Genomic DNA, 57671 nt, shown 5'->3' with positions numbered 1-57671 from the left:
ATGTAACCATTGAAATTACATCTGTTTTTTGATATGATTACTGTCAAAGAGAGGTGTTTATAATGCAGATTTCAAGCAGATTTACAATGGCAATCCATATGTTTGCCTGTATAGATACATTTTCGGATCAGAAGATGACTAGTGATTTTATGGCAGCAAGCATTGGAACTAATCCGGTGATTGTTCGTAAAATATTGCAACAATTAAAGGCTGCTGGTCTTATTGAAGTTGCAAGAGGGACAGGCGGTGTGACAATTACCAGACCATTGGAGCAGATTACATTCCTTGATGTGTATAAAGCAGTGGAATGTGCACCAGATGAAGAACTGTTTCATTTTCATGAGAATCCCAATCAGAAATGTCCGGTAGGAAAGAATATTCACCATGTTCTTGATAAGAGACTGTTAGAAGTACAGAAGGCAATGGAGGAAAAACTTTCAGAAATGACACTTGCTGATGTGAAAAAAGATATTGCAGTGTATACAGAGAAAGAGTAGCCTACAGAAGGCTTCGGATGAGTGATTATATCATCACAATTTCCGGAGCCTTTTCGTTTTTCATAATCAATGTAAAATCTTCAAAAGGAGTTGTAACAAAAAAAGTTACAAAAAGTTTGATGTAACTATTGACATTACATTAAACGGATGATATTGTATAGCTACAAGATGTAACAATCATTGTTACAGCATATCAAGGAGGTAATTTAAAATGCAGAAAGTAGTAGAATTTTTACAGAAAAACCCGGTTCAGTATTTAGCAACCGTCGGAAGAGATGGAAAGGCAAAATGCCGTCCATTCATGTTCTGTTTTGAGCAGGATGGAAAGCTTTGGTTCTGTACTAACAACACAAAGGATGTTTACAAGGATATGTTAGCAAATCCTGAAGTAGAAGTATCAGTATCTTCCCCTGAATACGCATGGATTCGCCTTCATGGCAAAGCAGTATTTGAGGACAACAAGAGTGTAAAGGAAGGATGCATGAACAATCCTATCGTTAAGGGACAGTACCAGACAGCAGATAATCCTATTTTTGAGGTATTCTATCTTGAAAATCCGCATGGTTTAATCGCAGATTTCTCTGGAAATCCACCTTATGAATTTTAAAGATAATTAACAGAAAAAATTACAGTCTTCGGGGCAAGGTGTAATTCCTGACCGGCAGTATAGTCTGCGAGCAAAAGCTGATATGGTGCAATTCCATAACCGACGGTAAAGTCCGGATGAGAGAAGATATGATAAAACAAGTCCCGCAGGGAATCCGTCCTGCGGGCTGTTTTAAATTCAGGCATATCTCACAAAAAGGAGATTTATGAGTAACAATACAGCAACTATTAAAACAAGAAAAAATTTAGTTTCTACAAGGACGATAACAATGACAGCTCTACTGGCAGCTATATCATATGTGTTGGCATTTTTAGAGTTTCCGGTTCCTTTGAGTCCATCATTTGCACGAATGGATCTGTCAGATTTACCTGCACTGATTGGGGCGTTTGCGTTTGGACCGGTTACAGGAGTGATGATAGAATTGATAAAAAATATATTACAGCTTCTGTCAACATCAACAGGAGGAATTGGTGAACTTGCCAATTTCCTGATGGGGGCATCCTATGTACTGGCTGCCGGTTTTATATACAAATACAAAAAGACTAGGAAAATGGCGATGTGGGCATGTGTTATTTCAAGTGTAGTTATGGGAATAGCAGCAGCGATTGTAAATTATTTTATACTACTTCCACTGTTTGAAGCATTTATGCCGCTGGATCAGCTGATTGCATCATTTGGCGAATTTCTGCCATTTATTAAGACCAGGCTGGACGTTGTGCTATTCAATGCATTGCCGTTTAATATCTTAAAAGGCTTGGTGATTGGAGCAATTGCCATGATGATATATAAAAAACTTACACCGATACTGAAAGGAGAGACTTTGAAATGACAAAAATGGATTATCTTAAACTTCTGGTGGATGAAATTCATTCAACAACAGTTGCAACGATAGGTTCAGATGGACATCCTCAGACAAGAATCATAGATATGATGTACTATGATGAAGAAGGTGTGCAGAAATTTGTCCGAAGCAGTGTATTGAGAAAAGAGGTTCATTATGATTTTTAAGAAAATCAGAAAAGGGCATGCTGACTGGAGAAACTTTTTATGTAGTACTCCGGCAAGGGATTATGTATTCCAAAAAGATGCATATGAAGACCAGATTGACAGGGCTGCAAAGAATATAAGAAATACAGACTGTGTTATAATTGGGGCAGGAGCCGGGGCATCGACAGCTGCGGGAATCCAATATGGTGGTAAAAGGTTTACAGACAATTTTGCAGAATTTATAAAAAATACGGCGAGTACTACATGACAGATATGTATGCAGCCGGATTTTATCCATATCCGTCTGAGGAGGCAAAGTGGGGATACTGGTCAAAACATGCATTGATGAACCGCTTTGATCCTCCGGCATTGCCGCTTTATACAGAGCTTTATGATATTGTAAAGAACAAAGAATATTTTGTACTTACAACCAATGTGGATCATCAGTTTTATAAAGCGGGATTCGATGAAAAAAGAATATTTGCAACACAGGGAGATTATGGGAAAATCCAGTGCCAGAAAGCCTGTCATCCAAAGACTTACGATGCAAAAGACCTGTTTCGTAAAATGGATAAAGCAAGAAGAGACTGCCTGATTCCATCAGAACTTGTACCAAAATGTCCGGTGTGTGGCGGCAATATGGCTATGAATCTCCGTTGTGATAATTATTTTGTGGAAGATGAAGCGTGGCATGAGGCAGCCGACAGGTATGCGGGTTTTCTGGAACAGAATAAAGATAAAAAGGTTGTTCTTTTGGAACTTGGAGTTGGATTTAATACGCCGATTATTATACGTTTCCCTTTTGAAAAGATGGTGAGGGAGAACTCGTCTTATAGTTTGATACGCCTAAATATAGATGAAGCGGTAGTTCCGGAAAGCTTCGGGGAACGTGCAATCGGTATTGGCGGTGATATGGCAAAGGCAATTACTGATATAAGGGGGCTGGTATTATGACACAGGATGAGCGAAGAGAATATCTGATTCAGTATCTTTTAAAAGAAGAAATACCGTTTGGCAGACAGAACATTCCTACGGATAAGCAGGGGCAGGAAAATCTGCTCCGCTCACTTATGAATGTCAGACCGCCAAGACCAATCAATAATGATTTTTTGAAAATACAGGATGAGTATCTTACAGAAAGAAATATAGAGCGTGGAATCACAGATGTTGACACGCTTGCACCTGTAAAATCCGATTCGAGATTATATATCTGGCAGGGAGATATTACCACTTTGAAATGTGATGCGATCGTGAATGCGTGTAACTCACAGATGCTTGGTTGTTTTTCACCGATGCATGCCTGTATTGATAACTTTATTCATACTTATGCTGGAATGGAACTTCGTCTGAAAATGCATGAAATTATGGCAAAGCAGGGGCATGAAGAAGAGACCGGCAAAGCAAAGATAACATCGGGATACAATCTTCCGACAAAATATATTCTTCATACGGTAGGACCTATTATACAATGGAAAGTCACAAAAGAAGATGAAGACCTGTTGGCAAGCTGCTACACAGAGTGCCTAAAGCTTGCAGCTGATACTGGTGTGGAATCTATTGCATTCTGTTGTTTGTCTACAGGTGTATTCCGTTTTCCACAGCAACGAGCTGCCGAGATTGCAACGAACACTGTAAAACAGTATCTTAACAAAGACAGCAGAATAAAAAAGGTAATCTTTAATGTGTTTAAGGATGAAGATTTAAAAATATACAGTGGATTGTTATAAGCGTCTGTTGAAATATCCGATAAATCTTATTGTACTGTTATTGCCTGAGAATGTGATTTATATTGGAATCCGATGTTAAGTGAAAGACTGGTGGGAAGAGCGAGAATATTATTAAAAAAAGTGGACAGTTCACCAATTGGGGGCCGTCCACTGAGAGAACGGCGGTTAGTCACCGGCACTGGTATAAACATCAATACTGTTGCATTGTGGATTGTATTCTGCAAATATTGTTCTCATCGTATTCCATCTCCTTATTATTCAATCAATCATTAATTGTAAAAATTAAGAAGCATTTCAATCAGTTCATCATGTCACTTTTATTTTGTGTTATACTGTTTTATAGGATTTTCTTGGTCTCCGCTGCCGCTTCGGTCGGCACAGAGCAGATGTCCACCGGACATCTTGTGCCCTTGTATTTGCCCTTATCAGAGTTCGTAAACACTGGTGGGAAGATATAACACAAGGGAAACAATAAGGGAAAGCTCACCTGCGACAAATCCAGTGTTTTCAAGGGATTGCAGAGAATTTAATAACAAAATATAACAGTTATTAAATCTCTTAAAACAGGTGAAATCTCAATCGGAATTTGAAGGAGTGACAATATATGAAGTATTTATATTTGCATGGACTAGGGCAAAAACCAGACAGTTGGAATAGAGTAATAAAAGAAACGAAAGTATCGAAAAGCAGTTGCAGTTTGAGTTTATCAGAGATGTTAGAAGGGAAATCTGCTACATATAGGGAATTATATTCAGCATTCTCATCAGAATGCGACAAGGAGAACAAAGAAATTGTCTTATGTGGGCTTTCTCTAGGAGCTGTTTTGGCACTTAATTATGCGATAGACCACCCAGATAAAGTAAAGGCACTTGTATTAATTGCAGCACAATATAAAATGCCCAAAAAATTATTGAAAGTTCAGAATATGTTATTTCATCTTATGCCAAAGTCGGCATTCAATAAAATGGGCTTCAAAAAAGCAAATGTTATTAACCTATGTGGTACGATGGCTGAATTAGATTTCAGTGACTCGCTGCATAAGGTAGCTTGTCCGGTATTAATCGTTTGTGGAGAGAAGGACAATGCAAACAAAAAAACTTCAAAAGAACTTTGCCATTATTTGAACAATTCCTACTTCCATGAACTTATGAAAACAGGTCATGAAGCAAACATAGAAGCTCCGGAAGAGTTGGCAATCGTGTTGCAAAGATTTTATGATAGTATCAGTTAACTTCAAGTTTTATTGACTAGGAAATTGAGGAGTCATGCATTTGGTAAAGGGGGATCTATAAATGAAAACGTGTTGTTTAGTATGGGAAATTCCTGTAATAGAGGGAGAACATTATAATCCAATTATGAATGTGATTTATATGCAAAAAGCAAAGAAATTTTTGAATCAACTAAATCGATATTTTCAGGATGAGAATATGGATTGGAAGTGTGTTTTAGACCATTCAGCATGTACTTATAATGAGATTTTTTCCAGTGAACATCAAGCAGTTATTTTTGCTCCGGAAGCCAAAACAAGACAATGGTTATATAAAAAAGAAATTCAGGCTGTAAGTATTCCAAAATATTATTTGGATTTTGCAGAATATAATGAAGCAAAGTTGGATAAAATAGCAATTTTTTTTATGAACTTAAAAAATAATGTACAATAGATTTCCTTGTTATGGGGCAATGATATGTGGTGTTGGAGGATAAGCTTATGAAAAGCAAAAGGACGGTTATAGGTATCATCATTGGAATCATAGCAGCGATGCTCTGGAGTGTTGTTTTTATAAACTCATTAAACAGCATGGCGGGAATTGGAATCGGAATATGCTTGGGTATATCTTTTGGTATATCTGGCAGTCTTATTTTTTCAAAAAAAGATAAAGATAAGTGATAATACAACTCGGGATTTGACAAAGGGATGTGATTGTATGAAGAAGAAAAGCATAAGTGTGATATGTGCTGTATTAGTAATTTCAGGTGTGGCAACAGTCCTTGTATTAACTGGAAATAGAGGAAATGTATCAAATGTTAATCGTGTTGTTGGTTACTCTGCACTCTATGGTGAAAATTCAATTAATGAAGCGTTTGATGTCATAGAGAAAAAATTTGCAAAAGATTTTAAAGGTTGCACACTTGCTGAACTTCGCTATGACGAGGATGTTGAAAACAGATTTGCAGAAGAAATTGAGAAGTATCACAAAGAGAATAACCAAGAACTTATTGTGGTATTATCAATCTTTGATACAGACGAAAAAGGTGGAGATGGTGGGTTCAATCCTAATGATACATACGCCAACTGGCAATGGTATTTAGTGAAAACGGCAGATAAAAAGAGTTGGGAAATAATCAATTGGGGTTATTAATCAACTTCCGGATTTCAATGCTTTGCAAATAGCATGATATGATACCTCTAAAGCAGACAGATTAAATATAAAAATCTGTTACTTTGGAGGTATTTTTATTGGTTCATCAATGATTTGATATTTGGGGCTGTGTGGATTTTTTTCGATACAGCAGGAATAACATAAACAATAGAATTACCGGAAAAATAAGTCCGAATCCCATGCCAATCCTAATATTATTTCCGGCATTCTGGGTGATACGACCAACAATTCCAGGTCCAATGCTGCCACCTAAATCTCCTGCCATGGCAAGAAGAGAAAACATAGCCGTTCCACCTGTTGGAAAAGTTTTTGAGGAAATACTGATTGTTCCAGGCCACATGATTCCAACTGAAAATCCACATGCAATACAACCGATAAGTCCGATAATCGGGCTGGATGACAAAGCGGCAAGTAGATAACAGACAACGCATAATATGCCTGAACCACTCATAAACTTCATTAAATCTAACTGTTCTCCATATTTCCCAAAAATTATACGGCTGATTCCCATTGTTACTGCAAACATACATGGACCTGCTAAATCGCCCAGGGCTTTTGACAATCCCAGTGCGGCTTCTGCATAAGCAGAAGCCCATTGAGCCATTGCAAGTTCAGAAGCTCCGGAACAGATCATCAGACATATTGCAACCCAGAAAAATGGTCTGGAAAACAGATTCTTAATGCCCATTCCAGAACCGTTGTCAACCAGAGGTTCAATGGGACAGGTCATGAAGTTATAAGTATTAACTGCAGGAATGATTGCCCATATTACGGCCAGCCATTTCCAGTTGTCTATTCCAAATATCAGGAAAAATAAGCTGGAAATCAAAATTGTCCCAACTGCTCCCCAACAGTAAAAGGAATGGAGCAGACTCATAGTTGCTTCTTTGTTTTCAAAGGGACAGGCCTCGATAATAGGGCTGCAAAGTACTTCTATTAAACCGCTTCCGATGGCATAAACAATAACACTACATATAATTCCAATAAAAGGATCAGGTAAAAAATCAGGTAAAAATGCCAGCCCAAGCAGGCCAAGTGCAGCAAATATTTCTGATGCAACAATGCACACACGATATCCGATATGATCTACGAATTTGGCACAGAACAGGTCAACCAGAAGCTGTGTGAAAAAGAAGAAAGTGGATATCAGAGCAATGTTACCGAGAGAAATATGGTAGTCACTGTGAAATTTCAAAAAAAGAAGCGGTGCGAAGTTTGCCGCAATAGCCTGTGTGATAAAGCCCATATAACAGGCGATTTTTGTCCTATGGTAGTCTGTTTTTTTTATAGAATTCCTACATTTAAAAATCATAAGTATACCTCTTTTCTTTTTTTTTACTTGATTATATAGCAAATATTTGATATATACATTGAATTAAATTGCAGAAATACTGTATAATATCGTAAAAAAGAAAGAATGTGATATGAAGATGGATTATAATAAAACATATAATAAGATACTTACAGACGAGGAGTTCATGGAAACTAAACAGCATGGAAGCAGTGATTATCCATTCCAGTATTATTATGATAATCTGGAATTGTTTGATTTTCATTGTATTGAGTGGCACTGGCACAGAGAATTTGAGTTTTTATATGTGGAGTCTGGACAAGTTACATGCGGAATAGGAGAACAACAGATTATATTGTCAGAAGGAGAGGCAATTTTTATTAATTCTAAAATATTGCACCGCTTTTACGCATCATCAGGTGGTATCATTCCTAACTTTGTATGTATGCCGGAATTTATTGCACCGGAGAACAGCCTGATCTATAAGAAATATATCTTGCCAATCATTTCATCGAATATATATTTTCAGTGTTTTCGGACTGATGAATTATGGCAGACAAAGATTATACAAACTATGATAAAAATAATGGAAATACAGGAGAATGAGAAAATAAGAGAACTTGCTACTTTATCATTGATGCAGGATTTATGGCTGACTTTTTATGAAAATGTAAAGTTATCTGATAAAGGAGATGTACAGACAGTTGATGAAGTTGCACAGAAAAGAGTACAGTTAATCATGCAATATATACATGAAAACTATAATCGCAATTTGTCTCTGGATGAAATTGCCTCGCATATAGGAATCAGCAAAAGTACTGCACTTAATTTGTTCCACCGGTTTTTACATACTACACCGGTTAATTATCTGATAGGATATCGACTTCAGGCAGCTTCCTGGTTATTGAAAAATACGAATAAAAAAGTAAAAACAATTGCCTATGAAAGTGGATTTCATAACGTTGATTATTTTTGCAGATTGTTTAAAAAACGTTATCATTTAACTCCATCAGAATATCGTTGCACATGTTTAAAATTGTTGTCGGCTGATCTGAGTCTTCAGACCCATAAATAAAGCCGATGCGGGACTTTGGAATCCTGTATCGGCTTTGTTAATTTGCGAAGATTTTGAAAAATTTATTTTACTGGTTCATTAGTGCTTTGATATCTTCATCCGGTGTGGTGATAGGTGCAATGCCATAATTTTCCACCAGATAGTTCAGAATATTAGGAGACAGGAACGCCGGAAGAGAAGGACCAAGACGGATGTTCTTGATACCTAAGTGTAAAAGTGTCAGCAGGATACAGACTGCTTTCTGTTCATACCAGGAGAGAACGAAGGAAAGCGGAAGCTCATTTACAGAACATCCAAATGCATCCGCAAGTGCCACAGCAACCTGGATCGCACCATAAGCATCATTACACTGGCCCATATCCATCAGTCGTGGCAGACCACCGATTTCTCCCAGCTCAAGATCATTGAAACGGAATTTTTATCCTCCGCCAATAGATTTACCTTTTGTTTCTGTCAGCATTATAGTATAATAAATACAACTTGTATGTTTGATTTCCAACAAGGAGGAATGATTTTGAAAAAATATTTACCTATTCTAAAAAACAGTCCATTCTTTAAAGGCCTTACTGATAATGAGATATTATCTATACTGCATTGTGTAAAAGCAACAACAGTTTCCAAAAAACGAGATTCTTATATTTTCAGAGCAGGAGATTCTACTGAAGTGATGGGGCTTGTAGTGTCAGGCTGTGTTCTTGTTATTCAGGAAGACCTTTGGGGGCATCGGAATATTCTGTCAAAATGTCATACCGGTGATTTCTTTGGTGAGCCATATGCAGCAAGCCCGGGAGCTGTTCTGAATGTCAGCGTGGTGGCAGATACGGATTGTGAGATTATTCTGCTAAATGTCCAAAGGCTTTTGATTTCCTGCCCGACTGCATGCGAACACCATCAGAAGCTGATCCGCAACCTGGTCAGTGTCCTGGCAAATAAGATATTGATCCTAAACGACAAGATTACACATGTGGGCAAGCGAACGACAAGGGATAAACTATTGTCCTATCTGTCGGCAGAGTCTATCAGACATTCGTCGTTATCCTTTGATATTCCTTTTGACCGGCAGCAGTTGGCAGATTATCTGTGCATTGACCGTGCGGCAATGTCTACGGAGATATCAAAGTTACAGAAAGAAGGATTTATAAAAACAAATAGAAATCATTTTGAATTGAAGTTGCAATGAAGTTACTGTCTGTGATATTATGAAAGTGATATAAGCGAAAATGACTTTTGCAGAAACGAAAGTATCTTTAAATTTTATTTACAAATATACTTCCTCTAATGGCTTAAAAGGAAGTTTTACGGATACGGAACGGTATGAGTACAAATGAGCAGGAAACAGTAATGTCAATGCTGTATGGACTTCAGAAGTAGGAGAACAGTTCGAACATATGTATCGGCTGTTCTTTTTTTGTTTTCAGGCATTAACGCGGTGGTACTTTCTATATAAGTGTTGGGAGATTATATGAAAAAGTTTAAGGCAAATGATAATAAGAGTGAAGAACATGAGATTAACTACAGACAATTTAACAAAAAGCTGGAACTGCTGAATCAGATTCTGTCTCTGATATCAGACATCAATCAGGCGTCGGATGAGAAAGAAGTGAAGGATTGTATTCCTGCATTGCTTCAATACACTGGTGAATATACAGATGCAGACAGAGTATATATTTTTGAACTGATGTCTGAAAAACAGGATTATTACAGCAATACCTTCGAATGGTGCAGAGAAGGGATCATCCCTCAGATTGACAATCTGATTCGTATTCCTGCCGGCAGTATGCCGGTGTGGCATGAGAAATTCCTCTGTGGAGAAACCATTATTATTCATGATCTGGAGAAAATACGCGAAACTATGCCTTCGGAATATGATATCCTGAAGGTTCAGGACATTCATTCTCTGCTGGTTTTACCTCTGTTTGCAAATACGCAGTTGAGCGGTTTTATCGGTCTGGATAATCCGGAGCTGGTTAATCCAGGTGTTTCCATATCGCTTCTTTCCAATGCAGGCGGACATCTTGCCAGTACACTGAATAATCTGCGTATGTTCAGGATGCTTGAGGAAAAACAGAAAACACTGGAGAGTAATCTGGAGGAACTTCAGAAGGAGAAGCATATCCTGGAAGCTCTCTGCGTAGATTATACCTCATTTTATTTATGTGATTTGGCAAATGATACTCTGGAAATGATCAAACAGAGCACACATTCTAATTGGGCAGAGATTGATGGGATGACGGAGCTGAAATCCAGTTATACATCCAGAATCAGATATTATTATGATCATTATGTAATCCGGGAATCAGCACCGGATTTCCTCCAGAAGATGGAACGTCACGCTCTCATAGAGTATCTGCGGAATCATAAACGTTTTGCATATCGTTATCAGTCAGTGAAAAACCATGCCGGGCATGAGTATTTTGAATTACAGGTAATACGTCTGGAGACAGGTAACAGAGATGATTATAAGATCATTATGGGATTTCGCTATATTGATGATATTGTGCAGGAGGATATGAAAAAGAAGCAGCAGATGGAAGAGACTATGGCTGATCTGAAAATGAATAATGAGATCATCTCTGCAATCAGCAAAATGTACCGGATCATCTACCGGGTGGATCTGATCCATGATACCTATGAGGAGATTTCCAGCCAGGAATCCGTGCACCGTCCGACCGGTAGAAATGGAAAGATTTCTGTTCAGTTTACAAAAGCCAGAGAGAAATTCATAGCGCCCGAATTTCAGGAGAGAATGAGAGAATTTCTGGATGTTTCCACGCTGGCAGAACGTCTGAAGAACAGAGAGGAGGTTTCCACAGAATACAGAGCCATAACCGGAGTCTGGCATCAGGCCAGATTTATTGTGAAGCTTCGAAACGAAGCAGGGGAAGTGACCAATGTTCTCTATGTGACGAGAGATATTAATGACCAGAAAATATCTGAGCTGGAGAGCCGGGAAGAACTGAGAAGAACTGCCCAGGAGGCTGAGAAAGCCAATCTGGCAAAGACAGATTTCCTTAGGAGAATGAGTCATGATATCCGCACACCGATCAACGGGATTCAGGGATGTGTGGATATTGCAGACCGTTATCCCGATGATCTGGAGCTTCAGCAGGAAGCACGTACCAAAATCAGGACTGCTTCCGGTTATCTTTTAAACCTTGTCAATGATGTGCTGGATATGAATAAGCTGGAATCCGGCAATATACAGCTGGAGAGAAAGCACTTTAATCTGCTGGAACTTTTGCATAACACGAATGAAATCACCAGGATGCAGGCAAATGAATCCGGCATTAATTATTATGTAGAAGATGGAGAAATCATCCATACACAGCTGATAGGAAGTCCGGTGCATTTCCAGCAGATATTGATGAATATCGGCAGCAATGCAGTAAAATATAATTATGATGGTGGTTCTGTGACAGTTACCTGTCGTGAGGTTTCCTATACGGATACCACTGCGGAATATGAACTGACCTGTACGGATACCGGGATCGGCATGAGTGAGGAATTTCAGAAAAAGGCATTTGAGCCTTTTGCCCAGGAAGGGCAGTCAGCCAGAACAAATTATGCAGGTACCGGTCTGGGACTTGCCATTGCCAGAAAGCTGATAGAGCTGCAGGGTGGAACCCTTTCCTTTGAGAGTATACAGGGAAAGGGAACTAAATTTATTCTTCATATTTCTTTTGAAATTTCAGCAGAGGAACAGGAAAAGAAATCTCATATGTATCAGAACTGTTCAGTGGAAGGAGTTCAGATTCTGTTGGTGGAAGATAATGAACTGAATATGGAAATTGCTGAGTTTCTGCTGAAAGAAGAAAAAATGAAAGTGACAAAGGCATGGAATGGACGGGAAGCTGTAGAAATCTTTGAGAATTCAGAGCCCGGATACTTTGATGTGATCTTGATGGATCTGATGATGCCACAAATGGGAGGGTTGGAAGCTACCCGTAGAATCAGAAAAATGGATCGAGAGGATGCGAAATCTATCCCTATCTTTGCTATGACAGCCAATGCCTTTCTGGATGATATTGCACAGAGCAAAGCTGCAGGAATGAACGAACATTTTTCAAAACCCCTTCAAATGGAGAAAGTGATAGATACCATTCGATTTTATTGCACAGCCCGATGAGAAACAGTTGGAAGATAATATAATGAGGAAAATTTAATGAAAATAAATAAATCCGCGGATATGATTACATAAAGTGATCATATCCGCGGATTTTTTGTCAAAATCTATAAGTTTATACGTTACTGTGAACGGAGTGAACAGTAACGTTTATATAGTATTAAAAACTATATAAAATGGTTTCTCTTGACAAGAACAAATATTATGATATACTTTGAATATCAAAATATTTAAAATACAAACAAAATAACAGGAGAAGAATCACAATGAAGAATTTCAAAATAGGAGATAAAATCACAAGAGTTCCGTTAATCCAGGGGGGAATGGGAGTTGGAATCAGTCTTGGCAGACTTGCAGGTTCTGTTGCGAAAGCAGGAGGAGTTGGTATTATTTCCACTGCACAGATCGGCTACAGGGAAGAAGACTTTGACAGAAATCCGGCAGCAGCCAACGAACGTGCCATTGCCGGTGAAATGAAAAAAGCCCGTGAGATTTCCGAAGACGGAATTATAGGATACAATATTATGGTTGCACTGAAAGAATATGCATCTCACGTAAAGGCTGCAGTAAAAGCCGGAGCAGACATCATTATTTCCGGTGCGGGACTTCCCACAGAGCTTCCGGAACTGGTAAAAGGAAGTCTGACAAAGATCGCTCCCATCGTATCTACAGACAAATCCGCAAAAGTAATCCTGAAATACTGGGACAGAAAATACAAAAGAACTGCAGATCTGGTAGTGATCGAAGGTCCTCAGGCAGGCGGACACCTTGGCTTCCATAAAGAAGAACTGGAGAAATATACCGAAGAATCCTACGGCGAAGAAATAAAGAAAATCATCACAACAGTAAAAAGCTACGCAGAGAAATATGAGACAGAAATTCCGGTGATCGTAGCTGGTGGTATCTATAACAGAGAGGATGTCCAAAAAGTGGATAATCTGGGTGCTGATGGCATTCAGGTAGCTACCCGCTTTATCACAACGGAAGAATGTGACGCAGACATCCGCTACAAAGAAGCTCATTTAAAAGCAAAAGAATCCGACATTGCCATTGTAAAAAGCCCGGTAGGAATGCCAGGTCGTGCCATTATGAACAAATTCATGACCCGTGTCATGAACGGCGAACAGATTCCACACAGTCCCTGTCATGGATGTCTCGTAAAATGCAGCCCAAAAGAAATTCCTTACTGTATTACTGACGGACTGATCAATGCAGTAAAAGGGAATGTAGATGAGGGACTTCTTTTCTGTGGTGCAAAAGCATGGAAAGCAGAGCATTTACAGACAGTACAGGAAGTGATTAATGACCTGTTTTAATCAATCAAGTAGCGAAGCGGATTGTGAATATCCGTTTGACTATAGAAATGCATGATTTAAGGGGTGAACGTTTTGTAATGTTCACCCCTTATTATGGATTTGTACAGTATTTAATATTTTTTAATTCCGGATTTCTGCCAGTGCTTTTTTAAACTGAAATGTAAATAAAACAGAGGTAAAGATCACTGCAGTAATATCTGCAATGGGTTCTGCCATATATACGCCTGTTGTTGGATCAGGTACCATATGAGGCATAATATAGATTAGCGGGATCAGCAGTACAAATTTACGGACAACAGCAACAATAATAGAGTTTACAGCCTTTCCAAGTGAGGTAAAGGTCATCTGGCAGGCAATCTGGATACCGAAGAGGAACAGACCACCCAGGTAGATTTTCAGCATTGGTGCAGTAAATCCAATAAGATCTGTATCAGCAGTAAAAATGCTTACAAATACTCTGGGAACAAGCTGTACAGCAGCCCAGAGAAGTACAGAATATGACAGACAGGTGATCAGAAGCAAACGGAACGTTTTCTTTACTCTGTCTGCATTTTTGGCACCGTAATTATAACTGGAAATTGGCTGTGCTCCCTGCGCAATGCCCTGAAGAGGAAGCATGGCAAACTGCATAACACTGGTCAGGATGGTCATGGCTCCCACCGCAATATCACCGCCGTACCGAAGCAGGGATGAATTGAAGCAGACAGTTACAATACTTTCGCTTGACTGCATGATAAAAGCAGCAAGTCCCAGTGCGATACAGGGAAGAACGACCTTTGCCTCCAGATGGAGATGTTTTTTCCTGAGGTGAAGCAGTGTCTTTTTGCCACAGAGGAATAAAACTACCCAGAGTGTGGAAATCGCCTGTGAGATAACTGTTGCCAGTGCAGCACCGCGTACCCCCATATGAAAAACAAAGATAAGTACAGGGTCTAAAACAATATTGCAGACAGCACCGATCAGGACGGAAACCATGGAAAATGTGGTAAATCCCTGTGCAGTGATGAATGCATTCATACCAAGGGTTAATTGTACGAACAAGGTACCGAAAGCGTAAATATGCATATAATCGGTTGCATAACTGATGGTGTTTTCACTGGCGCCAAAAGCCAGTAATAAATCTCTGCCCCAGATCAATAAAATGGCAGTGAGGATAACAGAGATAATAATCTGAAGAATAAAACAGTTGCCTAATATATTCTCAGCAGATTTATTATCCTGTTTTCCCATACAGATAGAAGCCCGTGGTGCACCGCCGGAACTGACCAGTGCCGCAAATGCGGAGACGATCATGATGATGGGCATACAGACTCCCACACCGGTAAGGGCCAGACTGCCTTCCCCCGGGATGTGGCCGATATAAATACGGTCTACAATGTTATAAAGCATGTTGATAAGCTGGGCAATTACTGTTGGAATGGATAGCTTTAAAAGAAGCTTTCCAACAGGTTCTGTGCCCAGAAAATTTTTGTTATCCTGCATGGACAATAACCTCCTGTCTGATAATATCATGAAAAATCCCTCTGACAGTACCACATAAACGGTTTTCGAAATATGTGACAGTCAGAGGGATGGTCTATCAGGATTTATTTATTTTCTTCCTGAACCTCGATCTTGCGGATTGTCTTATTTTTGATCTCTTCTTTGATGGATGCAAGGAATTCACCAAGGTCTTTCATTCCTTCATCGCCAAGATAACGGCTTCTTACAGAAACCTTGCCTTCTTCTTCCTCTTTGGCACCAACAATGAGCATGTATGGAACTCTTGCAAGACGTGCTTCACGGATTTTGTAACCCATCTTTTCGGAACGCTGGTCAACAGAGCAGCGGATTCCGTTTTCTTTTAACTGAGCTTCAACTTTGGCAGCATAGTCGTGGAATTTCTCGGAAATCGGGATTACACGAACCTGTTCCGGGCAGAGCCATGTTGGGAACATGCCTGCATATTTCTCAATGAGCCATGCCAGTGTTCTCTCATAGCATCCCATGGATGTACGATGGATGATGTATGGACGCTGTTTTTCGCCGTTTTCGTCGATATAATACATGTCGAACTGTTCAGCAAGAAGAGCATCCCACTGAATTGTGATCATTGTATCTTCTTTTCCGTATACGTTCTTTGCGTTGATATCAACCTTAGGTCCGTAGAAAGCAGCCTCTCCAACATCCTCTGTAAACGGAATATTCAGTTCTTCAAGCATCTGGCGGATATGAGCTTCTGTCTGATTCCACACTTCTGCATCACCGATGTATTTCTCTCTGTTGTTCGGATCCCATTTGGAAAGATGATAGGTTACGTCTTCCTCCACGCCGAGAACCTGTAGGCAGTACTGTGCAAGTGCGATACAGTCTTTGAATTCCTTTACCATCTGGTCAGGTCTTACGATCAGATGTCCCTCGGAGATTGTGAACTGACGTACACGTGTCAGACCGTGCATTTCTCCGGAATCCTCATTACGGAACAGAGTGGATGTTTCGCCGTAACGAAGAGGCAGATCACGGTAGCTGTGCTGTTCTGCTTTGTATACATAATACTGGAACGGACATGTCATAGGACGAAGTGCAAATACTTCCTTGTCAGTCTCCTCATCACCGAGAACGAACATACCCTCTTTGTAATGATCCCAGTGTCCGGAAATCTTGTAAAGGTCGCTCTTTGCCATTAACGGAGTTTTTGTTCTTACATAGCCACGTTTTGTCTCTTCGTCTTCAATCCAGCGTTGAAGCTCCTGCATTATGATCACACCGTTTGGCATAATAAGCGGAAGTCCCTGTCCGATTACGTCTACAGTTGTGAAAATTTTCATTTCACGGCCAAGCTTGTTGTGGTCACGTCTTTTTGCTTCTTCCATCTGTTCCAGATGTTCTTTCAGTTCGTCCTTGGAAGCATAAGCGGTTCCGTAGATACGTGTGAGCATTGCGTTCTTTTCGCTGCCTCTCCAGTAAGCGCTGGAAGAGGAAAGAAGCTTGAATGCTTTTACACCTTTTACGCTCATAAGGTGAGGACCTGCGCAGAGGTCTGTCCAGTCACCCTGGGAATAGAAAGAGATTTCGGAGCCTTCCGGAAGATCTTCGATAAGTTCTACCTTGTATGGCTCATTTTTCTCCTGGAAGTATGCGATGGCATCTTCTCTTGATTTTGTGAAGCGTTCGATCTTGGCACCTTTTTTGATGATCTTTTTCATTTCTTTTTCGATTGCATCCAGGTCTTCACGGGAGAATGGAGGGCAGTCGAAATCATAGTAGAATCCTGTGTCAATAGAAGGTCCGATAGCAACCTTTGCATCCGGATATAAGGTCTGTACTGCCTGGGCAAGTACATGGGATGCTGTGTGACGGAGAACTGCAAGTCCTTTTTCGTCTTTGGCTGTCAGAATGTTTAATTCGCAGTCGCTGTCGAGAACTGTTCTTAAGTCTACAACTTCTCCGTTTACTTCACCTGCACAGGCTGCACGTGCAAGGCCTTCGCTGATGTCGTAAGCAATGTCGATGACTGATTTTGCTTCAGCGTATTCTTTTTTTGATCCGTCTTTTAATGTTACGATCATGGTCATTATCTCCTTTATTATATATTCTTTGTATGCTGTCAGATGTCCGGCTGCCTGTTTGGATGTAAGGATCATCTTTCAGTGTATTTTGTACTGCAAAGGGGGAAAAGAAAGAATAAAAAAATCCCCTACAGTACGGTTAAATACTGTAGGGGACGAGATATTATTACTCGCGGTTCCACCCCGGTTGTTCTGAATGACTGAAAATAATAATTCAGAACCACTTCATTCGATGGTAACGGAATCACCGGACTGTATTAAAGTCACTCAGAGGTGGTCTTCGGCTGTTTCCCGATGAAATGCTTGCACCGGAATGCATTTCTCTCTGTAACGTTCCTCAGCTTACTCTTCTCTTCAACGTTTTAAGCTTTCTTATCTTTTCTGCCACTGATTATAAACTTGAAAAATAGGTTTGTCAATTGCTAAATTACAAATTCGTTACTGTTCACTCCGTTTACAGTAACGGTGTTCGCAAGGTTAAAAACATCCGGTCAAGCCAAATATTGCACAGGTTGCGGTTGTGGTGTATAATAAACAGATAAGGTTATTTGACAGTGATAAATTATGATGAACAGGGAAATATAGGTGAACAACTTGAAAAAGACGATAGAAGAACTCTTAAGTGGAAAATTCAGATATGAGCAGCCGGGCCTTCTTTTTTCAAAAGAGAAAATTGAAGTGACACTGAAAGCCGGAGATGTATACAGGGGAGAATTGTATTTCGGGACAGAAGATAACCAGAGGATCCGTGGATATATTACATCTTCCAACAGGCGGGTTGTTCCGGGAACAGATCAGTTCACAGGGACTACAATACGTCTGCAGTACGGGGTAGATGGTGTAGGAATGAATCCGGGTGACAGACATGAGGGCTGGCTGTGCTTTACCACCAATGTAGGAGAGTACAGAATTCCTTTTGTGATCCAGGCTGAAAAGGAAGAGATGCACAGTGTGGCAGGTTCTGTGACGGATATGGATTCTTTTGTAAAAATCGCAAAAGAGGATTTCAAAGAAGCCTATCGCCTTTTTACAGATTCTGGATTTCCAAAACTTCTGAAAAATGCAGGAACAAAGGAACTGGCTCTTTATAAAGGTCTTTCCAGACAGCCTGTAACTTATCAGAATCTTGAGGAGTTTCTTGTGGGAACCGGACGGAAGAAACCGGTAAACATGGAATTAAAATTTGATCATAACAGTTTTTATGAAATTACAGAGACTGTGAGAGAGTCTTTTCCTGTACATAAGGATGGTTGGGGACATTTAAGACTGGACATTGAGGCAAGAGGAGATTTCCTGGAAGTGCCGAAGTATGTGGTCACAGATGAGGACTTTATCGGTGGATATTATCAGGTTGAGTATGTGATCCACAAAGAAGCTTTACAGAAGGGACGGCAGTACGGGGAAATTCATGTAAAAAGCCCTTATCAGGAGCTGGTTTACAGAATTACAGCATCCGGCGGTCCTAAGGTACAGCTGAAGACCAGCCTTCATGAGAAGCAGCAGTGTTTGTCTTTAATGAAAGATTTTATGGAATATTCCTGCGGAAAAATGGAGCAGGGCACCTGGATCAGCAGCAGCCGTTTTCTGTTGAACCAGCTTCAGGAAGAAGGCTGTAATTATCCCAAATATCAGATGTATGAGGCATATCTCTGCCATGTGGAGGGAGAAGAAGAACAGGCAAAGGAAATCCTGCGCAGATTTAAGGATCAGACCTTCCTGCGTGAGGATTTGGAAATGGCAGGCGCTTACTTATATCTCTGTACCCTTACCGGATTATACAGAGACATAGAGCAGGCAGTGCGCAGACTTCGCAATTTCTCCATGCAGAGAGAGGACAGTTTCCTGCTATTCTGGATTCTGCTTCAGGTGGACCAGGAGCTTAGGAATTCTCCATCCAGAGCTGTGTTTATGATGGAGGAATTATTTGAAAAGGGCTGTCATAATCCACTTCTCTATCTGGAAGCCTGGAAATATATCAGTAAAGATATGTCTTTGTTACACAGAATGAGCAGTTTCTGGACTCAGGTTTTTCTCCTGGCAGGAAAAGAAGAAATGCTTACAGAGGAGCTTGTAATGCGGTTTGCTTATCTGACCGGTTATGAGAAAAACTTCTGTCCAAGCATGTACCGTGCCCTGGCAGCAGGTTATGAAGCTTTTCCGGCAGATGATACCCTGGAAGCGATTTGCCGTTATATTATGTTGGGAAATCCGAGAGAACGAATCTATTTCCGCTGGTTTGCTCTGGCTGTTGAGCGAGGGCTCAGGCTTACCAGATTGTATGAATATTATGTGGAGACAATGGATACCTCCTATCAGAGAGAGCTGCCAAAGCCTCTTCTGATGTATTTTACCTATAATAATAATTCCCTGGGCGATGATAAAAAAGCTTTTATTTATGCAAGTATTGTGGGAAATAAGGACGCACAGCCGGAAACCTATAGGGACTATCGGGAGAGTATGGCTGAATTTGCCGATAAAAAGGCAGCAGAGGGCCGGATGGATGAGAATTACGCAGTACTTTATCAGGAATTTCTCACAGAACCGGAGAACAGGGAACAGGCAGAGCTGATTGCAGGGAAAATGTTTACCTGCAGGTTGTACTGTGATGATAAAAAAATCCGCACGGTGATCGTACGTCATGATAAATTCTCTATGGAGGAAGTTTATCCCTGTGTGCAGGGAGTAGCATATCCAAGGATTTATACAGAGGATGCAGTGATCCTTTTCCAGGATGAAAAACAGAGACGTTATTATGCAACGGTAGATTACAATGTTAAGAAGCTTTTTGATGAACGGGAGCTTATGGAAAAGGTTCTGTCCCTGGGCATAAGAGAGCCGGGGGTTATGCTTTCTTACTGTGTGAATGCAGAGTTAGGAAGGGATAATCTGGAATTATATCAGGAAGCTGCCAAGATGAAAGCATTTTCTGAAGGATACCGGACAGAAATCCGGAGAAGTCTGCTGAAGTATTATGGGGAGGAAAACCCTGCAGGAGATCAGGAGGAATATCTGAAAAAGCTGGATTATCAGGAATATGCGGCAGCAGACAGGATACAGCTTCTGGAGGTGCTGATATCCAGGGGACTTTATTCCCAGGCCATGTCTGTGATCGAGGAATCCGGATATGAGGGAATCCGTCCGGAAAGTCTGCTGAGGCTTACCAGCAGAATGCTTACCAAATGTGAGATGGCTGAGGATGAAGAGCTTCTGGCTCTGGCCTCAGATGTATACAGAATGGGAAAATATGATGAGGTGATCCTGAAATATCTTATGGATTATCGCTTTGGACCATTGGATGAGCTGCTGTCAGTGTGGAAAAGTGCTCATGGTTTTGATATGGATACCTATGAATTGGAAGAAAAGCTTCTGGGACTTCTGATGTTTACTTCTGATTATCGTAAAGAAGGGGAGAAGATCCTGGAGGATTATGTAAAGCATGCAGGCAAAGAATATCTGATCGGTGCCTACCTGACACAGATTGCTTATGGCGTGTTTGTGCGGGAATATCCTATGAGTATTTTTGTGCGCAATGAACTGGAGACTGCCTGCAGGCAGAAATGGCCGGTGAATTTTATCTGCAGTCTGGCTCTCTTTGAGTCACTTTCCAGAGAGAAGAATCCAAGTCAGGATCAGCTGGCTCTGGAAAAAGAGATTTTGCAGAAATGTATGAAGAAAAATCTGAAATTTGCATTTTTTAAAAGGCTTCCGGCATCCATGCTGAGCCCTTATCAGCTGGATGATAAAACTTTTGTAGAGTACCATACAGATCCGGCCGGAAAGGTGACCCTCTATTATGCCCTGGATGCAGGGCTGGGCGGAGAACTGAAATATCAGATGGAGCCCCTGCGTAATCTGTATGAGGGGATTTTTACCAAGACCTTTACGCTGTTTTACGGTGAAACTCTGCATTACTATTTTAAGGCTGAGCTGGGGGAAAAAACCTGGCAGACCCAGGAGCGTGTGATCACTATGGATAAGGTCGAGGGCATTCCGGTGAGCAAATATCAGCTGATCAATCAGATGCTTTCTGCCCGCAGACTGGATAACAGCCAGGAGGTAATGACTCAGCTGAAAAAATATCTTCGTCAGGAGCAGTATGTGAAGAGTATGTTTTCCATTGAAAAGGAATCTGGAAAATAGGAAAGACAGGAGAAACAGATGAACGAAATCCGTGATTTGATCGTGGGAATTGATTTTGGCAGAGAATATTCCCAGATTTGTTATTATGACCGTAAAGGAGAGGAACCACGTTCTCTTTCCATGAAGGTGGGAGGAAGTCAGTATGAGGCACCTACCTGCCTGTGCAGGAGAACAGAGCAGAAGGATTACTGTGTAGGACTGGAAGCAGAGTATTTTGCCAGGGAAAAGGGCGGGATTATGTTCCATGATCTCTACGGAATCTGCGAAAAAAAGGATTCCGTAGTGGTAGAAGGACAGGAATATGAGCCCTGGGAGTTGCTGGCTGAATTTCTGAAAGGAATCCTGAAGTTCCTCGGTATCACTGAACTGGTAAAAAATACGAAATGTATTGTAGTTACACTGGAGGATCTGGGAAATATCCAGGTGGAGAATTTTCGGAAGGCGTTTTCGTCCATGGGATTTCCGGAAGGAAAATATATGCTTCAGGATTATGGGGAAAGCTTTTATTATTATGCGCTTTCACAGAAGCGGGAAACCTGGAACCGCAGTGTTGCCTGGTACGCGTTCACTCCGGAAAATGTGTCTTTCCGGAAGCTGACCTTAAACGGAAGTACGAAACCGGTATCTGTCAGACTGGAAGAACCTGTTGTCAGGACACTTCCGGCCAATGATGAGGAAAGAGATATTGAATTCTGTAAATTTGTCCAGCAAACCTTGGGCAGAGATTTATATTCCAGCATTCAGATCACAGGCAGAGGCTTCTCACAGGATTGGGCCGGACAGTCCATAAAAATTCTTTGCTATCAGAAACGTAAGGTGTTTTATGGGAATAATCTGTTTGCTAAAGGTGCCTGTGCTGCAGGTAAAGAAAAACTGGAGGATAAGGCATTAAAGGGATATCGTTTCCTTAGTGATTCTCTTGTTATGGCAGATGTGGGAATGGAGATGCGTGTTATGGGTTCTCCGGCTTATTATCCTCTGATCGAAGCAGGAAATAATTGGTATGACTGCAAAGCTTCCTGCGAATTGATCCTGGATAATACGGAAGAGCTGGTGTTTGTTGTGAGTACTTTTGACAGACCGGAGAAAAGACGTGTGGGCATGATGCTTCCGGGAATTCCAAGGCGTCCAAACAAAACCACACGGCTTTATCTGGAATTGCAGTATATTTCTCCAAAAGAGTGTAAAGTAACGGTGAAGGATCTGGGATTTGGAGAATTGTTTCCGTCCTGCGGTAAGGTATGGACAGAGACAGTAGAATGGTAAAGGAGACAGACAGATGAGTGGATATATTTTATGCCAGACAAAAAAAGCAGAGCGTCCGTATTTTATAGAGAATATCAGCACGAATATTTATTCTGTAGAAGAGCTTTGCTACTATCTGTACCACAACCTTTATCTGATAGATAAAACCATCATCAATGAGGAGCTTTGTATCTGGATAGGAGAAGAATTGAATCTACCCGGACTGGCAGCAAAGATCAGGCAATTTCTGGGACAGGATATCCATGTAGATGATGTGATCTATCCGGTATTTAAGGAAATTAATTATCTTACCTATGAGGAATTAAAAGCACTTAACAGCAGATTGGTGCTGATAAGTAAGGAAAGTGCAGACATGCGTCAGAAGCAAAAGGGAGATTCTCTGATGGAAAACGGAATGTATGTAAATGCAATCCGGGTATATCAGAAGCTTCTTGAGAGGACAGATTTGGAGAAGCAGAGGGAGGGATTTGTGTCAGATGTATGGCATAACCTGGGATGCGCCTACAGCTATCTGTTTCAGATGGAGAAAGCCATGGAGTGTTTTTATCACGCATGGGAAAAGGAAAAATCTCCGAAAGAATTAAAAGCATATCTGTTGTCATACCGGAGCATCCGTTCCGGGACTGAGTATGAAAAGGAACTGGTCAGGCTTGAAGTGACAGATGAGATCAAAAAGGATATACAGAATGCTTTGAAACAATTTGCTGCTGTTCCCGAACCTGCCCTGGGAGAAAAGGATGTGGACAGTACGCTTGCAAAACTTACTGCAGGATATCACAGGAGTACAGGCTCCTGATACAGTTACTGTTCACTGGTAATATCCCGCGAGGTGTTTTTTGTGAGCGAAGGTCACAGAAAACCCGAGACATACCGCGCGAATTTATGCGATTAGCATAAATTCTGTGCATCGCGAAGCGTGTTGCTGGGAACGGAGTGAACAGTAACCTGATACAGGAAAATCCTCTGGCTATTTTGAAAAGAAGGGTTGACAGCCATGTGGGCTTATGTTAGGATAAACACATGCTTTCGCGTGGTAGAGTGACTGCGTGATAAAAGACAAAATAGATGAAGAGGAGATGTTTATCATGAAAAAGAGAACATTAGCAGTACTTATGGCCGGCGCAATGGCAGCTTCTCTTATGGCTGGTGTTGTTTCTGTATATGCAGATGTTGAGAATAAAACTTTAACAGTTGGTTTTGATGCAGAGTATCCTCCTTTTGGATATAAGGATGATAATGGAGAATATGTAGGCTTTGACCTTGATCTTGCACAGGAAGTCTGTGATAATCTTGGATGGGAACTGGTCAAAAAACCGATCAACTGGGATTCTAAGGATATGGAACTGAATTCAGGATCCATTGACTGTATCTGGAATGGTTTCACGATCAATGGACGTGAGGATGATTATACCTGGTCTGATCCATACCTGAACAATGAGCAGGTAATGGTTGTTGCCGCAGATTCCGGTATTGAGAAGCTGACAGATCTGGCAGGTAAGAATGTAGTTGTGCAGGCGGCTTCTGCAGCTTTGGATGCACTGAATAATGACGACAACAAGGATCTGACAGCAAGCTTTGGGTCACTTACAGAGAATCCTGATTATAATACAGCATTTATGAATCTGGATTCCGGTGCAGCAGATGCCATTGCAGTAGATATCGGTGTTGCCAAATATCAGCTTTCTCAGAGAGAAGAAGGTAAATATGTGATCATGGACGAGCCGATTCAGAGTGAGCAGTACGGCATTGGTTTCAAGAAAGGCAATGACGAACTGAAGGATACTGTATGGAATGAAGTTCTGAAGCTTTATGATGCAGGTGAGGTAGATAAGCTTGCTGAGAAATATGAAGTAGCAGATATGCTTTGCATTGGTGGAGAGGAAGAGAAGAATGCAGCTGAGGATGAAACCGAAGAGGCTGAAGCTACTCCTACAGAAGAAGCAAAAGCAGAATAATAGTTGTGTTAAATAAATAAAGGAACGGGGCTATTGCAGCAGAAAGCATTTTTGTTGTGACAGTCCCTTTCGTACTGTACAGGATATATTTTATTCAGGAGGAAACTTATATGTCAATAAGCGTGATGCTTCAACAGCTTGCCAGTGGTATGGTGGTATCTGTGGAGATTTTTGTTGTGACACTGTTGTTTTCCCTGCCGCTGGGACTTCTGATCTGTTTTGGCAGAATGTCGAAGAATCCGGTGATGCGGGGGATTGTATCTGCATATATTTCCATTATGCGTGGAACGCCCTTAATGCTGCAGCTGATGGTAGTATATTTTGGACCCTATTTTATTTTTGGCATCCGTATTTCCATGGGTTACAGCCTGATCGCTGTGTTTATCGCTTTCAGCATTAACTATGCGGCATATTTTGCAGAGATTTACAGAGGTGGAATTGAATCCATTTCCGCAGGTCAGTATGAAGCAGCCAAAATTCTGGGATATAATAAGATGCAGACATTTTTCAGAATTATCCTGCCCCAGGTGATCAAGAGAATTCTTCCGGCTGTGACAAATGAAGTGATCACACTGGTGAAGGATACCTCGCTGGCCTTTGTGGTTGCAGTAGCGGAAATGTTTACCATTGCCAAACAGATTGCCAGTGCCCAGACCACTATGATGCCTTTTGTGATCGCGGCAGTATTCTATTTTGTGTTTAATCTGGTGGTGGCAATCGTAATGGATAAAATTGAGAAGAAACTGAATTATTACCGTTAACAGAGTAGATGACAGAATTGTCAGGAAGCTGATAGATATCAGTGAGTTCAGTGACAGATAAGAGGAAAATATATGAAGTTATTTGAAATGAAGCATATTAAAAAAAGCTTCGGAAACCTTGAAGTCTTGAAAGACATTTCCCTTGAGGTGGAGGAGGGAGAAGTTTTAAGCATTATCGGACCTTCCGGTTCCGGTAAATCTACACTTCTTCGTTGCGCTACAGGACTTGAGACACCGGACAGCGGTGAAATTATCAAACAGGGGGATGTGGGGCTGGTATTCCAGAATTTTAATCTGTTTCCCCATTTTTCTGTATTGAAGAATATTACAGATGCTCCCATCAGGGTGCAGAAAAGAAAAAAGGATGAAGTGTATGCCCAGGCAAGGAAGCTGTTAAAGCAGATGGGGCTTTCTGACAGGGAGAATGCTTACCCATTCCAGTTGTCAGGCGGACAGCAGCAGCGTGTATCCATTGCCAGAGCTCTTTGTATGAATCCGAAGATCCTGTTTTTTGATGAGCCTACTTCAGCATTGGATCCTGAGCTTACAGGTGAGATCCTGAAAGTAATCAGAGATCTGGCAGCGGAGCATATCACCATGGTGATCGTTACTCATGAGATGACTTTTGCAAGGGACATTTCGGATCATATTATCTTTATGGACAAAGGCCTGATCGCAGTAGAAGGAACTCCCCAGGAGGTTTTTGCCTCTGATCATGTGCGAATGAAGGAGTTTCTTGGCAAATTCCATCAGGGATAAGGTTTTTGTGGTTGCTTTTAGGGGAATGATGGTATATAATTTCAAAGGATGAAAACCATCCTACTAAAAAACAGGAGAGTGAATGATGAGTACAGACAGATATGTAAGTCCTTTATCAGAACGTTATGCCAGCAAAGAAATGCAGTATATCTTTTCTCCGGACATGAAATTCCGTACCTGGAGAAAACTCTGGATCGCACTTGCAGAGACAGAGAAGGAGCTTGGTCTTAACATTACACAGGAGCAGATCGATGAGCTGAAAGCTCATGCAGAAGATATTAATTATGAGGTTGCCAGAGAGAGAGAACGTCAGGTACGCCATGATGTTATGTCTCATGTATATGCATACGGTGTACAGTGCCCGAAAGCAAAGGGCATCATCCATCTGGGAGCTACCTCCTGTTATGTAGGTGACAATACAGATATTATTGTGATGACAGAAGCCTTGAAGCTTGTACGAAAAAAGCTGGTCAATGTTATCGCAGAGCTTGCTGCTTTTGCAGACAAATACAAGGCACAGCCGACCCTGGCTTTCACACATTTCCAGCCTGCGCAGCCTACTACTGTAGGAAAGCGTGCAACATTATGGACTCAGGAGTTTTTACTTGACCTGGAGGATCTGGAGTATGTGTTAAGTACAATGAAGCTTCTTGGCTCCAAGGGAACTACAGGTACACAGGCAAGCTTCCTTGAGCTTTTTGACGGAGACCAGGAGACCATTGACAAGATTGATCCTATGATCGCAGAGAAGATGGGATTTAAGGAATGCTATCCGGTATCCGGACAGACCTATTCCCGTAAGGTAGACACTCGTGTTGCCAATATTCTTGCCGGAATTGCAGCAAGTGCACATAAGATGTCAAATGATATCCGTCTCCTTCAGCATCTGAAAGAGGTAGAGGAGCCATTTGAAAAATCACAGATTGGTTCTTCTGCAATGGCATATAAGAGAAATCCTATGAGAAGTGAACGTATTGCATCTCTTTCCAGATATGTGATGGTAGATGCTCTGAACCCTGCGATCACATCTGCAACTCAGTGGTTTGAGAGAACACTGGATGATTCAGCAAACAAGCGTCTGAGCATTCCGGAAGGATTTCTGGCAATTGACGGAATCTTGGATCTGTGCCTCAATGTAGTGGATGGACTGGTGGTATATCCTAAAGTTATTGAGAAACATATGATGGCAGAGCTTCCATTCATGGCTACTGAGAATATCATGATGGATGCAGTAAAGGCAGGCGGAGACCGTCAGGAACTTCATGAACGTATTCGTGAGCTTTCCATGGAAGCCGGAAAGACCGTAAAGGTAGAGGGCAAGGATAACAATCTCCTTGAGCTGATTGCGGCGGATCCTGCATTTAATCTGACACTTGAGGATCTTCAGAAATCCATGGATCCTACAAAATATGTGGGACGTGCCAAGGAGCAGACAGAGAAATTTGTGAGCAAAGTGGTTCAGCCCATTCTTGATGCTCATAAGGATATGCTGGGAATTAAAGCAGAGATCAACGTTTGATTTAAGCGAGTCAAGTAGCAAAGCGGACTGCGAATATCCGCTTGACTTATACAGATTTCAGGAGGAATAGCAAATTATGGTAAAAGCGGTTGTAGGTGCTAACTGGGGTGACGAGGGTAAAGGTAAGATTACCGATATGCTTGCCCAGAAAGCAGATATTATTGTAAGATTTCAGGGCGGAGCAAATGCAGGTCATACTATCGTAAATAATTATGGTAAATTTGCCCTTCATACCCTTCCGTCAGGTGTATTCTATAATCACACAACAAGTGTGATCGGTAATGGCGTAGCTTTAAATATTCCGGTATTTTTCAAGGAATATAATGAAGTAGTAAGCAGAGGTGTACCGGCTCCGAAGATTCTTATTTCTGAGAGGGCGCAGATGGTAATGCCTTATCATATCCTTTTTGACCAGTATGAGGAGGAACGTCTGGGCGGTAAATCCTTTGGATCCACTAAATCCGGTATTGCACCGTTTTATTCAGACAAATATGCAAAGATCGGTTTCCAGGTCAGCGAGCTTTTTGATGAAGAGCATCTGAAAGAGAAGCTGGCAAGTGTATGCGAGACTAAGAATGTTTTACTGGAGCATTTATATCATAAGCCACTTCTTGATCCTGAGAAGCTTTTTGAAGAAATGATGGAATATAAGAAAATGGTTGAGCCATATGTATGTGATGTTTCTCTTTATCTGTGGAATGCACTGAAAGAGGGAAAAGAGGTTCTTCTTGAGGGACAGCTTGGTTCTCTGAAGGATCCTGATCATGGAATTTATCCAATGGTTACTTCTTCTTCTACACTGGCAGGATATGGTGCAGTAGGAGCAGGTCTTCCACCATATGAAATTAAGGAAATCGTCACTGTATGCAAGGCTTATTCCAGTGCAGTAGGAGCAGGAGCATTTGTTTCTGAAATTTTCGGTGAGGAGGCAGATGAGCTGAGAAAACGCGGTGGTGACGGCGGTGAGTTTGGTGCTACTACAGGACGTCCGAGACGTATGGGATGGTTTGACTGTGTTGCTTCCAAATACGGATGCCGTATGCAGGGAACTACAGATGTAGCATTTACAGTACTGGATGTTCTGGGATATCTGGATGAGATACCGGTTTGTACTGCATATGATATTGACGGTGAGATTACCACAGATTTCCCGACTACTGTAAAGCTTGAGAAAGCAAAACCTGTTCTGGAGAAACTGCCAGGATGGAAATGTGATATCCGTGGAATCAAAAAATATGAGGATCTGCCTGAGAACTGCAGAAAATATATTGAATTTGTAGAAAAACAGATTGGATTCCCCATCACTATGATTTCCAACGGACCTGGAAGAGACGATATTATCTACAGAAATAAATAAAAATGTGGGTTGCTGAAAGCTGCAACCAATAACCAGGAAAGGCTGTCGCAGATCACAGATTTTTTGCGGCAGCCTTATCTTTATCTTGGAGAGGTATAAAATGAAAAATAATAAAAAGAAACAGATTGGAGCATGGATTGCCATTATTGTCCTGCTTCTGGCAGCGTGCATGCCCATGTTTTTTGCTTTTGGCAAGGGCGAAAATGCTGGTAATTATTTCAGGGCAGCAATTGGAGTTGCCATTATTGTCCCTGTTCTTGCTTATGCAATGTGGATGGTTTACAGGATACTGGACCGTGACAAAAAGAAAGAGAGGAATTCAGCGGTGGAAAATATTATTTTTGATGTAGGTAAGGTGTTGGTTAAATTTGAGTGGGAGGCCTATCTGGACAGCTTTGAATTTACACCGGAGAAAAGGGATAAGATCGCAAAAGCTGTATTTCTCAGTGATACATGGAATGAACGTGACCGGGGAAGCTATGAGGAAGAATATTATGTGAATCAGATGGTGAAAGCAGCGCCGGACTGTGAAGCGGAAATCCGGGCTGTAATGAAGGACTCCGGTAAAACTATTGAAAAGATGGAGTATGCAGATACCTGGGTGCGCTATCTGAAAGATAAAGGATATAAAGTCTATATTTTATCTAATTATGGAAATGAGACCATGCGAATGACAAAACAGAAACTTACGTTTCTGAAATATGTAGACGGAGCGGTTTTTTCCTGTGATGTAAAGCAGATCAAACCAGAACCGGAAATATACCGGACTTTGATCGAACGTTATCATCTGGAGCCTGAGAAATCTGTTTTTCTGGATGACAGAAAAGAAAATTGTGAAGCTGCAGAGAAGTTTGGAATTCATGCTATTCAATTCCATTCCTTTAAGCAGGGAACAGCAGAACTGGAGAAACTGGGAGTAAAGTAGAAAGTACTGGTTTTGTTTTCGGCAGAAGAAAAGATTATTTGCGGTTACTGAGAACGGAATGAACAGTAACACTATTTACGAAAATTTCACCAAAAATATAAACAATAGGATTTGTATTTTGGAAAAAAAGATGATATAATATAAAAGCTTGTGGGGAATATATTCGTTCAGATACTTTCACAGGCGTATTACCTAAACGGAAAAGAGGATTAAGGAAATGAGCGATAAAACAATTTTAGAGCAGTGGCGTTCCATCGCCTATGACCAGCAGGCAGACCGTAATAAACTTCAGAGATTCTGGGCAAATTATTTTAATATTGAAAAAGGTATTTATGAAAAACTTCTTGCTAATCCGGACGAAGTGGTAACCGGTACTGTTAAAGAACTGGCTGACAAATATGGTCTGGAAGTTCTCACAATGGTAGGTTTCCTGGATGGTATCAATGACAGTCTTAAGATTCCGAACCCTATTGAGACAATGGACGAGAATACAAAGGTATCTCTTTGCTTTGACAAAGAGCTTCTGTACAAAAATATGGTAGATGCAAGAGCAGACTGGCTCTATGAACTGCCTCAGTGGGATGCAATTTTCACACCTGAGAAGAGAAAAGAACTGTATCTGGAGCAGAAGAAATCCGGTACAGTGGTAAAAGCACATAAGATTGGACGTAATGATCCGTGTCCATGTGGCAGTGGAAAGAAATACAAATACTGCTGCGGAAGAAATGCGTAAGCAGCCTGACGTGGAATATATTATTGTCCTGGGTGCCCATGTAGATGGTACCCGGCTTACATTAGCCCTTCTGGAACGAACCAGAAGGGCTTTGCAGTATCTGGAGGATCATCCGGAGACGAAGGCTGTTCTGTCGGGAGGTCAGGGGGAAGGCGAACTGATCACAGAGGCCAGGGCAATGTATCATTATCTGACAGAGCATGGAATTGCACCGGAACGTCTTTTTCTGGAAGAACGATCTGTCAGTACTGCAGAAAATCTGCGTTTCAGCAGAGAACTGATCGGAGCAGACCATTCAGTGGGAGTAGTGACAAATAATTTTCATGTATTCCGCGGCACAGCAATAGCCCGAAAATGTGGATTCCGTGAAGCATATCCCATACCTTCCAGATATAGTTCCTGGAGACTTTTGATTTATATTCCAAGGGAAATACTGGCGATTTTAAAGGATAAGCTTTTGGGAAACTGGTAGAAAAATCAGAAACAGTAACAGTAAAATACGGTAGCAGCAGATACTTCGGGATTTGCTGCTACTGTTTTTTTATGTTATAGGAAATTACTCCGTAATGTTCCTATAACATAAAAAAGCCCTCCGGGCAGGATCGCACTGCGACGGAGAGGAATTATGTCGCTGAAGCGACCCGTCGCAGGCGGAGAATCCTGCAAGCAGGATTCTTTCTTATGCCGTTTTCTGTCGTATTCCTGCGATAAATTCTAAGGCCGGTCTCTGCCATTTTGACAAAATCTGCAAGGGTAATCTCCTATAATGAATAGCACTTACCAAAGGGAAGGCTTAACAGAAAAAAGAATACAGGGGGAAGGAGAATGCATTATGAAGTATACATAGATGTAGTTTTTTTTACGAATCTTCTGATGGATTATATCCTTCTCTGGTTTGTTGGAAGGGTATTCCGATGCAGAAAAAGCTTTTTCAGAACACTGCTGGGAGCTTTTCTTGGGGCATTGTTTTCCAGTTTGATTCTTTGTATCCCCTTTGAATTGTTCCCGCCGGCATTTATACTCCTTCACGGAGCCTGTGGAACAGGAATGCTGATTTTGGGCTGTGGACTGAAAAAGGGAAGTCTGCTTGTAAAATCGGTGCTGACATTGTATTTGGCTGCTTTTCTGTGTGGGGGCTTCTGGGAGACTGCAGATAAAGGGAATCTTACCATGAAAACCTTTCTGCTTCTTGGAACAGTGACCTGGCTTTTGCTTACTGCATGGTCCTATCTGCAGGATTCTATAAAAATACGGATGAAAAATGTATATCCTCTTACCTTGTCCTATCAGGGGAAAACATTTTCTTTTTATGGATTTTACGATTCAGGAAATCTTCTGATGGATTCTGTAACAGGAAAACCGGTTTCTATTGGAAAACCGGAAATTCTGGAACAGATATTGTCAGAAAAAACAGCAGATCAGTTAAGGAACCTGCAGGAGAAACCGGGAGAGCTGCAAGATACTGAGATCGCAGGGCTTCGTCCACATCTGATTTCCTATCGGGGAATTGACAGGGAAAAGGGAATGCTTCTGGCGATCACACTGGAGAAGCTTTGTGTTCAGACCGCAGCAGAAGTGGTTCAGATAGAAAGTCCTGTGTTTGCATTTCCTTTTGAACCCTCCGCTTTTGGTAAGGAATATGAAGTACTTTTAAATTCCAGATTACTACAGTAGGAGGGGGATTATTATGAGTTGTTATCCAGTTCAGTTTGTATCAAGAATGGTAATGAACCGGTCAGGGGATATTTTTTATATTGGGGGAAATGATGTGCTGCCAGCACCTTTGGATCCTAAGAGGGAAGCATTTGTGTTGGGTAAACTGGAAACAGATCAGAAGGAAGAGGCCAGATCTGTACTGATCGAACACAATCTCCGGCTGGTTGTTTATATTGCAAAGAAGTTTGACAATACAGGGGTAGGAGTGGAGGATCTGATCTCTATCGGAACCATAGGTCTGATCAAGGCAATCAATACCTTCAATCCTGTGAAAAATATTAAACTGGCAACCTATGCATCCAGATGTATTGAAAATGAAATTCTGATGTATCTGCGCAGGAACAGCAAGACGAAAATGGAAGTTTCCATTGATGAACCGCTGAATGTAGACTGGGATGGCAATGAACTTCTTCTGTCAGATATTCTGGGAACAGACGAGGACGTAATATCCAGACGTCTGGAGGATGAAGCGGAGATTTCTCTGCTGACAAAGGCCATTGGAAAATTGTCTGACAGAGAGCAGACGATCGTAAGGCTGAGATTTGGAATCGGAAGCAGGGACAGCAAGGAACAGACACAGAAAGAGGTGGCTGATCTGTTGGGAATTTCTCAGTCTTATATTTCCAGATTGGAGAAAAGAATTATGAAGAGACTGAAAAAGGAAATCGTAAAATATGAATGAAGGCCCTCTTGACGGAAAAGAAAATTTACAGTAAGCTATGGCTGACAAATAAGAAAGAGAAACGGAATGAATCAAACAGATGATGCAGAAAAAAACAGATGAAATAGAAAAATATATGAAAGACTGTACTCTGTGCCCCAGAAATTGTCATGCAGACAGAATGGCAGGCAGGACAGGATACTGTGGAATGACGGATAAAATCTATGCAGCGCGGGCTGCTTTGCATATGTGGGAGGAACCCTGCATTTCAGGAAGCAAAGGCTCAGGGGCAGTGTTTTTTACTGGTTGCGGGCTACGGTGCTGCTTTTGCCAGAATCGTGAGATTGCTATTGGAAAGGACGGTTGTGAGATTAATGTAAAACGGCTGGCTGAAATTTTTCTGGAGCTTCAGGACAAGGGAGCAGCAAACATCAATCTGGTTACAGGAGCCCATTATGTGCCTCAGATTACTGCAGCTTTGGATATAGCAGGAAAACAGGGAATGGGATTGCCGGTGGTGTATAATTCCAGTGGTTATGAGAAGGTGGAAACCTTAAAGCTTCTGGAGGGGTATGTAGATGTTTATCTGCCTGATTATAAATATGCAGATCCTTTGCTGGCACAGCAGTTTTCCCATGCAGCGGATTATCCTGAAATTGTAGGAAATGCACTGGCAGAGATGGTGCGTCAGACCGGTCCTGTTGTTTTTGATGAGAATGGATATATTAAAAAAGGAACCATTGTGAGGCATTTAATCCTGCCGGGACATACCAGAAATTCCATTCAGGTACTGAAGCATTTACAGCGTGCATTTGGAACGCAGATTTATATCAGCATTATGAACCAGTATACACCAGTTTATGAGCAGGAGAAATACAGGGAATTAAATCGCAGGGTAACAAAAAGGGAATATGAAAAGGTATTGAATGCAGCATTGGAACTTGGAATAGAAAATGGTTTTTTTCAGGAAGGTGAGACTGCCAGGGAGAGCTTTATCCCGGCATTTGATTATGAGGGAGTTGGCAGAAAATAAAAAAAAACTCCCATAAAATGGAAGGAGGCCGGTACTTACGTACCGGCGCGTATGAAAAAGAAAAATATTTATAAGAAAGATATAGTTATCTTTCTTACTGATACTATACCCAATAAATATGGATAATATATGAACAAAATGTAAAAGATAAAATAAATTTAGAGATATATTTCTCTGAGTCTTAGAATTTTTTCCAGGTATCCCTTACAAACAGCAGCAGTAATGGGAAAATTTCCAGTCGGCCTGCCAGCATATCAAAAGAGAGGACGATTTTGGAAAACCAGGAAAACATTTCGAAGTTTCCGATAGGACCTACTATCTCCAGACCGGGTCCGATGTTATTAAAGGTTGCTGCAACTGCAGTAAAGTTTGTAATCAGGTCAAAGTCATCAAAGGCAATCAGGAAAATAGATCCGGCAAAGATCAGTATATAAACAATGATAAAGATATTGGTAGAGCGAAGCACTTCATGAGGAATGACTTTGCCATCCATCTTTATTTTTTTTACTGCATTGGGGTGCAAAAAAATATGAAGTTCCTTGCGGATTGTTTTACAAAGGATCAGGATCCTGGAAACCTTGATACCGCCGCCGGTACTTCCTGCACAGGCTCCTACAAACATAAGCATTACCAGTATAGTTCGTGAAATCTCCGGCCACAGGTTAAAATCTGTTGTGGCATAGCCGGTGGTTGTAATGATAGATCCTACCTGAAAGGCTGCCTGCTGAAGGGATTCTGATACACTTCCGTACATGTGATAAATGTTGCAGGTAATGATCAATACTGCAATCGCAATAATTCCCAGATAATAGCGGACTTCCTCCATTTTAAAGGCCTGGGCAAATTTCCTGGTGATAAGCAGGAAATAGGCATTGAAGTTAATTCCAAACAGGATCATAAATATAGTGATCACAACCTGAAGGTAAGTGCTGTATCCGGCCATACTGTCGGATTTGATGCCGAATCCTCCGGTACCTGCAGTACCAAAAGCAGTACAGAGGGAATCAAACAGAGGCATTCCTCCAAGAAGCAGAAGAATGATCTGTATCACTGTCATGACAAAATAAATTCCATACAGAATTTTTGCAGTGGACTGTACTTTGGGAACCAGCTTGCTGACAGAAGGCCCCGGGCTCTCTGCTTTCATCAGGTTCATATGATAACCGCCTGTTAGAGGCAGGAGAGACAGGATAAATACCAGAACACCCATACCGCCGATCCAGTGTGTAAAGCTTCTCCAGATCAGTACACAGTGGGGAAGGATTTCTACATCAGCCAGAATACTGGCTCCGGTAGTGGTAAAACCGGATACAGTTTCAAATATTGCATCTACAGGGTTTGGAATGCTTCCGCTGAAGATAAAAGGGAGTGCTCCCATAATACTTAGTACAATCCAGCTTAAAGCGACTGTTACAAACCCTTCTTTTGTGTAAAATGCTTTTTTGGATGGCTTTTTCCAGGTGAGTGGAATGCCAAGAGCCAGACAGATGATAATGGTGATCAGAAAAGCAAAGCCGGAAGTTTCGCCGTAAATCACGGCGGTGATGCCGGGAAGAAACATAAATATAGCTTCCAGCTTGAGAATCCATCCGATAATATAAAAAATAATAGAATAATTCATGATCAGACTCCTTTACTTCTCAAGAATGTCTGTAATATCACGAAGTCCCTTATGGGTAGTTACGATGATTACAGTATCACCTACCTGGATGGTGTCATGTCCGCGGGGAATTTTTACTACACCATTATGGTTGAGATATCCAACCAGAAGATTCTGGCGGAGATTCAGCTCTGACAGCGGAATCCCAACTACCGGAGAATTATCACGGATGGCAAATTCCAGAGCCTCTGCCTTATTGTCCAGAATATGATAAAGGGTTTCTACATTACTTCCGATACTGTTCTGCATGGCACGTACATACTGCAGAATCGTGTCAGAAGTGATATATTTGGGATAGATCACACTTCCAATATCCAGATTGTCAATAACATCGTCAAAAGCAAGACGGTTGACCTTGGCTACCAGCTTGGCATTGGAAATCGTTTTGGCAAACAGTGCAAGGAAAACATTTTCCTCATCCAGATTGGTAAGAGACACAAAAGCTTCAGTCTGGGGCAGACCTTCCTCCATGAGAAGATTGCGGTTGGTTCCGTCACCATTGATAATAGTGGCATTGGGAAGCAGATCACTCAGGGTCTCGCAGCGGGCTGTATTCTGCTCAATGATTTTTACGGAAATATTCATGTCAAGCAGTGCCTTGGTCAGATAGTAGGAGATTGTACCACCGCCTACGATGATGGCATTTTTCACCTGATGGGTCTTCAGTCCGATTTTTTTGAAAAAGGTAGCTGCATTTACCGGAGAAGCAAGAATAGAAATATTGTCTCCGTTGTGGATCATATGATTACCGCCTGGGATAGAAACCTGATCTCTGCTCTCAACGGCACAGAAAAGCACATCGCATTTGAGTGTCTCTGTAATGTGCGAAATCGTCATACCATCCAGTCCAAACTCAGGCAGCACCTTGAATTTCAAAAGCTCTACCCGTCCTCTGGAAAAGGTATCGATTTTAATGGCAGAGGGGAAGCGGAGCAGACGGGAAATCTCCTGGGCTGCTGCCAGTTCCGGATTGATGATCATGTTTACACCGAGACGCTTCTTGATAAAGCCGATTTCGTTGCCGTAAATAGGATTGCGGACTCTGGCGATTGTCTGGCAGTGTCCTGTTTTCTGGGCGATCAGGCAGCAAAGAAGATTCATTTCGTCAGAGCCTGTCACTGCAATGAGAATGTCTGCCTTGTCAACCCCGGCTTCCATAAGCGTATTGATGCTGGCACCGTTTCCTACAATTCCCATTGCATCAATGTCATCCTGCAATGAGTTGATCACATTGGCAGAGACATCAATAAGAGTTATATCGGAGTCTTCTTCCTGTAACTGTTCGGCAAGAGTTCGGCCGACCTTTCCACACCCAACAATAATAATCTGCATAATTCCTCCAAAAGATAGTCAAGGGGCTGATGCACTTTCTGTTATCCCCAATGATAATCTGTGCAACAGCTCCCCCGAAATATTTTATAATATTATATAGCTTTTATACATATGAAAACAAAGATACTATAGCATTATTAAATCTGTTTGTAAATATGAAAATTTTGTGATTTTTTTGGCGTTAGGAATGCTAGTAAAAAAATACATAATAGGTAATCTGGGCACCTTTTGGGAAAGGTATCATAAAATATAGGGTAACTGAATATAGAAAATGATATCAGGAAGGATTGAATATGGAAAATTATCATATGGCCTGTTCCTGTGGCAGACCCTATAACCGAACCTGCGGCATGAACCGCCAGCAGCCAATGAATGAAATGGTTACCCGCCCCAAATCTCCGGAACCTGCCATGGCGTATGTTCCCAGTCAGGAATTTACAGATATTTTTGAGTTGTCTTACGCTCTGAATGTGGGAACAGTTTTCCCACAGCTTTGCAAGCCATTCTGCGGAAAGAGAGGTGGGTTCCGATGAACGAAAACAGATCCGGAAAGCAGCTTCTGAATCGGATAAATCAGGTCAGCTTTGCTGTAGATGATCTGCTTTTATACCTGGATACCCATCCCTGTGATGAGAGGGCTCTGATGTTATGCAGAAAAATGGTAAAGGAGAGGAAAGAACTTCTGGAAGAATATGCCCAAAACTTTGGACCTCTTACTATAGATTGTACGGATATGTCAGAGTCAGAGAGCTGGAAATGGATGGAACAGCCATTTCCCTGGGAAAGGGAAGGAGGATGCAGATAGCTTATGTGGAATTATGAAAAAAGACTTCAGTATCCGGTGAATATTACCAAACCGAATGCAAAGATTGCACAGTATATCCTCAGCCAGTATGGTGGCCCGGATGGTGAGATCGGGGCATCCATGAGGTATCTGTCTCAGAGGTTTACCATGCCAAACCGTATGGCTGCAGCAGTGCTGAATGATATCGGGACAGAGGAACTGGCACATTTAGAGATGGTATCTACCATTGTTCATCAGCTTACACGGGATCTCTCCATGGAGGAAATTGAAAAGTCAGGTTTTGGACCTTACTATATTGATCATACAGTGGGGGTATGGCCTCAGGCTGCAGGAGGAATTCCTTTTAATGCCTGTGAGTTTCAGAGTAAGGGAGATCCTGTTACGGATTTATTTGAAGATCTTGCAGCAGATGGTACGATTGTGTAAAGACAACATTGAGGTTTTAAAAGATAGTTCCCGATAATCTGGCATACTAGCTGCCAGATATGAGAACTTTAGAAATTCCAATGTATTTCAATAGGTACTTCCTTAGTTACAGGGTCTTTCTTACCGACCAATACATAATCAATCAGCTTTTCAACCGTTTCCCTGTCTAAGTGTTCAAGATTTGTATATTGCTCGATTAACTGTCGTCTGTTATCGCCAATCAGCATTTTTCTTTCAATAACATCAAGCTGTTTCTGCGTATCAATTACCAGTTTTTCGAGCCTTTCTTTTTGTGTTGAGAAGTCTTTAGATAAATCCAAGTAATCAAGTTCGGAAAGAATACCCTTTACCTTATCTAAATATAGTTCACGGATTCCTTTTGTGTATTCCGCAATCTTTTTTTGATAAGCAGCAATCTCCGTTTCCAGAGCTTCTTTTTGACCTCGCAAGTCATTATTGAATTGCACATTTTGTTCAAGCTCATCTTTATCCAGATATTCTGCGGATAACTTATTAAGTTCGTCAATCACAGCTTTTTCCAATTTGTCTACTGAAATGAAAGAACCTATACAAGCGTCCTTTGCTACATGGCGGTTAGAACATTGTAAATAATGTTTACCACGATTCTTTGATGAACGCATTGTATAACCACAATTCATACAGCGAGCTTTTCTGGCAAATAAGCCGATTGTGCCAACTGTGAAAGGTTTTGCCTTTTGAGCTACCAATGCTTGAACCCTATCCCATAACTCACGGTCAATAATCGGCTCATGTGTACCCTCAACTCTGTACCACTCGTCTTTTGGTCTGGGTTTGTTTTGCTTTGTCTTATAAGAAACGCTGCCATATTTCCCTTGAACCATATTCCCGATATAGATTTCATTCACCAACATATCTGATATGGCAAAATATTTCCATAGGGTACTGTTTTTCGTTTTAGGCTGCTTGTAACGCAAACCATGAAGTCGTTTGTATTCCGTAGGGTTTGGTATTCCTCTGTCATTCAGCATACGGGCAATGGCGGTCTTTCCATATCCCTGTGAAAACAGTGTAAAAACTTCTCTGACAACTTCCGCAGCTTCTTCATCAATAATCAAATGCCCTTTTACGTCAGGGTCTTTTTTGTAACCATACAGGGCAAAAGCACCGATATGGTGTCCGTTCTTTCTTCTGTCAGTGAGAACGCTTTTAATGTTTTCTGACATATCCTCTAAGTACCACTCATTCACCAGACCATTTATCTGTCTTGATTTCTTATTTCCTTTATTAGCGGTATCTGCATTATCAACAATGCTGATGAAACGAATACCCCAAATAGGGAAAAGACCGTGGATATATTTTTCCACTAATTCTAGTTCTCTGGTAAATCTGGATTGTGTCTTACAAAGGACAATATCAAATTTACGATTCTTTGCGTCCTCCAACAACCTGTTAAATTCTGGTCGTCGTCTGTCAGAACCAGTGTAATCATCATCACTGTATATGTTGTAGACTTCCCAACCATGCTCTAATGAGTATTGAAGTAACATTGACTTTTGATTCTGAATACTGTTACTGTCGTCTGTTTCTGATTGTTTGTTTCTATCTTCCTCTGATAAGCGGCAATAAATAGCAACTCTTGATTTTGATTCTATCATGCTTCGTTCTCCTTTTAGAGAAGACGAAACAAACTATCTCTACATAATGTTATTATAACATCTCGTAGGATAGTTTGTCTATCATCTAGCAGGAGTTGTCTTTCCTTTATTTTTTTCATATTGATTTATCAACTCTATCCATTTTAGAGTAAATGCTTTTGTAAACGCCGCTCTATCACAATTTTTAAAAACATTCTTGCAAACTACCTTTGCGTCATTTGCCATTGAACCACCTCACTACAATATATTTACAAAGTATGCAAAAATGCTTGTACATTATGAAAGAATTTGTCTATAAATAAGAAGTAATCAGATGGCTTTGGAAAGCTCCACTGGAATTTCACCATTCCCATTCTGATGGGTGAACCGTGTCATACGGGTGTATCATTATTCTGATATACAGGTCATGGCAGCAACTTTTCCAACAGTCGCTTACGGATCACTGGCATGGTCGCTCGCTTCTTTATTCCTCCTTTCGTGGGTCATGGCGTTCCAGTCCGTCGGCTCACCGTATATCAAACGTATCTGATTACTTTATTCATTTTTCAAAGAACACTTGTAAAACGGAGCTGGAATGAGGTGATAGAACACTCCGTATATATTCGCTTATTTCACTCTGACTTCAAAACCTAGAATTGCTTTAATAAGAGCAGCTCTGATTCTGCCTTTCAGTTCCATGTCGACCACAATATACATATTTCCGTGTTCATCATAGAACGGGCGTAAACTTGCTTTTGATATGTAAGCGTCATAGTGATTTAATATTTTCTCTATTGCCACTTCGTCGCCATCAGCAGCTAAACTGATTGTGGAGAATAGAGGACACTTTTTTGTAGACTTCATCATGTTATAATTCCTCCTCATACATATCTCTAATGAGCTTTAGTGAACACATTCTGTTTCTATAAACAGAGTTTCTGGAAATATCCAAAATCTCTGCGATTTCTGCGTCTGGTAATTCCAGAAAATAGAACATTAACACAACATTGCGTCGTCTTTCGCTTAATTTTTTGATTGCTTCACATAATTTCTCATCATAGACACGAACTTCTGTACCGAACACATCAAAGGAAGTAAATTCAATCGGGTATTCGTCCGATACACCCAACTGGTTTAATTCCAGCTCTGGTATTTCACAGAAAGATATTTCATGCTTTGCACGTCTGGCAAGTTCTTTGTTGTAGTTCTTTACAGTTCTGCCAATCACCTTACGAGCCAGACAGTCAAATTGAAGTCTTATAGCGTTCTCAAATGAAGAAGGTTTCATAATCTCACCTCCTTTCAAGTTGACGTTGCTAAAGCGAAAAGGCTTTTTACCTCTTTCCGCACTAACACTCAACACGGAGGAGCGATTTGTAACCCAAATCAGAAAAAAGTCAAAAAATTTTTTTAAGCAGCAAAAAAGCACAAGAGCATAAAATGAATGCTGTTCTTGTGCTTTTATAGTTATTCCTGCTATGTAATGTGAAAAACCATATTCAAGGGTATATTGTACCGCTTTAAAGGCTAAGATTTTTTTGACAATATCGGATATATCAAAGATTGTCGATTATGTAGGTTTCTCAATGCGGCTACCTCCTAAAGCCGCTAACCCCAAACCTATATACTGTTTTTCGGGGATGGAAAAAAGGCGGCTTGTCAACCGCCATCTAAACAAAGAAAATTTTTAACATGCAAAAATGCTACTGACAATAGCGGTTTTTTTTATTTACCGCAATGCAGCACTTTTTTAATGTTCCTTTTACGCAGATAGGAACTTACAAACCATACTATGCGTTTTTCTATACCTGTTAGAAAATCAACAGGAACAGTAAAATGTAGTGAGGTGATTACATATGCGTAAAAAAGAAGATAAGTATGATTTTAGAGCCTTTGGTCTTGCAATCAAAGAAGCTCGCATGAAACAAGGTCTTACCCGTGAACAAGTGGGAGCAATGATTGAGATTGACCCACGCTATTTGACGAATATTGAAAACAAAGGGCAGCACCCAAGTTTACAAGTATTTTATGACCTTGTTCATTTATTGAATGTATCAACAGACGCTTTTTTCCTGCCTGCTTCTGATCTGGTGAAAAGCACCAGAAGAATACAGTTGGAAAAGCAGCTTGATAACCTGTCCGACAAAGATTTAGTTATCATGGAAAGCGTTATTGACGGAATCATCAAGTCTAAGGAAGTGGAGGAGTAATCCTATGCTTTTTAGCTTTCCAATAAAATAAGCCGATAACCCAAGATAAAACTATTCTCGGTGTTATCGGCTCTGCGTCTGTGCGTCTGGCTCTTTGATTACTATTATTTGTAGATTTTTGGCTTCTATTAAGGTTTCCTGTTTACATTTCGGACAATAGAGCGGGTAATTTTTTAAAACCGTATCTTCTCTAATTCTGTCACGGGTTTTGTTGCCACAAACAGGGCAGCGTATCCATTCCGTTTTTTTCATCATTACCTCCACTTTGCTATTTCTTTCTGTTTTTCCATGCCTTATAAATCAAATTGGCAATAGGGAACAACACACAAATGACTATAAACCATTCTGGAAAATGTGGCATATCCTATATCCCCTTTCTCTAATGAATTTGCATAAACGCAGCTATAAGTATGCTACCTACACCAATTAAAAATCCTATAATAATTCGTTTTACTGAATAACTGTATATTTTGTCTGGTTGGTTTCGGTCATATCGGATAGGAATATGCGTTCCTATCTCGGAGGTAAGAGAAACCTGTATGCGATTTTTTGACACAATCCGCTTGCCATTTACCAGATAGGAAACCTCTGCCAGTTTTGCATTACGCCATTTTTCGTTTGTCGGGTTTGTAGACTTTATTGAAACAATCATTCCATTTGTTTTCATTGTCTTTCCATGTTTCAAGGCAAACAAAATACAATTAAACAAGGCGAAAGTAAACGATACTCCTGCTATCAAATACAAAATAATTACATCATGTTCCATACGATACCTCCTATGCCAAATCGCTCTTTTCAAAAAACTTAATTGACAGAATAGCGGATATTGAAAAAATGATAAGACTAATTACAATACCAAAAATAATGAGCATTGTTGTGGAAACCGTATTTAAGAAATCAAACTTCATCTTATTTTCTGGTTTAAACAGAGCTGCAAACAAAATAGGGGATGCCATAATAACTAAGACAAAGAAAAATTTTGTTTTTTCATATCCCAGTTTATATAAAGCAGGAAAATAAACAGATAAAAATACAGTGACCGTAAAAAAAATGATAACCGCCATCCTAATATCAAACGTTCCAAGTTTTGGGAAAAGAAGTGTGTCAATCCCAAAAATCAAACAGCATACCGCATAAATAACCAGACAAAATAAATATTTTGAAAGTACAATCAGCCTACGGGGATATGGCGTTGCACAAAGCAGAGTAGCGGCTTTCGGATATTGATGTTCCTTTAAGGAAACATATTGTGTCAACATAAAAATACTGAAAATAATAGTAAGTGTGAAACCCATAGCTCCAGCCGCTTCAGGTGTACGCCAAAGCATAATAGGCGGAATTAAAAAGGATACAATAAGCATAATACCCACATATTTCTTTACAATTAGAAAATCTTTTTTTACTAAGCTAAATAACATTCTTTTTTCTCCTTTCCACATTCGCAAGCATAATGTCTTCAATCGTTGGTCGTTCTATAAGAACATCCTGCATACATTCCATAACAACAGAAGCCTGTTTTGTAATTCCCGTAAAATTAAATGCACTTTCTTCTGTGCAAAGAAACATCTTTCGTGTATCTGAATTCAGTTTCTCTGCACTTCCTTTTATAATTCGATAGCTGTCAAGCAACTGGTCTTTTTCTTCTTGAAAAACAATCTGCCCACTATCAATCATAATCAGCATATCTGCAATTTTGTCTAAATCAGAGGTAATATGCGTAGAAAAAAATACACCTTTTCCATCTTTGTTCATATAATCTTTTAATATATCCAAAAGCTGGCTTCGTACCAGTGGGTCAAGTCCGCTTGTCGGTTCGTCCATAATAAGTAGCTCCGCTTTATGTGAAAGAGCTAATGCCAAAGCATATTTCATACGCATACCTTTCGACAGTGTATTGATTTTTTGCTTTGGGTTAAGCTCGAAACGTTCTAAGTAATCAATAAAATCTTGTTCACACCAGTTTTTATAGGCAGGTGCTATGATGCTTTTCATTTCTGAAATGGTTAATTCATCATAAAAACAACCATCATCAAGCACAATACCGATACGGTCTTTTATTTCGCTTTCATTTCCCTTTATGTCCATACCAAAAAAATTTATTTTCCCCGACACATTGTTGGTAAGCCCTAAAATACTTCGTAGAGTGGTTGTCTTACCTGCCCCGTTAATTCCCACAAATCCAGTGATACATCCCTCTGGTAAATAGAATGAGATGTCCTTCAAGGAAAAATCATCGTAACTTTTATTGATTCCAGATACTTCTAAAATATTGTCCATTCAGTTTTCCTCCTCGTATAGAATGTCCATCATGGCATTTAATTCCTCTTTGCTGATATTTAGTGATTTAGCTGTCTGTATCATATCAAGCATTTTTTTCTCTACAAGTCGCCGTTTGGACTCCCTTAATAATTCAATATTACTTGTAGAAACAAAAGTCCCGATACCGACTTGACTTGTAATAAATCCCTCTTTTTCCAATTCATCATATACCCTCCGTATTGTTAGGACGCTGACTTTTAAATCATTTGCAAAGGAACGGATAGACGGAAGGGCGTCGCCCTCCACTAATTCCTCTCTTAAGATAGCGTCTTTTATTTGGTCTTTGATTTGCTGGTAAAGAGGATTTTCAGATGTATTAGATATTACTATCTTCAAATATCTTTCCTCCTTTAGTGTGATGTTTATATATGCACATTATATACACACATCACTTATGTGTCAATATTCTTTCTGATTTTTCTGGAACTAATCTTCCAAATTAAGAATGGCATTTTTTGTAGCACAATAAGCAATAGCAGTTAAAAAAATTAAACGTGAATGAAAATGATTAAAGGGGAACGGTTTTTAATGTCCATTCCCCATCTTCATTATTTTACAATCTTCCAGTTACTATCTTTTTCCAGTGTCAAATCAAACTGTGAAATCTGTGTTGCCTTTGTCCTCTGGTCGAGATATTTCACTGATACGGACACTTTCACCTGTTCACCATCTTGTGTAAAGATAGGATTTACCAGCTCCGAGAACACATACTCACAATTCACAGGTTCCAGCACATTCCCCGATACATAGTAGGCAAGCTCCTTTTCTGTTGCGGTAGGGTATAGCTTGAAGAATGTTTCCAAGAACTCTGTAACTTCCTCCGCAGTGGCAGCGTCCACTGTTCCGTCCGATTCTTTTGTTTTTGGTTCATAGCCGGATTTTGTTGGTATGCTGCTGATGGTCGGATTCTGTGTAATAACCAGATTTCCGTCACCATCTACATGAACTACCACCATATAAGCGGAAGTGTAGCCGATAGTAGTTTCTCCCTCCGTTACCGTTTGATCTACCGAGTAGACAACGGTAAAGTCGTTCATTCCAGCCGCTTCAACCTCCCAAATCTTAACGTCTGTTACCGTAGAGCTTGTAGGTATATCCATACGGACGGTATCAACATTCAAATCCTGTAAGCTCTTTGTCAGATATTGGTTGATGGCTGCGGTTCGTTTCTCAATGGATTCCTGCGTGTTGCTCCAAGAATAGTAGGACTTCGCAAATGCCTTGACGAAATTCTCTATCTTGTTGGTATCAACAATACGCTGCTCAATGACTTCTTTCTCATGTACCGTGTGCATATCAATGGCGGTGAAATTCTTATACACCCCAAAGCTGACACTGGCAATCAGCACCAGCCATAAGGCAATCACGGTTTTCTTATGCGTGCCAACTTTCATCACAGGCACTTTCTTTTCCTTTTTTGGTTTTGATTCCTTATCCTTTTTCTTAAATAGCATAGCACCATTCCTTTCTAATTGGTTTTCACTCGTCCGGCACCAATCAAGTGTTGCTGCCAGTACGAGCTTGTTAAATCTGCATATCCGATAGGGTCGCCAGCATGATACATTCTGTTGTTTCTAGCATAGATTCCTACATGAGTGACGTATGTTCCAGCGTTATAGGTTGAGTGGAAGAATACCAAATCACCAGCTTTTGCCTGTGACAGCGGTATGTGCTGCGTAGCGTCATACTGTGCCTGTGCGGTACGGGGTAAGCTGATACCAGCCTTTCCGTAGCACCACTGAACCAATCCCGAACAGTCAAAAGAAGTGTTGGGATTGCTGCCGCCATACACATACTTCCAGCCTTGATACTTCAACGCTTCATTGAAGATTGCCTGTGCGGTAGCGTCACTGAAACTAGGCACAGCCAAATACTGGCTGACTAATTTTACATAGAACATATTCCCGTACCTGTAACGCCAGCCGCCATTTTCTTTTATGGCAATCTCATTCTTATAGGTGACTTTGACACCGCCGGACTTGTCCTTTGCGAAACTGACCGCCAGCTCAAAGGTGTACTTTTTCCCATGACTGGAAACGTAATCAATGAAGCTGCCGCCATAGTTATAGGACTGTACCACTGTGTTGATGTCACAGCCTTTCGCTTCTGCGGATTTCAAAAGCTCCGAGAAGTATTTACACCCTTGTTTGATGGAATCCTCCACAGACAAGGAATTAAGCGGTAGACCAAGTGATTCACTGGCTTGCATAACGTCTGTCGTGCCAGTGCCGCCGGATTCCACCTGCATAATCGCAAGCAGGTAATTCACATAGTCAGAAATCCCGTATTCCTTTGCGTATTTTTCTACCGTAGGCTGATGTTTCAAGACTTCTGCTGACAGGTTCAGTCCAGAAAAATCCAAGCTGGAAGAGCCGCTTTCTTCATCATCTGCGGTCACGATAAACAGGAACAGAAGCAGACAGATAATCACTGTGAAAATCCCACCGAACACAGCAAAATGCCTTAACTTCATTTCTTGCCGCCTTTCTTACTTGTAGATTTCTTCATTGTTGATTGATTTGTGGTCTTTTTCTGAACCGTCTTTGTCTGCTTCTGACGTTGTACCGTTTGCCTTGAAATATCTGTGGTAGCTTGTGAATGTTTATTTACTGCTGATGAAGTCTGTTTATCTGCCGGACGGGATTCTCTGACAACCTGTGTTCTTACATTCTCCTGTGATTTTGTCACAGGCTCTTTACTCTTGCTTGATTGCGGCTGCTCCTTTGTCACTGTGACAGGACGCTCTTTGACTTTCTGCTCTTGTTTTGAAGCTGCCGCCTGTGAATCCGATTTTACAGGAACAGGCGTTGTGGCTGGTCGCTCATGCACCGGGGCAGCTCTCTTTGTCGCTGATCCGGTGACCTGTCGCTCTTTATCCTTTGATTCCAGCTTGTCCTGTTCCTTATCCACACTCGGACGCTGTGGATTCTGTTTCTCTGACTGCGACTGTTTCGATACCGATTTTTTATCCACGATTCCACGCTTTGAGGTAGACTGTGATTCCTGCGTATTGCTCTGTGAACTATGTACGGTCTGTGAGGAATCCGTCTGACTTTTCTTATCCGGCAATGCAAGCGGCTTCTGTGATTTGGAATCCGGCAGAGCTGGCGGCTTGCTGTTACCTCCACTGGAAGAAGCAGAAGTATTGTGATTTGCTCTGGTATGCGTATTACCTGTCTGTTTGGTATTGTCTGCCTTTTTCGTAGAAGCAGAAGCCGCCGCAGCACCAGCTACACCGCCAGCAGCACCAGCCGCCATTGTCCTACCGATTTTACGCTCCAAGCGTCTTGCCCTGCGGTTGAGGAACATATACGGGTGTCGCATGATTCGTCTGCTGACTTGCTGTGTATCGGAAGATTGCAGGCTGAACATTGCCATCAAGTCACCTAATTTAAAATAGATTCCGGCAAAGGTGACTATCTGTAGAAATGCCACCATGAAAAACGGATAGCCGGAGGAAATGGAATAAAACATAGTCGAGATACTAAAGGCTGTGGTAATAATCAGTGTGATTCCGGCTCTCATCATAATGGTATTGAACAGCTTCGTAAGAGCCTTTTTTGTCATGCCCTCATAAGTCGGTATCATGGAGAGGATAAAACTAATCGGCAGGAACATGGCGTAAATGATGAATAGCACCTGCGAGAAAATCATCATGCCGGTAAGCAGAAAGACAAATGCCGAGATACCAATATTGAAGATAAACAGGAACACTACCATACCTAAACGGGTCATGGTCTTTGTGACGCTCAAATAGTCATTGTCCTTATCCTCGATTTCCTCAATCACAACGTCCTCTCTGTCGTCCGTGTCTGGACTTTCCGATAACAGGCTTTCCACACGGTCAGAACCGAGCGTTTCTATATCCGATTCTCCGTACTGTAAAAGCAGCCACGGTTGTTTCACCTGTATGGAAAACAGGCTGTCTCTTATTAAATCTACGCTGTCTTTTCCTTTGCTGTTGGAATCGGGCAGCACGATTTTTGTACCGAGCGATAATGCCGAGCTGCTTATATCTGCGGAAAAGTCATTGATTTTGCTGATATAATTGGGGGCGTATGCAATAAAAGAAGCTGACAGGATAAACACCACAAGGAAGTTAATCACCGCATGAACTGCTTTTGTGGTTTCCCTCTTGATAAGTCCTGTGTATGCCACATAGATACCCATTACCAGAATAAGGATAAGCAGAAATCCCACATAAAATCCCTCACTGGAAAAACCGCTGGAAGTGATACCAGCCAACGTCTGAATGTTCTTTCCGATAGAGCTTGCGGTATCAGAGATAAAGTCCAGCTTGTAGGCTTCCTGTACCACATATCCCGTCGCATTGGAAATGTATAAGCTCACCGTCCAGGCAAAGTTTGTGATGGCATATAGTCCGTACTGAATACTTTTGCCGATACCGTCAAGCCAGTTCCACGGCAGCCAATCCCAACTTGAATCCACATAGAAATCAAGCTGGTAGTTTTCCAGCGGATATTTGGAATAGGTGTTAGCGTCACTCACCGTATTGTCTACCAGACCAGCCGCATGAGCTACCGTACCCGTGATAGATAAAAATACCAGCACACCGAGAATCACCGAAAGCGTGATAAGCAGATAACGGACTATTTTTCTCTTGTCCATAGGCTTCACCTCATTTCTTCCGTCTGCACTGGCGGTCTGGTATCAAAGGCATGGAACAGGTCAGAGAATACAGGGTGAATCTGGATAACGCCCACACGCCCATACAAATCTTGAAACAGGCATTGTCCGTTTTCCAAATCCCTAAGTCGTTTCTGGTTGCCCTCGTCCTCCTTATCCACACCGAAAAATTCAAGAGTATTCTTGATTTCCTTTATGTCTGTAGAACGGAACGCAAACTTTAAGCCGATATTGTTCTTCATCTTTTCATCGTCCACATCACTAGAGTTTTGTGTAACGAAGTAAACAGCAGCATTCATGGAGCGTCCAGCACGAATCAGCTTGTTAGACAATGCTTTCCCCTGTGCCACCTGTAGGAACGTCCACGCCTCGTCCAAGTCCACCATCTTAAAAATGCTCCTGTCGGAATGGATAAAATCAAGGGCAAAGGTACTAATGACAATCAGCATAGCCACGGACAATAATTCCATTGTGGTGTATTCTTCAAACTTCGTGTCCTTATCCGGCAACACAAGGTCTGCCACCTGTATGATGTTGAGCTGCCTGTTTAAACTGATGGACTGCTCCACATCACCGTCCGAGAATAAAAGGTGTGCAAAGTCATAATCGGTCATGCTCTCGATATGGTCTGCGATATTTTCTGCCACAGGAGAACCGTCTTTCCTTAATTTATCAATGACACGGAGCAGTCCTCGTTTTTTGCTCTGTGTCACGGAACGGATTGCACGCCTTAATACAGGGAACTTCTCACCGTCACGGGACGAAATACCTGTAAGGAATGTCAGAATGTCGATTGCCAGACTTTCAGCGTCCTTTGTTCGCTTCATAATCACATACGGGTCAAGAAGTCCTCTGTTTTTGTCCTCACTGGTGAGATTAACTATCTTGATTTCCTGTGCAATGTCGGGTATCGTTTCCTGCCAGTTACCACGCTCTGATTTTGGGTCTACAATGACCGCTTTTCCTCCAAACAGCACCGCATAATAGATGATAAGGTTGTTACAGAAAGACTTCCCACCACCGAGCGAACCGAGAAAAGCAGCCGCAAGAGCATTTGTCACAGAACCTTTTACGCCCTGTGCTGCAAGGCTAGGTTTTAGATAGACGTTCTTTCCTGTATCAAGGTTATAGCCGATATAGATACCGTCCGTTTCCCCAAGCTGCTGTGTCGCACCGAAGCCAAGTCCGGCGAGAAAGTCCGAAGTGACGTATTGGATATAATCATTGATATATCTTTTGCTGGACGGGATAAACTCACCATGCAACCCCAACATATCACCGAATGGGCGAACCAGCTTGACGTTCAAATCATCATAGAAATCTTTGACTTCATCACAGCGGCGTTTCAATTCTTCCAGAGTGTCAGCTGCCACACGGATAACGTAGGATAATTTATACATGGATTCTTTGGACTGGTCTAAATTTGTTTCCAGTTCATTCACCGAATCCAGAGCGTCCATGACGTTACTTCCCGTTTCGTTGTTGGATTCCCAAGCATGATTATCCAAGTCTTTCAGCTCTTTCTTTTTGTTCCTAACAGTCGTCAGAGCCTTTTTGTTGGTGACGATTTCCACATTCATAGAAGTGGAAACGGGGAACGTGAATTGCTGTTGCTGATAATAAAATATCTCGCTTGACGGAAAATCCAGCTCACCCACGATATTGTTAATCGTGAAGTAGGCAACAAAAGTTGTCTGATCTTCACGCTCAATCTTTAGGTATCGCTGGTTTTCTTCAATCATGCAGCGTGTCGGACGGATAAGGTCATATCGCTTCACCAGTGTTTCACGCTTTAACTTTTTTATCGGGAGGTCATAACTGTAATCACTGTAGGCAACGCCGGTATTCCCGTAGATATGTTCCAAGAGGTAGCCGAAGTCGTTCTTATCTAGTCTGCGGAACTGAAAGCGGCGTGAGATTTTGCTTTCCAAGAGTTTTTCCATCTTTAGGAAACGGTTGATTTCATCATTACTCATGGAAACGAAGTCACCCATCAGCTTGTGATTGACTTCATAGATAAAATCCGCAAAGGTCATAGCTGCTGATTTTTGCATACCCTTGAAGCTGATTTCTTCCTCATTTACCAGCAGCTTGAAGCCAAGAAAAAAGCGGTAGTCAATCTGATTTTCACCAATCATCTCAACCAACGCTTCTGTCTGTTCATCTACCTTTTTACAGGCAATCTCTTTTAATCTGCCTGTGATTCCCTTTTTGGAACGCTCCTGTACTGCACGCAGGCTGTCCTCTGTGGCAATCTGTAGGGCATGGATTTTTCCGTCACGGTTCTGGGCGATAAGCTGACGGAAGTTGTCATGCACCATGTATTTTTCTTCTGGTGACAGGAACGAATAATTGTAAGGTGTCAGCTCATAGTAGGCAAAGCACTCACCGTCATGGTTGAACACCAGATTGTTTTCTATGTACTTAATCGGGAACATACATCACACTCCTAACTGCGGTCACGCTTGTATTGAATTTCTGATTTTTCAGTTTGATAGCTTTTCCTGCATAGGTCACTTTTGGTCGGAGGAAAAAGCTCACACAGGATTTTAGGAATCCAAAAGGCTTTTTTCCGTCAAAGGTCTTTTGCGATACAAACCAAGTGAACGCCACAGGGATTCCAAAGTATTTGAGAAATGCACCGTCAATCATGTTAAAGGGCGGTAGCTCCCCAAAGAGAATCACCACAAACAGCGACACCACGAACCAAGCCATCTGACTGAATGTGAGCGGGAACGGGAGTTGAAAGTCGTTGATTGCATAAATGACTTTTTCCACGCTCCATATGCTTGTATAGCTTTTGATTTTCTTCAATTTTCACAGCTCCTTTCTGTTCTAAAATGGAAACAGCAGCCTATGTTTCAAGGCTGCTGCAAAAAAATAACCAGTGTCATTTCACTGGCAGATAAAAAATATTCAGTTGTAATTGTTAATACGGACATTCAAACACGCCATGATTGGTGACGACAAAACACCCCTCTAAATCAAGGTCACGCCCGTAGGCTTCATAGTCTATGTAACTGCGGATTCTGTCTGGTATCTCACCCAGACTTTGACATTCATCTATGAAGTAATAGGCAACGTCTGTCATATCGTCACAATCGGGATAATGGATAATATCGTCTGCATGTTCGCACAAATCTTCCAAGCTACTGTAATAGCCTAGCAGTTCCGATAATTCGTCCTGTATGTCTTCTGGTAAGTCCTCCACCATTTCACACAGGCGGTTGACTTCCTCAATGGGTGTGTACTCGTCAATCTCAAAGGGTAGCTCATAATCATGGATTGCGTATTCTTCGTATCTGTCATCCAAGCCGATACGTTCTGCCATCTCGTCATAATCAACGGGCGGCGTAAACCACGCACCCACAAGCTCACCCTCGTTGTATTTCCCAAGATTGGCGATATAGATTCGCATTTCTTCGATACCACATCACCCCTTTACTGATAGCGGAATACGCCGCTTGTGGTAAATAAGTATCTGTCGTCCATTTCCAGCTCACTACCATAGGAGTGATAGTCGATATGTTTCAACAGTTCGTGAGGAATCTCACCAAAAACATATTCTTCACGGATAAGGTATTCTGCCAGAGCTGCACCGTCACCCACATCATAGTAGCGTATCTCGTCCTTGTGGTCGATAAATTCCTCGAAGCTGGAAAACCATTTCTGCTGAATGGCTTTCATTTCATTGCCGATAGGCGTACCCTCCAATTCAAGAACCATGCGGCAGTTGGCATTGATTTCCCAGAGCTGCGTATCGCTGTGTAAGTCAAAGGGCAACTCATAGTCGGCAATCTCAATCTGTTCTTCATGTTCCACACCGATTTTTTCTCGGATTTCCTCAAAGTCCACAGGGCAGTTGAACCAAGCACCAGAATATTCTTCGTCACCCTCACGATACGGTTTTGTATTATTTAACAAGTAAACTCGCATTTCCTGCATGGTCTGTCACTTCCTTTCATCATATCCAGTATTCCCATTATAACAGCATAATCTACACCAAACACATAGTGAGAAAACTTTTCTAACTGTTCTTTAGGATATTGAAGAGGTATCTGTCGTTTGATTTCTTCCCATACCTCACGCTTGCGGTAAGGCAGGTCGGAAACATCATTACAGCCGATATAATCTTTCATATCCTCAAAAATATCTGTTTTCATGTTGTCCTCCAATCTAAAAATTTTGTATAAAAAAAGCAGCAAACCTATTATGATTTACTGCTAATTCATTTTAATAAAATTTTTGCCTTAATTCATCATCATTGTTAATTCTCTGAATAACCCACGGTTGCAAAAAGAATTGAATTTGAGGGTCTAACATATCTACCAAATGAGTTTGTCCTGCTGGTGTAATAATTTGCAGGTGTTGTAACTCAATTACCAATCCATTATTATAAGGAAGTGGCAATGTATGTGTTGGTTCATTGATAAACTCCCGAATCACAATAACTTGTTCTGGTGTCATTCTTTTAAGATATTTTGTTTGTGCTTCAACCAATTTTTTTGATGAATGCTTATCATAAAAGTAATGATATATTTTACTAACTATAAGAACTATTAGTATAGCAGTTGAAACGACAAAAATAATACCTATTGTAAATCCATATTTATCACGAAACTCTGTCATATATAGCCTTTTAGCCAACTGGTCTGGCAATAGTAATAATGCTCCGCTTGCAATAGACAAAGCTCCTAGAATATTAGGCGGTAATTTTAAGAAATCAATAAAATCTTTCATAATCATTCCTCCGCAATTCATTAAATTACAACAAATTATAACATCTTGCGGAGGATATAACAATATGATTACGCCCCGATAATCTTATTGAATAACTGTAACAGTACGTCTTTCACGCCAGCGGCATTGAATACCAGACCGACAGCGATTAAGGCAATCACCAGAAAGCCAATAAGTTTGGAAAACTCACGCTTGAAACCGAGATACACCCCGATAACAGCGATTGCCATAAGCACAAGTGACTGTGCATTGGATAAAAACCAGTTGTATAAGTTCTGTCCGAAATTCATTATTTCTCACCTCTTTTCCATGTTTCCATATCTCTGTCAAACTGGCTGCCAGCCCGTACCAGACACATTGTAACCACTCCGATACCTGCACCAAGAGATACTAAAAATAAATCAAATAAGATATGTTTCATGTTGTCATTCCTCCTTGTTGATGATTTCCTCTGTAGAAGTTGTCTGCTGTTCAATCAGTTTCTTGTGACGCTCCGTGAGCTTCGCATGGTCTAAAATATCTTTGAGATAGGTCGTACCGTTGGTACTGTCTATCTGCTGCAAGACTTTCCATGTGGGAGCTACCTGTCTGCTTATCCAGTTCAGCGTCCGAGTGAGCGTATAAGGCTCTGGTTTGGTCGTCAATTTCAAACGCCCACGATCAGCGCCGATAAAGTACGCCCATTTCTCATTGGTCTGCCATTCGCTGCGTCTTTTCTCCACCTCCTTGTCAGCGAACCGCATATAACGGTTGATAATGTCAAAAGCGGTACGCTCTGCGTCATGGTAGGTCAGCAGGTCACGCACCGCATAATAGGCTCGCTCATTTTTCAGCCGGATTTCAAAACGGTTCTTGATTTTCGCATCTTCAATCGGAATATCGTATTTCACATACTGCTCATAGTCCTTTTCATAGATACAGAAATAAACCTCTGATTTGAGCGAACCGATATAAAGCGTATTTCCCATTCCGTATCTGTCCTGTTCATTGCTTCTCACCAGCTCACCGCTGCGGTAACTCTTGAAGCTGCGGAATACGGAAATACATTCTTCACGGTTGCATTTCTCTGTCAGCTCTGGAATATCCAAGATTCCTGCCATATCGTTGATGGCAAGGTCAAGACGTTTCATCACACCTCCTTCCACCAGAGCGTCCATGAGAAAGTCATACCAGCTCCTATGCTGTGCCAGCAGATAACTTTCCATCTGCCGACAGCCTTTGCCTTTCAGCTCCAGCAGTGTGCCTTTCTCTTTATCAGGTGATGTTAGCACGAACACATCACCAAGCACATAATATTCCGCATAGGAGTAGAATCCGTAGTCCTCATGTATCATTACATCCAGCTTTAATTGCAGAATATCTTCAACAACGTGCCGAACGTCCTGTGTGGGGAATCGGATTCTGACGTAATCCAAGACCATTTCCAACGGATTCTCTGGATTCAGCTTTTCCAGAGCGTCCGTGAATTTCCCCTTGATTTCTTCTGTCAAGGCTACTTTTCCAGATTCAATCCTGCTGACATACTCACGACTGATACCAGCCATGACCGCAAGACGATTCTGGGAAACGCCGTATTGCGTCCGTTTTTCCTTAAAATCGTTTATCCAATCGGTATCATTCAGTTTCAATCCCTCCAATCGAAAAAGGAATGTGACAGTTACCGATTTTGTCACACTCCTTTGAATGTTTGAAAAGTCCTCTGTTTTCAAGGACTTTTTGATATGTAATTGACTGTTTCCAGATAATTTGTGCCCCCCTGTTAGATAACGGGGGCAGATGGTTGGGGCGGCTTACGCCACCCCAACACAGGCTAGTCTGTACCTGCGTCTTTCGCTTCGCACGCCGCCTGTCCGTCCTGCCTGTTTTGTGACAATCCTCCTATCTCTTTTAAAAAGTCATGTCCTTTGGGTACAAGGGGAGTGTAAAACTCGGATATGACACTGTTTCCCGTATCAACATAGCCACGCCCTTTAATCTGCTTCAAGAAAAAGTCCTTGTCTACTTCACCGAACATCATACTGTACCCAAGCTCCGACATACGCCCAAGAGCCACACGGAAATTGAACTGGTCACGGATTCCATCACCGAGATACTTTGCGTCTGGACGCTGACAGGCGAGAATGAGAAAATATCCTGCCTGTCGTCCGAGCATGACTATCTGTTTCAGCTTGTTAAGGACAGCAGCATTCTCCTTTGTGGTGAGCATTTCCATGAACGCCACATATTCATCAAAAATAAGGAAGTGGGGCGATAGTCCTAAATAGGCATAGTTTTCACCTGTCCTGTAATTCTCCATGAGCTTCATTGCTTCACTTCTTGCCATCATACCGTCATAGAACCTGTCAATACAGGCGGTTATATCGTCTTTCTTGTACCAGACTTCCGGCATGACAACGGATAAATCCGCAAGGTCAGCGTTCTTTGGGTCTAAAATATACATGACTGCATTGCTGCGGAGCATAGCTTCAATGAGTGTGAGAATAAAATACGTCTTTCCTCCACCAGTACCGCCAGCAATCAGCATATGAGGGAGCTTGTCATACTCCCACCAGACATTTTTCATCAGACGTAAACTGCCATGTTCAGCCTGTACCTCATTGATAGTGATTCTATTAGCGATAGTGTCATAAAGTAAGACATACTCCACATAGGAATCATGTAGCTCTTTTGACACCAGCTCACAGTACAATCCTGTTTCCAGCTTCTTTTCCAAGTGTAAAAGTTGGTCTTGATATTTCCCTAATGTAATTTCTGTACGGATATACAATAGACCATGTTCCATACGGTAATACAGTTTTGGAAAGTAGTTGATTTTCTCTTTCTTGCCGGACGCTGGCAAGTCCTTAAAAAATCCGCTGTCCTGTGTGGATTCTGATTCATACCAGCCATTCTCTAAAATCATGCGTGCCAGCTTTTGACGGTGAAAAAGCTGTTTCACTCTGTCATACTGGAATCTGCGGTAGAAAAGGGCAGACAACACACAGACCAGAGTCGCCACAATGATAGTCACTATCCTATATGGTGTAATCGGCAAGTAGACGCTGCCATCTTCAAAAAGTGAGATTGCTTTCCAATCCGTAGTGATGATTGACTTTAGGTTCAGCAGCATAACCACCGCAAGGAATAATAGAAGCAGCAAACCAGCCGAGAAACGAAAAACCAGTGATTTATCACTGGCTCTGATACGATATCCTCTGTATGTTTGTAATCTCATAGTTCCTCCTTTTAAGCATAAAAAGCAGCAAACTCCATAGAATTTACTGCTCTAACATTTATTCGGAAAAATACTCCTTTTGATTAATTTTTTCTAATTCACATATCAATTTATAATACTCTGCAAAAAAATTATTATTACATTGACTAAAATCAACATCATTTGGAACAACCAATAATGTTTTCATCATGGAATGATAAGTGGAATTTAAGATATCTTCAAGAACTTTCATAAGTTCTACAGAAATATCTGTGGGATAATATTTGTAAAGTTTATCAATTTCATCTTCGGTTTTACGAATACACTCTCCAAGCCAAATATAAGT

58 protein-coding genes, 4 pseudogenes, 1 riboswitch and 1 other annotated feature are annotated in these 57671 nt (G+C 41.2%); of the genes and pseudogenes, 32 read left to right on the top strand and 30 right to left on the bottom strand.

What is annotated here, in order from left to right; all coding sequences use genetic code 11:
* The first annotated feature begins 62 nt into the window (after nt 1-62).
* From H8Z82_RS09200 to H8Z82_RS09175, 6 genes and pseudogenes are all read left to right on the top strand, one after another.
* Nucleotides 63-497, top strand: coding sequence for an Rrf2 family transcriptional regulator (locus tag H8Z82_RS09200; RefSeq protein WP_019162394.1), 435 nt, complete (start codon nt 63-65; stop codon nt 495-497).
* 211 nt (nt 498-708) lie between these two features.
* On the top strand, nt 709-1104 hold the full coding sequence (locus tag H8Z82_RS09195; protein WP_004844992.1) for a pyridoxamine 5'-phosphate oxidase family protein: 396 nt from the start codon (nt 709-711) through the stop codon (nt 1102-1104).
* A 20-nt stretch (nt 1105-1124) separates the two neighbouring features.
* Nucleotides 1125-1236, top strand: a riboswitch (FMN riboswitch).
* Between the two features lie 73 nt (nt 1237-1309).
* On the top strand, nt 1310-1933 hold the full coding sequence (locus H8Z82_RS09190; RefSeq protein WP_019162393.1) for an ECF transporter S component: 624 nt from the start codon (nt 1310-1312) through the stop codon (nt 1931-1933).
* Nucleotides 1930-2112, top strand: a complete 183-nt coding sequence (locus H8Z82_RS09185; protein WP_243176433.1) for a hypothetical protein — start codon at nt 1930-1932, stop codon at nt 2110-2112. The genes H8Z82_RS09190 and H8Z82_RS09185 overlap by 4 nt, the downstream gene beginning before the upstream one ends.
* Nucleotides 2102-3045, top strand: a pseudogene (locus H8Z82_RS09180) (Sir2 silent information regulator family NAD-dependent deacetylase). Before H8Z82_RS09185 ends, H8Z82_RS09180 begins: the two are co-directional and overlap by 11 nt.
* A complete protein-coding gene (locus H8Z82_RS09175; protein ID WP_019162390.1) occupies nt 3042-3818 on the top strand; it encodes a protein-ADP-ribose hydrolase in 777 nt (258 codons plus the stop codon). Before H8Z82_RS09180 ends, H8Z82_RS09175 begins: the two are co-directional and overlap by 4 nt.
* A gap of 171 nt (nt 3819-3989) precedes the next feature.
* On the opposite strand, the pseudogene H8Z82_RS17130 reads toward H8Z82_RS09175, so the two are convergent.
* Nucleotides 3990-4055 (bottom strand): annotated as a pseudogene (locus tag H8Z82_RS17130) (DUF6061 family protein); the annotation flags it as partial.
* A 367-nt stretch (nt 4056-4422) separates the two neighbouring features.
* Between H8Z82_RS17130 and H8Z82_RS09170 the strand changes: the two are divergent.
* From H8Z82_RS09170 to H8Z82_RS09155, 4 genes are all read left to right on the top strand, one after another.
* Nucleotides 4423-5049, top strand: coding sequence for an alpha/beta fold hydrolase (locus H8Z82_RS09170; protein ID WP_019162389.1), 627 nt, complete (start codon nt 4423-4425; stop codon nt 5047-5049).
* 61 nt (nt 5050-5110) lie between these two features.
* On the top strand, nt 5111-5479 hold the full coding sequence (locus H8Z82_RS09165; RefSeq protein WP_019162388.1) for a hypothetical protein: 369 nt from the start codon (nt 5111-5113) through the stop codon (nt 5477-5479).
* A gap of 47 nt (nt 5480-5526) precedes the next feature.
* Nucleotides 5527-5706 (top strand): hypothetical protein, encoded by a 180-nt coding sequence (locus H8Z82_RS09160; protein WP_019162387.1) that lies wholly within the window; start codon nt 5527-5529, stop codon nt 5704-5706.
* Nucleotides 5707-5743: 37 nt separating this feature from the next.
* The gene (locus tag H8Z82_RS09155; protein ID WP_019162386.1) at nt 5744-6178 is read left to right on the top strand and encodes a hypothetical protein; all 435 of its coding nucleotides are present in this window, start codon (nt 5744-5746) and stop codon (nt 6176-6178) included.
* 106 nt (nt 6179-6284) lie between these two features.
* Here the strand turns inward: H8Z82_RS09155 and H8Z82_RS09150 are convergent, their stop codons facing one another.
* Nucleotides 6285-7445: an MFS transporter gene (locus H8Z82_RS09150; RefSeq protein ID WP_186994966.1), complete on the bottom strand. Its 1161-nt coding sequence runs from the start codon at nt 7443-7445 to the stop codon at nt 6285-6287.
* A gap of 178 nt (nt 7446-7623) precedes the next feature.
* Between H8Z82_RS09150 and H8Z82_RS09145 the strand changes: the two genes are divergently transcribed.
* Nucleotides 7624-8565 (top strand): AraC family transcriptional regulator, encoded by a 942-nt coding sequence (locus H8Z82_RS09145; protein ID WP_330607894.1) that lies wholly within the window; start codon nt 7624-7626, stop codon nt 8563-8565.
* A 67-nt stretch (nt 8566-8632) separates the two neighbouring features.
* Here the strand turns inward: H8Z82_RS09145 and H8Z82_RS09140 are convergent.
* Nucleotides 8633-8983 (bottom strand): annotated as a pseudogene (locus H8Z82_RS09140) (hydroxylamine reductase); the annotation flags it as partial.
* A gap of 96 nt (nt 8984-9079) precedes the next feature.
* Between H8Z82_RS09140 and H8Z82_RS09135 the strand changes: the two are divergent.
* The 3 genes from H8Z82_RS09135 (at nt 9080) to H8Z82_RS09125 (ending at nt 14004) form a co-directional block, all read left to right on the top strand.
* The gene (locus H8Z82_RS09135) at nt 9080-9745 is read left to right on the top strand and encodes a Crp/Fnr family transcriptional regulator (RefSeq protein ID WP_186994943.1); all 666 of its coding nucleotides are present in this window, start codon (nt 9080-9082) and stop codon (nt 9743-9745) included.
* A gap of 282 nt (nt 9746-10027) precedes the next feature.
* Nucleotides 10028-12691, top strand: a complete 2664-nt coding sequence (locus tag H8Z82_RS09130) for a GAF domain-containing hybrid sensor histidine kinase/response regulator (RefSeq protein ID WP_186994942.1) — start codon at nt 10028-10030, stop codon at nt 12689-12691.
* 263 nt (nt 12692-12954) lie between these two features.
* Nucleotides 12955-14004, top strand: coding sequence for an NAD(P)H-dependent flavin oxidoreductase (locus tag H8Z82_RS09125; RefSeq protein ID WP_186994941.1), 1050 nt, complete (start codon nt 12955-12957; stop codon nt 14002-14004).
* 120 nt (nt 14005-14124) lie between these two features.
* On the opposite strand, the gene H8Z82_RS09120 is transcribed toward H8Z82_RS09125, so the two are convergent.
* On the bottom strand, nt 14125-15486 hold the full coding sequence (locus H8Z82_RS09120) for an MATE family efflux transporter (RefSeq protein ID WP_186994940.1): 1362 nt from the start codon (nt 15484-15486) through the stop codon (nt 14125-14127).
* A gap of 104 nt (nt 15487-15590) precedes the next feature.
* Entirely contained in the window at nt 15591-17552 is a 1962-nt protein-coding gene (gene thrS, locus H8Z82_RS09115) for a threonine--tRNA ligase (RefSeq protein ID WP_186994939.1), read from the bottom strand.
* A 148-nt stretch (nt 17553-17700) separates the two neighbouring features.
* Nucleotides 17701-17919: a binding site (T-box leader), on the bottom strand.
* A 218-nt stretch (nt 17920-18137) separates the two neighbouring features.
* Here thrS and H8Z82_RS09110 point away from each other — a divergent pair.
* From H8Z82_RS09110 to H8Z82_RS09045, 14 genes are all read left to right on the top strand, one after another.
* Nucleotides 18138-21692 carry a DUF5717 family protein gene (locus H8Z82_RS09110; protein ID WP_330607890.1) on the top strand — a complete coding sequence of 1185 codons (3555 nt, stop codon included), beginning with the start codon at nt 18138-18140 and terminating at the stop codon, nt 21690-21692.
* Between the two features lie 18 nt (nt 21693-21710).
* Nucleotides 21711-22958, top strand: coding sequence for a DUF5716 family protein (locus H8Z82_RS09105; RefSeq protein WP_186994938.1), 1248 nt, complete (start codon nt 21711-21713; stop codon nt 22956-22958).
* Between the two features lie 13 nt (nt 22959-22971).
* Nucleotides 22972-23754, top strand: coding sequence for a hypothetical protein (locus H8Z82_RS09100; protein ID WP_186994937.1), 783 nt, complete (start codon nt 22972-22974; stop codon nt 23752-23754).
* 289 nt (nt 23755-24043) lie between these two features.
* Nucleotides 24044-24913 (top strand): amino acid ABC transporter substrate-binding protein, encoded by an 870-nt coding sequence (locus H8Z82_RS09095; protein ID WP_019162373.1) that lies wholly within the window; start codon nt 24044-24046, stop codon nt 24911-24913.
* Nucleotides 24914-25023: 110 nt separating this feature from the next.
* The gene (locus H8Z82_RS09090) at nt 25024-25674 is read left to right on the top strand and encodes an amino acid ABC transporter permease (protein WP_019162372.1); all 651 of its coding nucleotides are present in this window, start codon (nt 25024-25026) and stop codon (nt 25672-25674) included.
* 72 nt (nt 25675-25746) lie between these two features.
* Nucleotides 25747-26433, top strand: coding sequence for an amino acid ABC transporter ATP-binding protein (locus H8Z82_RS09085; protein ID WP_019162371.1), 687 nt, complete (start codon nt 25747-25749; stop codon nt 26431-26433).
* Between the two features lie 85 nt (nt 26434-26518).
* Complete coding sequence (purB, locus tag H8Z82_RS09080) at nt 26519-27952, top strand: adenylosuccinate lyase (RefSeq protein WP_019162370.1); 1434 nt, start codon at nt 26519-26521, stop codon at nt 27950-27952.
* Nucleotides 27953-28028: 76 nt separating this feature from the next.
* Nucleotides 28029-29309: an adenylosuccinate synthase gene (locus H8Z82_RS09075; RefSeq protein ID WP_186994936.1), complete on the top strand. Its 1281-nt coding sequence runs from the start codon at nt 28029-28031 to the stop codon at nt 29307-29309.
* Nucleotides 29310-29409: 100 nt separating this feature from the next.
* Nucleotides 29410-30234 carry an HAD family hydrolase gene (locus H8Z82_RS09070; protein ID WP_186994935.1) on the top strand — a complete coding sequence of 275 codons (825 nt, stop codon included), beginning with the start codon at nt 29410-29412 and terminating at the stop codon, nt 30232-30234.
* A 217-nt stretch (nt 30235-30451) separates the two neighbouring features.
* Complete coding sequence (locus tag H8Z82_RS09065; RefSeq protein WP_019162367.1) at nt 30452-30967, top strand: SEC-C metal-binding domain-containing protein; 516 nt, start codon at nt 30452-30454, stop codon at nt 30965-30967.
* The gene (locus H8Z82_RS09060) at nt 30906-31439 is read left to right on the top strand and encodes a YdcF family protein (protein ID WP_330607902.1); all 534 of its coding nucleotides are present in this window, start codon (nt 30906-30908) and stop codon (nt 31437-31439) included. The genes H8Z82_RS09065 and H8Z82_RS09060 overlap by 62 nt, the downstream gene beginning before the upstream one ends.
* 353 nt (nt 31440-31792) lie before the next feature.
* Nucleotides 31793-32641, top strand: a complete 849-nt coding sequence (locus tag H8Z82_RS09055) for a sigma-E processing peptidase SpoIIGA (RefSeq protein WP_186994934.1) — start codon at nt 31793-31795, stop codon at nt 32639-32641.
* Nucleotides 32642-32654: 13 nt separating this feature from the next.
* On the top strand, nt 32655-33365 hold the full coding sequence (sigE, locus tag H8Z82_RS09050; protein WP_019162364.1) for an RNA polymerase sporulation sigma factor SigE: 711 nt from the start codon (nt 32655-32657) through the stop codon (nt 33363-33365).
* Between the two features lie 82 nt (nt 33366-33447).
* Nucleotides 33448-34377 (top strand): radical SAM protein, encoded by a 930-nt coding sequence (locus tag H8Z82_RS09045; RefSeq protein WP_243176432.1) that lies wholly within the window; start codon nt 33448-33450, stop codon nt 34375-34377.
* Between the two features lie 181 nt (nt 34378-34558).
* Here H8Z82_RS09045 and H8Z82_RS09040 read toward each other — a convergent pair whose 3' ends face one another.
* Together H8Z82_RS09040 and trkA are read right to left on the bottom strand one after the other, a co-directional pair.
* Entirely contained in the window at nt 34559-35998 is a 1440-nt protein-coding gene (locus H8Z82_RS09040; RefSeq protein WP_186994933.1) for a TrkH family potassium uptake protein, read from the bottom strand.
* A gap of 12 nt (nt 35999-36010) precedes the next feature.
* A complete protein-coding gene (trkA, locus tag H8Z82_RS09035) occupies nt 36011-37369 on the bottom strand; it encodes a Trk system potassium transporter TrkA (RefSeq protein WP_186994932.1) in 1359 nt (452 codons plus the stop codon).
* Between the two features lie 293 nt (nt 37370-37662).
* On the opposite strand from trkA, the gene H8Z82_RS09030 reads away from it, so the two are divergent.
* The 3 genes and pseudogenes from H8Z82_RS09030 to H8Z82_RS09020 all read left to right on the top strand — a co-directional run.
* Nucleotides 37663-37902 (top strand): spore coat associated protein CotJA, encoded by a 240-nt coding sequence (locus tag H8Z82_RS09030; protein WP_019162360.1) that lies wholly within the window; start codon nt 37663-37665, stop codon nt 37900-37902.
* Nucleotides 37899-38174, top strand: a complete 276-nt coding sequence (locus H8Z82_RS09025; protein ID WP_019162359.1) for a spore coat protein CotJB — start codon at nt 37899-37901, stop codon at nt 38172-38174. The genes H8Z82_RS09030 and H8Z82_RS09025 overlap by 4 nt, the downstream gene beginning before the upstream one ends.
* A gap of 3 nt (nt 38175-38177) precedes the next feature.
* Nucleotides 38178-38585 (top strand): annotated as a pseudogene (locus H8Z82_RS09020) (manganese catalase family protein); the annotation flags it as partial.
* 83 nt (nt 38586-38668) lie between these two features.
* Here the strand turns inward: H8Z82_RS09020 and H8Z82_RS09015 are convergent.
* From H8Z82_RS09015 to H8Z82_RS09000, 4 genes are all read right to left on the bottom strand, one after another.
* On the bottom strand, nt 38669-40237 hold the full coding sequence (locus H8Z82_RS09015) for a recombinase family protein (RefSeq protein ID WP_101884088.1): 1569 nt from the start codon (nt 40235-40237) through the stop codon (nt 38669-38671).
* 81 nt (nt 40238-40318) lie between these two features.
* Nucleotides 40319-40462, bottom strand: coding sequence for a hypothetical protein (locus tag H8Z82_RS09010; RefSeq protein ID WP_186994930.1), 144 nt, complete (start codon nt 40460-40462; stop codon nt 40319-40321).
* Between the two features lie 381 nt (nt 40463-40843).
* On the bottom strand, nt 40844-41083 hold the full coding sequence (locus H8Z82_RS09005; RefSeq protein WP_006857574.1) for a helix-turn-helix domain-containing protein: 240 nt from the start codon (nt 41081-41083) through the stop codon (nt 40844-40846).
* Between the two features lies 1 nt (nt 41084).
* Entirely contained in the window at nt 41085-41504 is a 420-nt protein-coding gene (locus H8Z82_RS09000) for an RNA polymerase sigma factor (RefSeq protein WP_016440028.1), read from the bottom strand.
* Between the two features lie 568 nt (nt 41505-42072).
* On the opposite strand from H8Z82_RS09000, the gene H8Z82_RS08995 reads away from it, so the two are divergent.
* Nucleotides 42073-42426: a helix-turn-helix domain-containing protein gene (locus tag H8Z82_RS08995; RefSeq protein ID WP_117579305.1), complete on the top strand. Its 354-nt coding sequence runs from the start codon at nt 42073-42075 to the stop codon at nt 42424-42426.
* 63 nt (nt 42427-42489) lie between these two features.
* On the opposite strand, the gene H8Z82_RS08990 is transcribed toward H8Z82_RS08995, so the two are convergent.
* The 19 genes from H8Z82_RS08990 to H8Z82_RS08900 all read right to left on the bottom strand — a co-directional run.
* The gene (locus tag H8Z82_RS08990; RefSeq protein ID WP_117579306.1) at nt 42490-42678 is read right to left on the bottom strand and encodes a cysteine-rich KTR domain-containing protein; all 189 of its coding nucleotides are present in this window, start codon (nt 42676-42678) and stop codon (nt 42490-42492) included.
* Between the two features lie 127 nt (nt 42679-42805).
* On the bottom strand, nt 42806-43192 hold the full coding sequence (locus H8Z82_RS08985; protein WP_186994929.1) for a hypothetical protein: 387 nt from the start codon (nt 43190-43192) through the stop codon (nt 42806-42808).
* A 10-nt stretch (nt 43193-43202) separates the two neighbouring features.
* Complete coding sequence (locus tag H8Z82_RS08980) at nt 43203-43844, bottom strand: ABC-2 transporter permease (protein ID WP_117836164.1); 642 nt, start codon at nt 43842-43844, stop codon at nt 43203-43205.
* Complete coding sequence (locus tag H8Z82_RS08975; protein ID WP_117836162.1) at nt 43834-44703, bottom strand: ABC transporter ATP-binding protein; 870 nt, start codon at nt 44701-44703, stop codon at nt 43834-43836. The genes H8Z82_RS08980 and H8Z82_RS08975 overlap by 11 nt, the downstream gene beginning before the upstream one ends.
* A complete protein-coding gene (locus H8Z82_RS08970) occupies nt 44704-45081 on the bottom strand; it encodes a GntR family transcriptional regulator (protein WP_117579310.1) in 378 nt (125 codons plus the stop codon).
* 212 nt (nt 45082-45293) lie between these two features.
* Nucleotides 45294-46199 (bottom strand): conjugal transfer protein, encoded by a 906-nt coding sequence (locus H8Z82_RS08965; protein ID WP_186994928.1) that lies wholly within the window; start codon nt 46197-46199, stop codon nt 45294-45296.
* 14 nt (nt 46200-46213) lie between these two features.
* Nucleotides 46214-47218, bottom strand: coding sequence for a bifunctional lytic transglycosylase/C40 family peptidase (locus H8Z82_RS08960; RefSeq protein ID WP_186994927.1), 1005 nt, complete (start codon nt 47216-47218; stop codon nt 46214-46216).
* On the bottom strand, nt 47215-49374 hold the full coding sequence (locus H8Z82_RS08955; RefSeq protein ID WP_117836175.1) for a CD3337/EF1877 family mobilome membrane protein: 2160 nt from the start codon (nt 49372-49374) through the stop codon (nt 47215-47217). Before H8Z82_RS08955 ends, H8Z82_RS08960 begins: the two co-directional genes overlap by 4 nt.
* 5 nt (nt 49375-49379) lie before the next feature.
* Nucleotides 49380-51830, bottom strand: coding sequence for a conjugal transfer ATPase TcpF (gene tcpF / locus H8Z82_RS08950; RefSeq protein WP_186994926.1), 2451 nt, complete (start codon nt 51828-51830; stop codon nt 49380-49382).
* Nucleotides 51817-52206, bottom strand: a complete 390-nt coding sequence (locus H8Z82_RS08945; protein WP_021865983.1) for a conjugal transfer protein — start codon at nt 52204-52206, stop codon at nt 51817-51819. The genes tcpF and H8Z82_RS08945 overlap by 14 nt, the downstream gene beginning before the upstream one ends.
* 115 nt (nt 52207-52321) lie before the next feature.
* Nucleotides 52322-52810 (bottom strand): antirestriction protein ArdA, encoded by a 489-nt coding sequence (locus H8Z82_RS08940; RefSeq protein WP_117836156.1) that lies wholly within the window; start codon nt 52808-52810, stop codon nt 52322-52324.
* A gap of 23 nt (nt 52811-52833) precedes the next feature.
* On the bottom strand, nt 52834-53328 hold the full coding sequence (locus H8Z82_RS08935; RefSeq protein ID WP_181985411.1) for an antirestriction protein ArdA: 495 nt from the start codon (nt 53326-53328) through the stop codon (nt 52834-52836).
* Entirely contained in the window at nt 53310-53555 is a 246-nt protein-coding gene (locus tag H8Z82_RS08930) for a hypothetical protein (protein ID WP_015541086.1), read from the bottom strand. The genes H8Z82_RS08935 and H8Z82_RS08930 overlap by 19 nt, the downstream gene beginning before the upstream one ends.
* 70 nt (nt 53556-53625) lie before the next feature.
* Complete coding sequence (locus H8Z82_RS08925) at nt 53626-54132, bottom strand: superinfection exclusion B family protein (RefSeq protein WP_015541085.1); 507 nt, start codon at nt 54130-54132, stop codon at nt 53626-53628.
* Between the two features lie 68 nt (nt 54133-54200).
* Nucleotides 54201-54422, bottom strand: a complete 222-nt coding sequence (locus H8Z82_RS08920; protein ID WP_005363222.1) for a hypothetical protein — start codon at nt 54420-54422, stop codon at nt 54201-54203.
* Complete coding sequence (locus H8Z82_RS08915; RefSeq protein ID WP_117690402.1) at nt 54422-54553, bottom strand: DUF3789 domain-containing protein; 132 nt, start codon at nt 54551-54553, stop codon at nt 54422-54424. The genes H8Z82_RS08920 and H8Z82_RS08915 overlap by 1 nt, the downstream gene beginning before the upstream one ends.
* A 4-nt stretch (nt 54554-54557) precedes the next feature.
* Nucleotides 54558-55805, bottom strand: coding sequence for a MobT family relaxase (gene mobT, locus H8Z82_RS08910; RefSeq protein ID WP_117836152.1), 1248 nt, complete (start codon nt 55803-55805; stop codon nt 54558-54560).
* A 137-nt stretch (nt 55806-55942) separates the two neighbouring features.
* Nucleotides 55943-57346: an FtsK/SpoIIIE domain-containing protein gene (locus tag H8Z82_RS08905; RefSeq protein ID WP_118341700.1), complete on the bottom strand. Its 1404-nt coding sequence runs from the start codon at nt 57344-57346 to the stop codon at nt 55943-55945.
* A 58-nt stretch (nt 57347-57404) separates the two neighbouring features.
* Nucleotides 57405-57671 (bottom strand): hypothetical protein (locus H8Z82_RS08900; protein WP_456298240.1); only part of this gene is annotated, 267 nt, incomplete at its 5' end.

Origin of the sequence: Blautia difficilis (assembly GCF_014297245.1) — a bacterium.
In the GTDB taxonomy this organism is placed as follows: domain Bacteria; phylum Bacillota; class Clostridia; order Lachnospirales; family Lachnospiraceae; genus Blautia_A; species Blautia_A difficilis.
The sequence above is the reverse complement of the archived record's forward strand: the minus strand, read 5'-3'. Positions and strand labels throughout refer to the sequence as shown.

Bases quoted from the DNA above. Each gene is read 5' to 3' on its own strand.
- H8Z82_RS09200 (WP_019162394.1), top strand. From the start codon at position 63: ATGCAGATTTCAAGCAGATTTACAATGGCAATCCATATGTTTGCCTGT.
- H8Z82_RS09195 (WP_004844992.1), top strand. From the start codon at position 709: ATGCAGAAAGTAGTAGAATTTTTACAGAAAAACCCGGTTCAGTATTTA.
- H8Z82_RS09190 (WP_019162393.1), top strand. From the start codon at position 1,310: ATGAGTAACAATACAGCAACTATTAAAACAAGAAAAAATTTAGTTTCT.
- H8Z82_RS09185 (WP_243176433.1), top strand. From the start codon at position 1,930: ATGACAAAAATGGATTATCTTAAACTTCTGGTGGATGAAATTCATTCA.
- H8Z82_RS09175 (WP_019162390.1), top strand. From the start codon at position 3,042: ATGACACAGGATGAGCGAAGAGAATATCTGATTCAGTATCTTTTAAAA.
- H8Z82_RS09170 (WP_019162389.1), top strand. From the start codon at position 4,423: ATGAAGTATTTATATTTGCATGGACTAGGGCAAAAACCAGACAGTTGG.
- H8Z82_RS09165 (WP_019162388.1), top strand. From the start codon at position 5,111: ATGAAAACGTGTTGTTTAGTATGGGAAATTCCTGTAATAGAGGGAGAA.
- H8Z82_RS09160 (WP_019162387.1), top strand. From the start codon at position 5,527: ATGAAAAGCAAAAGGACGGTTATAGGTATCATCATTGGAATCATAGCA.
- H8Z82_RS09155 (WP_019162386.1), top strand. From the start codon at position 5,744: ATGAAGAAGAAAAGCATAAGTGTGATATGTGCTGTATTAGTAATTTCA.
- H8Z82_RS09150 (WP_186994966.1), bottom strand. From the start codon at position 7,445: ATGGGCTTTATCACACAGGCTATTGCGGCAAACTTCGCACCGCTTCTT.
- H8Z82_RS09145 (WP_330607894.1), top strand. From the start codon at position 7,624: ATGAAGATGGATTATAATAAAACATATAATAAGATACTTACAGACGAG.
- H8Z82_RS09130 (WP_186994942.1), top strand. From the start codon at position 10,028: ATGAAAAAGTTTAAGGCAAATGATAATAAGAGTGAAGAACATGAGATT.
- H8Z82_RS09125 (WP_186994941.1), top strand. From the start codon at position 12,955: ATGAAGAATTTCAAAATAGGAGATAAAATCACAAGAGTTCCGTTAATC.
- H8Z82_RS09120 (WP_186994940.1), bottom strand. From the start codon at position 15,486: ATGCAGGATAACAAAAATTTTCTGGGCACAGAACCTGTTGGAAAGCTT.
- thrS (WP_186994939.1), bottom strand. From the start codon at position 17,552: ATGATCGTAACATTAAAAGACGGATCAAAAAAAGAATACGCTGAAGCA.
- H8Z82_RS09105 (WP_186994938.1), top strand. From the start codon at position 21,711: ATGAACGAAATCCGTGATTTGATCGTGGGAATTGATTTTGGCAGAGAA.
- H8Z82_RS09100 (WP_186994937.1), top strand. From the start codon at position 22,972: ATGAGTGGATATATTTTATGCCAGACAAAAAAAGCAGAGCGTCCGTAT.
- H8Z82_RS09095 (WP_019162373.1), top strand. From the start codon at position 24,044: ATGAAAAAGAGAACATTAGCAGTACTTATGGCCGGCGCAATGGCAGCT.
- H8Z82_RS09090 (WP_019162372.1), top strand. From the start codon at position 25,024: ATGTCAATAAGCGTGATGCTTCAACAGCTTGCCAGTGGTATGGTGGTA.
- H8Z82_RS09085 (WP_019162371.1), top strand. From the start codon at position 25,747: ATGAAGTTATTTGAAATGAAGCATATTAAAAAAAGCTTCGGAAACCTT.
- purB (WP_019162370.1), top strand. From the start codon at position 26,519: ATGAGTACAGACAGATATGTAAGTCCTTTATCAGAACGTTATGCCAGC.
- H8Z82_RS09075 (WP_186994936.1), top strand. From the start codon at position 28,029: ATGGTAAAAGCGGTTGTAGGTGCTAACTGGGGTGACGAGGGTAAAGGT.
- H8Z82_RS09070 (WP_186994935.1), top strand. From the start codon at position 29,410: ATGAAAAATAATAAAAAGAAACAGATTGGAGCATGGATTGCCATTATT.
- H8Z82_RS09065 (WP_019162367.1), top strand. From the start codon at position 30,452: ATGAGCGATAAAACAATTTTAGAGCAGTGGCGTTCCATCGCCTATGAC.
- H8Z82_RS09060 (WP_330607902.1), top strand. From the start codon at position 30,906: ATGATCCGTGTCCATGTGGCAGTGGAAAGAAATACAAATACTGCTGCG.
- H8Z82_RS09055 (WP_186994934.1), top strand. From the start codon at position 31,793: ATGCATTATGAAGTATACATAGATGTAGTTTTTTTTACGAATCTTCTG.
- sigE (WP_019162364.1), top strand. From the start codon at position 32,655: ATGAGTTGTTATCCAGTTCAGTTTGTATCAAGAATGGTAATGAACCGG.
- H8Z82_RS09045 (WP_243176432.1), top strand. From the start codon at position 33,448: ATGCAGAAAAAAACAGATGAAATAGAAAAATATATGAAAGACTGTACT.
- H8Z82_RS09040 (WP_186994933.1), bottom strand. From the start codon at position 35,998: ATGAATTATTCTATTATTTTTTATATTATCGGATGGATTCTCAAGCTG.
- trkA (WP_186994932.1), bottom strand. From the start codon at position 37,369: ATGCAGATTATTATTGTTGGGTGTGGAAAGGTCGGCCGAACTCTTGCC.
- H8Z82_RS09030 (WP_019162360.1), top strand. From the start codon at position 37,663: ATGGAAAATTATCATATGGCCTGTTCCTGTGGCAGACCCTATAACCGA.
- H8Z82_RS09025 (WP_019162359.1), top strand. From the start codon at position 37,899: ATGAACGAAAACAGATCCGGAAAGCAGCTTCTGAATCGGATAAATCAG.
- H8Z82_RS09015 (WP_101884088.1), bottom strand. From the start codon at position 40,237: ATGATAGAATCAAAATCAAGAGTTGCTATTTATTGCCGCTTATCAGAG.
- H8Z82_RS09010 (WP_186994930.1), bottom strand. From the start codon at position 40,462: ATGGCAAATGACGCAAAGGTAGTTTGCAAGAATGTTTTTAAAAATTGT.
- H8Z82_RS09005 (WP_006857574.1), bottom strand. From the start codon at position 41,083: ATGATGAAGTCTACAAAAAAGTGTCCTCTATTCTCCACAATCAGTTTA.
- H8Z82_RS09000 (WP_016440028.1), bottom strand. From the start codon at position 41,504: ATGAAACCTTCTTCATTTGAGAACGCTATAAGACTTCAATTTGACTGT.
- H8Z82_RS08995 (WP_117579305.1), top strand. From the start codon at position 42,073: ATGCGTAAAAAAGAAGATAAGTATGATTTTAGAGCCTTTGGTCTTGCA.
- H8Z82_RS08990 (WP_117579306.1), bottom strand. From the start codon at position 42,678: ATGAAAAAAACGGAATGGATACGCTGCCCTGTTTGTGGCAACAAAACC.
- H8Z82_RS08985 (WP_186994929.1), bottom strand. From the start codon at position 43,192: ATGGAACATGATGTAATTATTTTGTATTTGATAGCAGGAGTATCGTTT.
- H8Z82_RS08980 (WP_117836164.1), bottom strand. From the start codon at position 43,844: ATGTTATTTAGCTTAGTAAAAAAAGATTTTCTAATTGTAAAGAAATAT.
- H8Z82_RS08975 (WP_117836162.1), bottom strand. From the start codon at position 44,703: ATGGACAATATTTTAGAAGTATCTGGAATCAATAAAAGTTACGATGAT.
- H8Z82_RS08965 (WP_186994928.1), bottom strand. From the start codon at position 46,199: ATGCTATTTAAGAAAAAGGATAAGGAATCAAAACCAAAAAAGGAAAAG.
- H8Z82_RS08960 (WP_186994927.1), bottom strand. From the start codon at position 47,218: ATGAAGTTAAGGCATTTTGCTGTGTTCGGTGGGATTTTCACAGTGATT.
- H8Z82_RS08955 (WP_117836175.1), bottom strand. From the start codon at position 49,374: ATGGACAAGAGAAAAATAGTCCGTTATCTGCTTATCACGCTTTCGGTG.
- tcpF (WP_186994926.1), bottom strand. From the start codon at position 51,830: ATGTTCCCGATTAAGTACATAGAAAACAATCTGGTGTTCAACCATGAC.
- H8Z82_RS08940 (WP_117836156.1), bottom strand. From the start codon at position 52,810: ATGCGAATCTATATCGCCAATCTTGGGAAATACAACGAGGGTGAGCTT.
- H8Z82_RS08935 (WP_181985411.1), bottom strand. From the start codon at position 53,328: ATGCGAGTTTACTTGTTAAATAATACAAAACCGTATCGTGAGGGTGAC.
- H8Z82_RS08930 (WP_015541086.1), bottom strand. From the start codon at position 53,555: ATGAAAACAGATATTTTTGAGGATATGAAAGATTATATCGGCTGTAAT.
- H8Z82_RS08925 (WP_015541085.1), bottom strand. From the start codon at position 54,132: ATGAAAGATTTTATTGATTTCTTAAAATTACCGCCTAATATTCTAGGA.
- H8Z82_RS08920 (WP_005363222.1), bottom strand. From the start codon at position 54,422: ATGAATTTCGGACAGAACTTATACAACTGGTTTTTATCCAATGCACAG.
- H8Z82_RS08915 (WP_117690402.1), bottom strand. From the start codon at position 54,553: ATGAAACATATCTTATTTGATTTATTTTTAGTATCTCTTGGTGCAGGT.
- H8Z82_RS08905 (WP_118341700.1), bottom strand. From the start codon at position 57,346: ATGAGATTACAAACATACAGAGGATATCGTATCAGAGCCAGTGATAAA.